This window comes from Acinetobacter harbinensis (assembly GCF_000816495.1).
Taxonomy (GTDB): domain Bacteria; phylum Pseudomonadota; class Gammaproteobacteria; order Pseudomonadales; family Moraxellaceae; genus Acinetobacter; species Acinetobacter harbinensis.
Map to the genome: position 1 here is coordinate 1 of NZ_JXBK01000001.1, position 56,102 is coordinate 56,102.

67 protein-coding genes, 4 tRNA genes and 1 pseudogene are annotated in these 56,102 nt (G+C 42.1%); 21 read left to right on the forward strand and 51 right to left on the reverse strand.

Annotated features, from left to right (window positions below; genetic code table 11):
* The 3 genes from SE27_RS00005 to SE27_RS00015 all read right to left on the reverse strand — a co-directional run.
* A partial coding sequence (locus tag SE27_RS00005) for a DUF6670 family protein (RefSeq protein WP_039619740.1) occupies positions 1–1,062 on the reverse strand: 1,062 nt, incomplete at its 3' end.
* Between the two features lie 35 nt (positions 1,063–1,097).
* Positions 1,098–1,934: a CDP-diacylglycerol--serine O-phosphatidyltransferase gene (pssA, locus tag SE27_RS00010; RefSeq protein WP_039619743.1), complete on the reverse strand. Its 837-nt coding sequence runs from the start codon at positions 1,932–1,934 to the stop codon at positions 1,098–1,100.
* A gap of 47 nt (positions 1,935–1,981) precedes the next feature.
* Positions 1,982–2,839 carry a 23S rRNA (adenine(2030)-N(6))-methyltransferase RlmJ gene (locus tag SE27_RS00015; protein ID WP_039619745.1) on the reverse strand — a complete coding sequence of 286 codons (858 nt, stop codon included), beginning with the start codon at positions 2,837–2,839 and terminating at the stop codon, positions 1,982–1,984.
* Positions 2,840–2,955: 116 nt separating this feature from the next.
* Between SE27_RS00015 and SE27_RS00020 the strand changes: the two genes are divergently transcribed.
* Together SE27_RS00020 and SE27_RS00025 are read left to right on the forward strand one after the other, a co-directional pair.
* Positions 2,956–3,558 carry a 2OG-Fe(II) oxygenase gene (locus SE27_RS00020; protein ID WP_039619747.1) on the forward strand — a complete coding sequence of 201 codons (603 nt, stop codon included), beginning with the start codon at positions 2,956–2,958 and terminating at the stop codon, positions 3,556–3,558.
* A gap of 88 nt (positions 3,559–3,646) precedes the next feature.
* On the forward strand, positions 3,647–4,174 hold the full coding sequence (locus tag SE27_RS00025) for a hypothetical protein (RefSeq protein WP_039619749.1): 528 nt from the start codon (positions 3,647–3,649) through the stop codon (positions 4,172–4,174).
* A 94-nt stretch (positions 4,175–4,268) separates the two neighbouring features.
* Here SE27_RS00025 and SE27_RS00030 read toward each other — a convergent pair whose 3' ends face one another.
* The 5 genes from SE27_RS00030 to SE27_RS00050 form a co-directional block, all read right to left on the reverse strand.
* Positions 4,269–4,532: a DUF2789 family protein gene (locus SE27_RS00030; protein WP_039619751.1), complete on the reverse strand. Its 264-nt coding sequence runs from the start codon at positions 4,530–4,532 to the stop codon at positions 4,269–4,271.
* A 105-nt stretch (positions 4,533–4,637) separates the two neighbouring features.
* A complete protein-coding gene (locus SE27_RS00035) occupies positions 4,638–4,898 on the reverse strand; it encodes a DUF2789 family protein (protein WP_039619752.1) in 261 nt (86 codons plus the stop codon).
* Between the two features lie 183 nt (positions 4,899–5,081).
* The gene (locus tag SE27_RS00040) at positions 5,082–6,068 is read right to left on the reverse strand and encodes a malate dehydrogenase (RefSeq protein WP_039619754.1); all 987 of its coding nucleotides are present in this window, start codon (positions 6,066–6,068) and stop codon (positions 5,082–5,084) included.
* A gap of 170 nt (positions 6,069–6,238) precedes the next feature.
* A complete protein-coding gene (locus SE27_RS00045; RefSeq protein WP_039619756.1) occupies positions 6,239–6,895 on the reverse strand; it encodes a ribonuclease T2 family protein in 657 nt (218 codons plus the stop codon).
* A gap of 166 nt (positions 6,896–7,061) precedes the next feature.
* Positions 7,062–9,035 (reverse strand): lytic transglycosylase domain-containing protein, encoded by a 1,974-nt coding sequence (locus SE27_RS00050; RefSeq protein ID WP_039619758.1) that lies wholly within the window; start codon positions 9,033–9,035, stop codon positions 7,062–7,064.
* A 354-nt stretch (positions 9,036–9,389) separates the two neighbouring features.
* Between SE27_RS00050 and miaB the strand changes: the two genes are divergently transcribed.
* From miaB to ybeY, 3 genes are read left to right on the forward strand one after another with little or no spacing between them, the layout of a single operon-like run.
* On the forward strand, positions 9,390–10,844 hold the full coding sequence (gene miaB / locus SE27_RS00055; protein WP_039619760.1) for a tRNA (N6-isopentenyl adenosine(37)-C2)-methylthiotransferase MiaB: 1,455 nt from the start codon (positions 9,390–9,392) through the stop codon (positions 10,842–10,844).
* A gap of 39 nt (positions 10,845–10,883) precedes the next feature.
* Positions 10,884–11,960, forward strand: coding sequence for a PhoH family protein (locus tag SE27_RS00060; RefSeq protein WP_039619762.1), 1,077 nt, complete (start codon positions 10,884–10,886; stop codon positions 11,958–11,960).
* Between the two features lie 30 nt (positions 11,961–11,990).
* The gene (ybeY, locus tag SE27_RS00065; protein ID WP_039623700.1) at positions 11,991–12,476 is read left to right on the forward strand and encodes an rRNA maturation RNase YbeY; all 486 of its coding nucleotides are present in this window, start codon (positions 11,991–11,993) and stop codon (positions 12,474–12,476) included.
* An 89-nt stretch (positions 12,477–12,565) separates the two neighbouring features.
* Here the strand turns inward: ybeY and SE27_RS00070 are convergent, their stop codons facing one another.
* On the reverse strand, positions 12,566–13,444 hold the full coding sequence (locus SE27_RS00070) for an energy transducer TonB (protein ID WP_039619763.1): 879 nt from the start codon (positions 13,442–13,444) through the stop codon (positions 12,566–12,568).
* 237 nt (positions 13,445–13,681) lie between these two features.
* On the opposite strand from SE27_RS00070, the gene SE27_RS00075 reads away from it, so the two are divergent.
* The 3 genes from SE27_RS00075 to SE27_RS00085 all read left to right on the forward strand — a co-directional run bounded on the left by SE27_RS00075 (position 13,682) and on the right by SE27_RS00085 (position 15,903).
* Positions 13,682–14,362, forward strand: coding sequence for a hypothetical protein (locus SE27_RS00075; protein ID WP_039619765.1), 681 nt, complete (start codon positions 13,682–13,684; stop codon positions 14,360–14,362).
* Positions 14,363–14,525: 163 nt separating this feature from the next.
* Entirely contained in the window at positions 14,526–15,236 is a 711-nt protein-coding gene (locus tag SE27_RS00080; protein ID WP_039619767.1) for a DUF3108 domain-containing protein, read from the forward strand.
* 91 nt (positions 15,237–15,327) lie between these two features.
* Positions 15,328–15,903, forward strand: a complete 576-nt coding sequence (locus SE27_RS00085; protein WP_039619769.1) for a xanthine phosphoribosyltransferase — start codon at positions 15,328–15,330, stop codon at positions 15,901–15,903.
* 1,236 nt (positions 15,904–17,139) lie between these two features.
* On the opposite strand, the gene SE27_RS00090 is transcribed toward SE27_RS00085, so the two are convergent.
* Positions 17,140–17,376 (reverse strand): hypothetical protein, encoded by a 237-nt coding sequence (locus SE27_RS00090; RefSeq protein ID WP_039619771.1) that lies wholly within the window; start codon positions 17,374–17,376, stop codon positions 17,140–17,142.
* Between the two features lie 410 nt (positions 17,377–17,786).
* Between SE27_RS00090 and SE27_RS00095 the strand changes: the two genes are divergently transcribed.
* On the forward strand, positions 17,787–18,146 hold the full coding sequence (locus tag SE27_RS00095; RefSeq protein ID WP_039619773.1) for a hypothetical protein: 360 nt from the start codon (positions 17,787–17,789) through the stop codon (positions 18,144–18,146).
* A 142-nt stretch (positions 18,147–18,288) separates the two neighbouring features.
* Here SE27_RS00095 and wrbA read toward each other — a convergent pair whose 3' ends face one another.
* Positions 18,289–18,888 carry an NAD(P)H:quinone oxidoreductase gene (gene wrbA, locus SE27_RS00100; RefSeq protein ID WP_039623701.1) on the reverse strand — a complete coding sequence of 200 codons (600 nt, stop codon included), beginning with the start codon at positions 18,886–18,888 and terminating at the stop codon, positions 18,289–18,291.
* Between the two features lie 110 nt (positions 18,889–18,998).
* Here wrbA and SE27_RS00105 point away from each other — a divergent pair, with 110 nt between their 5' ends.
* Positions 18,999–20,246, forward strand: a complete 1,248-nt coding sequence (locus tag SE27_RS00105; RefSeq protein WP_039619774.1) for a YihY family inner membrane protein — start codon at positions 18,999–19,001, stop codon at positions 20,244–20,246.
* A 412-nt stretch (positions 20,247–20,658) separates the two neighbouring features.
* Here the strand turns inward: SE27_RS00105 and SE27_RS00110 are convergent, their stop codons facing one another.
* The 3 genes from SE27_RS00110 to SE27_RS00120 form a co-directional block, all read right to left on the reverse strand.
* The gene (locus SE27_RS00110; protein WP_039619776.1) at positions 20,659–21,300 is read right to left on the reverse strand and encodes a fumarylacetoacetate hydrolase family protein; all 642 of its coding nucleotides are present in this window, start codon (positions 21,298–21,300) and stop codon (positions 20,659–20,661) included.
* A 39-nt stretch (positions 21,301–21,339) separates the two neighbouring features.
* Positions 21,340–21,837 (reverse strand): YcxB family protein, encoded by a 498-nt coding sequence (locus SE27_RS00115; protein WP_039619778.1) that lies wholly within the window; start codon positions 21,835–21,837, stop codon positions 21,340–21,342.
* Positions 21,838–22,130: 293 nt separating this feature from the next.
* Positions 22,131–22,207: transfer RNA gene (locus SE27_RS00120), tRNA-Arg, on the reverse strand.
* Positions 22,208–22,352: 145 nt separating this feature from the next.
* On the opposite strand from SE27_RS00120, the gene SE27_RS00125 reads away from it, so the two are divergent.
* Both SE27_RS00125 and SE27_RS00130 read left to right on the forward strand, forming a co-directional pair.
* Positions 22,353–22,643 (forward strand): hypothetical protein, encoded by a 291-nt coding sequence (locus SE27_RS00125; protein WP_039619780.1) that lies wholly within the window; start codon positions 22,353–22,355, stop codon positions 22,641–22,643.
* Positions 22,615–22,977, forward strand: a complete 363-nt coding sequence (locus SE27_RS00130; protein WP_039619782.1) for a hypothetical protein — start codon at positions 22,615–22,617, stop codon at positions 22,975–22,977. The genes SE27_RS00125 and SE27_RS00130 overlap by 29 nt, the downstream gene beginning before the upstream one ends.
* A gap of 239 nt (positions 22,978–23,216) precedes the next feature.
* Here SE27_RS00130 and SE27_RS00135 read toward each other — a convergent pair.
* From SE27_RS00135 to SE27_RS00145, 3 genes are all read right to left on the reverse strand, one after another.
* Positions 23,217–23,293 (reverse strand) — tRNA-Arg (locus SE27_RS00135).
* A gap of 49 nt (positions 23,294–23,342) precedes the next feature.
* Positions 23,343–23,419: transfer RNA gene (locus SE27_RS00140), tRNA-Arg, on the reverse strand.
* A 15-nt stretch (positions 23,420–23,434) separates the two neighbouring features.
* Positions 23,435–23,526, reverse strand: a tRNA-Ser gene (locus tag SE27_RS00145).
* A 264-nt stretch (positions 23,527–23,790) separates the two neighbouring features.
* On the opposite strand from SE27_RS00145, the gene rnr reads away from it, so the two are divergent.
* From rnr to SE27_RS00165, 4 genes are all read left to right on the forward strand, one after another.
* A complete protein-coding gene (rnr, locus tag SE27_RS00150) occupies positions 23,791–26,211 on the forward strand; it encodes a ribonuclease R (protein WP_201772983.1) in 2,421 nt (806 codons plus the stop codon).
* 396 nt (positions 26,212–26,607) lie between these two features.
* Positions 26,608–28,647: a M3 family metallopeptidase gene (locus SE27_RS00155; RefSeq protein ID WP_039619785.1), complete on the forward strand. Its 2,040-nt coding sequence runs from the start codon at positions 26,608–26,610 to the stop codon at positions 28,645–28,647.
* Between the two features lie 37 nt (positions 28,648–28,684).
* Complete coding sequence (locus SE27_RS00160; protein ID WP_039619787.1) at positions 28,685–28,900, forward strand: YheV family putative zinc ribbon protein; 216 nt, start codon at positions 28,685–28,687, stop codon at positions 28,898–28,900.
* A gap of 17 nt (positions 28,901–28,917) precedes the next feature.
* Positions 28,918–29,337: a hypothetical protein gene (locus SE27_RS00165; RefSeq protein ID WP_039619789.1), complete on the forward strand. Its 420-nt coding sequence runs from the start codon at positions 28,918–28,920 to the stop codon at positions 29,335–29,337.
* A gap of 196 nt (positions 29,338–29,533) precedes the next feature.
* On the opposite strand, the gene SE27_RS00170 is transcribed toward SE27_RS00165, so the two are convergent.
* The 5 genes from SE27_RS00170 to SE27_RS00190 all read right to left on the reverse strand — a co-directional run bounded on the left by SE27_RS00170 (position 29,534) and on the right by SE27_RS00190 (position 34,707).
* Positions 29,534–31,732 carry a TRAP transporter large permease subunit gene (locus tag SE27_RS00170; protein ID WP_039619791.1) on the reverse strand — a complete coding sequence of 733 codons (2,199 nt, stop codon included), beginning with the start codon at positions 31,730–31,732 and terminating at the stop codon, positions 29,534–29,536.
* Between the two features lie 172 nt (positions 31,733–31,904).
* Positions 31,905–32,492 carry a rhombosortase gene (gene rrtA, locus SE27_RS00175; protein ID WP_370686762.1) on the reverse strand — a complete coding sequence of 196 codons (588 nt, stop codon included), beginning with the start codon at positions 32,490–32,492 and terminating at the stop codon, positions 31,905–31,907.
* A 75-nt stretch (positions 32,493–32,567) separates the two neighbouring features.
* Positions 32,568–33,620 carry a hypothetical protein gene (locus SE27_RS00180; RefSeq protein ID WP_039619794.1) on the reverse strand — a complete coding sequence of 351 codons (1,053 nt, stop codon included), beginning with the start codon at positions 33,618–33,620 and terminating at the stop codon, positions 32,568–32,570.
* Positions 33,621–34,070: 450 nt separating this feature from the next.
* Positions 34,071–34,457, reverse strand: a complete 387-nt coding sequence (locus SE27_RS00185) for a hypothetical protein (RefSeq protein WP_039619796.1) — start codon at positions 34,455–34,457, stop codon at positions 34,071–34,073.
* Positions 34,450–34,707 carry an FAD assembly factor SdhE gene (locus tag SE27_RS00190; RefSeq protein ID WP_039619798.1) on the reverse strand — a complete coding sequence of 86 codons (258 nt, stop codon included), beginning with the start codon at positions 34,705–34,707 and terminating at the stop codon, positions 34,450–34,452. The genes SE27_RS00185 and SE27_RS00190 overlap by 8 nt, the downstream gene beginning before the upstream one ends.
* A gap of 188 nt (positions 34,708–34,895) precedes the next feature.
* Here SE27_RS00190 and SE27_RS00195 point away from each other — a divergent pair, with 188 nt between their 5' ends.
* Entirely contained in the window at positions 34,896–36,068 is a 1,173-nt protein-coding gene (locus SE27_RS00195) for an acyl-CoA dehydrogenase family protein (RefSeq protein ID WP_039619801.1), read from the forward strand.
* 49 nt (positions 36,069–36,117) lie between these two features.
* On the opposite strand, the gene SE27_RS00200 is transcribed toward SE27_RS00195, so the two are convergent.
* The 29 genes and pseudogenes from SE27_RS00200 to rpsJ form a co-directional block, all read right to left on the reverse strand.
* Complete coding sequence (locus SE27_RS00200; RefSeq protein WP_039619803.1) at positions 36,118–37,608, reverse strand: flavin-containing monooxygenase; 1,491 nt, start codon at positions 37,606–37,608, stop codon at positions 36,118–36,120.
* Positions 37,609–37,796: 188 nt separating this feature from the next.
* Positions 37,797–38,162 (reverse strand): 50S ribosomal protein L17, encoded by a 366-nt coding sequence (rplQ, locus tag SE27_RS00205; RefSeq protein WP_004691290.1) that lies wholly within the window; start codon positions 38,160–38,162, stop codon positions 37,797–37,799.
* An 18-nt stretch (positions 38,163–38,180) separates the two neighbouring features.
* Entirely contained in the window at positions 38,181–39,188 is a 1,008-nt protein-coding gene (locus SE27_RS00210; RefSeq protein WP_004816876.1) for a DNA-directed RNA polymerase subunit alpha, read from the reverse strand.
* Positions 39,189–39,205: 17 nt separating this feature from the next.
* A complete protein-coding gene (gene rpsD / locus SE27_RS00215) occupies positions 39,206–39,832 on the reverse strand; it encodes a 30S ribosomal protein S4 (RefSeq protein WP_039619808.1) in 627 nt (208 codons plus the stop codon).
* Positions 39,833–39,844: 12 nt separating this feature from the next.
* Entirely contained in the window at positions 39,845–40,231 is a 387-nt protein-coding gene (rpsK, locus tag SE27_RS00220) for a 30S ribosomal protein S11 (protein ID WP_004281491.1), read from the reverse strand.
* A 19-nt stretch (positions 40,232–40,250) separates the two neighbouring features.
* Positions 40,251–40,607 carry a 30S ribosomal protein S13 gene (gene rpsM / locus SE27_RS00225; RefSeq protein WP_039619811.1) on the reverse strand — a complete coding sequence of 119 codons (357 nt, stop codon included), beginning with the start codon at positions 40,605–40,607 and terminating at the stop codon, positions 40,251–40,253.
* A gap of 106 nt (positions 40,608–40,713) precedes the next feature.
* Positions 40,714–40,830 (reverse strand): 50S ribosomal protein L36, encoded by a 117-nt coding sequence (gene rpmJ / locus SE27_RS00230; RefSeq protein WP_039619814.1) that lies wholly within the window; start codon positions 40,828–40,830, stop codon positions 40,714–40,716.
* 19 nt (positions 40,831–40,849) lie between these two features.
* On the reverse strand, positions 40,850–42,166 hold the full coding sequence (gene secY / locus SE27_RS00235) for a preprotein translocase subunit SecY (RefSeq protein WP_171160701.1): 1,317 nt from the start codon (positions 42,164–42,166) through the stop codon (positions 40,850–40,852).
* Positions 42,167–42,211: 45 nt separating this feature from the next.
* Positions 42,212–42,652: a 50S ribosomal protein L15 gene (rplO, locus tag SE27_RS00240; protein WP_039619817.1), complete on the reverse strand. Its 441-nt coding sequence runs from the start codon at positions 42,650–42,652 to the stop codon at positions 42,212–42,214.
* A gap of 3 nt (positions 42,653–42,655) precedes the next feature.
* The gene (rpmD, locus tag SE27_RS00245; protein WP_039619818.1) at positions 42,656–42,832 is read right to left on the reverse strand and encodes a 50S ribosomal protein L30; all 177 of its coding nucleotides are present in this window, start codon (positions 42,830–42,832) and stop codon (positions 42,656–42,658) included.
* A gap of 6 nt (positions 42,833–42,838) precedes the next feature.
* Positions 42,839–43,336, reverse strand: coding sequence for a 30S ribosomal protein S5 (gene rpsE / locus SE27_RS00250; RefSeq protein ID WP_039619820.1), 498 nt, complete (start codon positions 43,334–43,336; stop codon positions 42,839–42,841).
* 2 nt (positions 43,337–43,338) lie between these two features.
* A complete protein-coding gene (gene rplR / locus SE27_RS00255; protein WP_039619821.1) occupies positions 43,339–43,689 on the reverse strand; it encodes a 50S ribosomal protein L18 in 351 nt (116 codons plus the stop codon).
* Positions 43,690–43,703: 14 nt separating this feature from the next.
* The gene (gene rplF / locus SE27_RS00260) at positions 43,704–44,237 is read right to left on the reverse strand and encodes a 50S ribosomal protein L6 (RefSeq protein ID WP_039619823.1); all 534 of its coding nucleotides are present in this window, start codon (positions 44,235–44,237) and stop codon (positions 43,704–43,706) included.
* A gap of 13 nt (positions 44,238–44,250) precedes the next feature.
* Positions 44,251–44,646 carry a 30S ribosomal protein S8 gene (gene rpsH, locus SE27_RS00265; RefSeq protein ID WP_039619825.1) on the reverse strand — a complete coding sequence of 132 codons (396 nt, stop codon included), beginning with the start codon at positions 44,644–44,646 and terminating at the stop codon, positions 44,251–44,253.
* A 12-nt stretch (positions 44,647–44,658) separates the two neighbouring features.
* Positions 44,659–44,964: a 30S ribosomal protein S14 gene (gene rpsN / locus SE27_RS00270; protein ID WP_039619827.1), complete on the reverse strand. Its 306-nt coding sequence runs from the start codon at positions 44,962–44,964 to the stop codon at positions 44,659–44,661.
* Between the two features lie 9 nt (positions 44,965–44,973).
* A complete protein-coding gene (gene rplE / locus SE27_RS00275; protein ID WP_039619829.1) occupies positions 44,974–45,510 on the reverse strand; it encodes a 50S ribosomal protein L5 in 537 nt (178 codons plus the stop codon).
* A gap of 16 nt (positions 45,511–45,526) precedes the next feature.
* Positions 45,527–45,847 carry a 50S ribosomal protein L24 gene (rplX, locus tag SE27_RS00280; protein WP_039619830.1) on the reverse strand — a complete coding sequence of 107 codons (321 nt, stop codon included), beginning with the start codon at positions 45,845–45,847 and terminating at the stop codon, positions 45,527–45,529.
* Positions 45,848–45,856: 9 nt separating this feature from the next.
* Entirely contained in the window at positions 45,857–46,225 is a 369-nt protein-coding gene (gene rplN, locus SE27_RS00285) for a 50S ribosomal protein L14 (RefSeq protein ID WP_004650480.1), read from the reverse strand.
* A gap of 92 nt (positions 46,226–46,317) precedes the next feature.
* On the reverse strand, positions 46,318–46,575 hold the full coding sequence (gene rpsQ, locus SE27_RS00290; RefSeq protein WP_039619831.1) for a 30S ribosomal protein S17: 258 nt from the start codon (positions 46,573–46,575) through the stop codon (positions 46,318–46,320).
* On the reverse strand, positions 46,572–46,769 hold the full coding sequence (rpmC, locus tag SE27_RS00295) for a 50S ribosomal protein L29 (protein WP_039619833.1): 198 nt from the start codon (positions 46,767–46,769) through the stop codon (positions 46,572–46,574). The genes rpsQ and rpmC overlap by 4 nt, the downstream gene beginning before the upstream one ends.
* Positions 46,769–47,182 (reverse strand): 50S ribosomal protein L16, encoded by a 414-nt coding sequence (rplP, locus tag SE27_RS00300; RefSeq protein ID WP_039619835.1) that lies wholly within the window; start codon positions 47,180–47,182, stop codon positions 46,769–46,771. The genes rpmC and rplP overlap by 1 nt, the downstream gene beginning before the upstream one ends.
* Positions 47,122–47,938: pseudogene (gene rpsC, locus SE27_RS00305) on the reverse strand (30S ribosomal protein S3). The gene rplP and the pseudogene rpsC overlap by 61 nt, the downstream one beginning before the upstream one ends.
* 1 nt (position 47,939) lies before the next feature.
* The gene (gene rplV, locus SE27_RS00310) at positions 47,940–48,269 is read right to left on the reverse strand and encodes a 50S ribosomal protein L22 (protein WP_039619839.1); all 330 of its coding nucleotides are present in this window, start codon (positions 48,267–48,269) and stop codon (positions 47,940–47,942) included.
* A gap of 9 nt (positions 48,270–48,278) precedes the next feature.
* Positions 48,279–48,554, reverse strand: a complete 276-nt coding sequence (rpsS, locus tag SE27_RS00315) for a 30S ribosomal protein S19 (RefSeq protein ID WP_004281508.1) — start codon at positions 48,552–48,554, stop codon at positions 48,279–48,281.
* Positions 48,555–48,573: 19 nt separating this feature from the next.
* Positions 48,574–49,398: a 50S ribosomal protein L2 gene (gene rplB, locus SE27_RS00320; protein WP_039619841.1), complete on the reverse strand. Its 825-nt coding sequence runs from the start codon at positions 49,396–49,398 to the stop codon at positions 48,574–48,576.
* A gap of 11 nt (positions 49,399–49,409) precedes the next feature.
* Entirely contained in the window at positions 49,410–49,730 is a 321-nt protein-coding gene (gene rplW, locus SE27_RS00325; RefSeq protein WP_039619843.1) for a 50S ribosomal protein L23, read from the reverse strand.
* Positions 49,727–50,329, reverse strand: a complete 603-nt coding sequence (gene rplD / locus SE27_RS00330; RefSeq protein WP_039619845.1) for a 50S ribosomal protein L4 — start codon at positions 50,327–50,329, stop codon at positions 49,727–49,729. The genes rplW and rplD overlap by 4 nt, the downstream gene beginning before the upstream one ends.
* Positions 50,330–50,340: 11 nt before the next feature.
* Positions 50,341–50,979 carry a 50S ribosomal protein L3 gene (gene rplC / locus SE27_RS00335; protein ID WP_039619847.1) on the reverse strand — a complete coding sequence of 213 codons (639 nt, stop codon included), beginning with the start codon at positions 50,977–50,979 and terminating at the stop codon, positions 50,341–50,343.
* A 60-nt stretch (positions 50,980–51,039) separates the two neighbouring features.
* On the reverse strand, positions 51,040–51,351 hold the full coding sequence (gene rpsJ, locus SE27_RS00340; RefSeq protein WP_000070912.1) for a 30S ribosomal protein S10: 312 nt from the start codon (positions 51,349–51,351) through the stop codon (positions 51,040–51,042).
* Between the two features lie 730 nt (positions 51,352–52,081).
* Here rpsJ and SE27_RS00345 point away from each other — a divergent pair.
* The 4 genes from SE27_RS00345 (at position 52,082) to yihA (ending at position 55,987) form a co-directional block, all read left to right on the forward strand.
* Complete coding sequence (locus SE27_RS00345; RefSeq protein WP_039619850.1) at positions 52,082–53,275, forward strand: PLP-dependent transferase; 1,194 nt, start codon at positions 52,082–52,084, stop codon at positions 53,273–53,275.
* A gap of 434 nt (positions 53,276–53,709) precedes the next feature.
* Complete coding sequence (locus SE27_RS00350; RefSeq protein ID WP_039619852.1) at positions 53,710–54,474, forward strand: globin domain-containing protein; 765 nt, start codon at positions 53,710–53,712, stop codon at positions 54,472–54,474.
* A 94-nt stretch (positions 54,475–54,568) separates the two neighbouring features.
* The gene (locus SE27_RS00355) at positions 54,569–55,012 is read left to right on the forward strand and encodes an RrF2 family transcriptional regulator (protein WP_039619854.1); all 444 of its coding nucleotides are present in this window, start codon (positions 54,569–54,571) and stop codon (positions 55,010–55,012) included.
* 99 nt (positions 55,013–55,111) lie between these two features.
* Positions 55,112–55,987, forward strand: a complete 876-nt coding sequence (gene yihA / locus SE27_RS00360) for a ribosome biogenesis GTP-binding protein YihA/YsxC (protein ID WP_039619856.1) — start codon at positions 55,112–55,114, stop codon at positions 55,985–55,987.
* Positions 55,988–56,102: the final 115 nt, after the last annotated feature.

Genomic DNA, 56,102 nt, shown 5'->3' on the forward strand with positions numbered 1-56,102 from the left:
CGCAAATGGCACTTGATTCATCAATTCACTGCGCATCTTCTCTGCTTTGTCTTGTTCTTGCCACAACAAAGCACGACAATCGCTGTATTCAATGTAGCCACTTTCGCCCGTTTCTTCATGCTGATTAATTTTAATTTGATATTTAAAGCTGCCGACATAACCTGCCGCCAAACCAAATTTAAAATCTCCGCGGCTTTGGGCTTGCACCGCAATACAACTGCCATCTTTTGCTTCATAACGCCATTCAAACTCACGTGGCAAATACATACTTTGCCCATGCGGAGTTTTTATTTTGGGATAAAGTCGATGTACCTTAAAGTAAACGTTTTTATCGAACATCTGACTGGTACCAGCTGTAGCATCACGTAAATATAAACGCGATTGCACAATACGGTTAAAACGATCACGAATTTGAGTAAGTAAAAGCTGACGATTATTTTGAAGATTAATCACTTGATAAGTAAAAAAAGCCAAAGGTAAATAGGCGAAATTAATGGAACGTGCATATTCAAAACAGCCGATTTGCTGAATGACAATTTTTTGCCCCTGATAAGTAATCTCACCTTCACATTGACACAATAATGACCAGTGATCAGCTAAACCCAAACGCAACTTAGTGAAGTAGGAAATAACGGTACTGGTGGTAATGGTCAAATCAAAACTCAGTTCACGATCTTTACGCTGCATTTGAAAGCGAGGAAAATCTCCGGAAATAATTTCTCGATCTGCAAATTGAAAGTGCTTTTGCCCTAAGGAACAGTTTTGCTCAATTGAATAGCTATTGAGGTGCCCTTGCATATGCGGGCTTACACTACTCAGCACTGTGGCAGTATCTAAAGCACGACTACGCAGTGAATTTTGATTACGCAACAGCGCAATTTTAGATTGACCAATCATGCTACGGAAATTTAGATAATGTAGCGGTGCCGGCAGATTAGCAATAATCAAAGCTTGATGAATAATCTGATATCGCCCTTGCTGGGCATGATAAGGCAGGCGGACCTGAAGCGGAGCTTGGTTGAGCTGTTTAGATTGATCCAATAAATCGTGCAACAACTGCATACCCTGCTCCTTTTTTTATTTTTCGTATAGACGTCTCATGTGTCTATTACTGCTGTATTTTTTCTGGCCATAAAGGTGGTCACAAAACCAGACAAGGCGTAGATGATAGAAATCACCAAAATGCCTACTGGGATATTATAAGTGATCGCAGCGAAGATAAATACTGCGATTGGTAATACCGCAAAAGGTACCCGTTTACGATCTAGCGTTTTAAATGAGTAATATTTAATATTAGAGATCATCAACAAACCGGCCGCAACAATCAGTACTGCATTGGTGGCTTGAATACCCACTTCACGCAGATCAAAGATCGCTGGAAAATCCAGTCCCACCCAAACCAAAGTGATGATTAAAATGGCCGCCAAAGGACTGGCTACACCAATAAAATATCGCTTATCGACCACGCCAATCTGCACGTTAAAGCGCGCTAAACGAAAGGCAGCACAGGCGGTATAAACAAAGCAGCAAGCTAAGCCGATGCGGCCTAAATCATGTAAGCTCCAGCTATACATTAAGATTGCCGGTGCAACACCAAAGGCCAACAAGTCCGATAAAGAGTCATATTGTTCACCAAAGGCGCTTTGCGCACCAATTGCACGTGCTACTCGACCATCCAATCCATCTAATAAAGCTGCCAGAAAAATGGCATAGATTGCATGAGCGAAATCTCCATTCATACTGGCAATAATGGAATAAAAGCCCGAGAGTAATGCAGCAGTGGTAATAAGATTCGGCCACAGATAGATACCACGACGTTTGACCTTCTGTCCCTCTTGCGTATGCTCTTCTTCTTCCACCTCAAAGGTGATGCCATCAAAACCACGCTCGTCTACGATAGAAGATTCACTTTCAGGTTTATTTATATTTGTCATTCTTCGATCCTAACTGTAACCGTATCTCTCTAACCAAAATGTATGTTTTATTCGCCCACTAACCAACGTACCGCAGCATGTCCACCATTTTCACTCATACGTAAATGTGGGAATAACCACTGTAATGCTTCATCGGCATCTTCAGAGAATTTCCAAGGTGGATTAATCACCAACAATGCACAACCGTTGAGACCGACTGGTGTATCGTCTGGCCAAACACAAATTTCACAGACCAATTGACGGCGGATTCCTGTTCTCATCATTTTCTTTTCAAAACGATCAATCATGGCGCGATCTTTAATCGGATACCAAACTGCAAAAACGCCTGTTGGCCATTTTTTATGTGCAACTGACAATAATTCCACCAATTGCGGGAAATCTTTGCGTTCTAATTCGTAAGGCGGATCAATCATCACCAAACCACGTTTTTCTGGCGGTGGAATCACACCCAACAAACCCTCATAAGCATCACGCTCATGTAGGCCGGCACGGCGATCACGAATATTGAAATATAATTGTTGGAATACGTCTTTTTGCATTTCAAAAATAGTGGCTTTATCAATATCACGCATGCCCTCTAGCGCAAACCAAGGCGAACCCGGATAAGCTCCGCGACCAGAACCAGCACGCATATCTTCAACAATTTTCAGATACTGCTTAACCCCTTCAGGAGCATTACGCGTAATTGAGTCATCCAATTTCACCAAACGATGAATACCGTTAATGAACTCGCCTGATTTTTGTGCAGCAGCAGTGGATAAATCGTATTTACCTGCACCACCATGCGTATCGATATAGCGATAAGGTTTATCTTTGGCATTTAAACGTGCTAAAAGTTGAAGCAACAAGATGTGCTTCATAACATCGGCAAAGTTGCCTGCATGGTAATGGTGACGGTAATTCATGTTTCTTTAATTCCTATAATCAATGGACATTTTAGCATGAAAAAAAGTTTCATTCTGAAGGATATCTTGCTCTAGAATACGCCACCCTTTTTTATCGCCTATTTGAGTCTTGTCCTATGGATGCAATTCAGCTCCCAAAGTCCTGTAATGTTGATCAAATTATTGACGATTTAGATCAACAGGGCTTCAGTATTATTGATGATATCTACACCCAAGACTATGTTAATGCTTTAGTTAAAGAATGTAGCGCACATTTAAACTCTTTTCGTGAAGCAGCCATTCAAAATGGCGTAATCCAGACTATTCGAAATGATCAAATTTTATGGATTGATCCAAAACTGCCGATTGCTCAACAGCATATTGCAACCCTTAAGCGAATATCTGAGCGATTAAATCAATATTTTTATTTAGGCCTGAAAGAAGTCGAAGCGCATTTTGCCTGCTACAACAGCGGAAATTTCTATGCGTTACACCGTGACAATCCACAACAAAAAAATAATCGAGTCATCTCGACGGTCTATTATTTACATGAGCGTTGGCAAGCGGACTGGGGCGGCGAACTGCGCTTACAAGACAAAAATCAACAGTGGCATATTCTTTTGCCACAGCCTAATCGCATGGTGCTATTTGAAAGTGATTTATTACATGAAGTGCTCAAAGCCAAGCAACAGCGCTTATCGATTACCGCATGGTTACGACGCGATAGTGTTTTATTTTAATGCGTATGCAATGACAGCAAAAGATTATTTGCTTTAAATTGTATAGTTTGACCCGATATATGCAGAATTGATTAAAAAGGTAAAGGCGATGTCTGAAGATACAAGAAACATTATCGAGCGTATCGGTGAAACAGATCAACTGTATTTGACTGGCAATACGCCTGATTTGGCTTTAGAGCGCGCAGCATTACGCTTAGAATTGGTGGTTTTAAGCCATCTACGCCAAGAACAGATTCATTTTCTACAAGAAGCGATCGTTATTTTAGAACATGCTCGGGTCGAATCTGCAGAAATTCCCATGCGCGCGTATTTGGACTTATCGATCCAATTGGCCAAAGCTTATATGTTGTACTTTGAGATTAGCCGCGAACCGCATTTTGCGTTGATTACACAACAAATTTTAAAACCATTAAGCCAACATCAGCATAGTGATATTTATTTTTATCTGGCCTATGCTTCGGTGTGTAAAAATGAAACGGCATTGACTCGTCATTGGCTGAATAAATACAGCAAAAGCCCTGATTTTGATTTAGAACTGTTACAAATGCACGCTTCTTTTAAAGCACTGCATCAAGACGCTTGGTTTAAACAATTACTGCAAAGCAAATTGCATTAAAACCTGGCACCGCTAAGCTTAAATTGCAAAAAAGCTCCGTAATCTATTATTACGGAGCTTTTTTAAAGTGGAAAATCTTAGGTATTACAATTATTTAAGCAGAAGCAGCTTGTGCTTTAACAGCATCCATATGTAATTGTTGATTGAGTTCATCAATCCACATTGCCCAATCATCATCTTGAACCAAATGACTAATTAAAAAATCACGCTGCGATCTGTTCCAAAATGGCGCATCGTGTAAATTTTGATGTGCCGCTAATTGATGGGTACGGATAAAAAGTTCAATCGCGGCCGGACTTTGGGCCAGTCCGAGTTGTGCAAACAGTAATTCAAAGGATGGATTATTATTTCTCAACATGACAAACTCCTTATCAGTTTCATTGTCCTTTATTATGTAATTAACTTATAAGATATAGCCGCAGAATAATAGTCTATGCAGCCACTATGTTGTGTCAATTTGTGTTTACATTTCACACGACCCAGAAAGCCGATGCTCGGTATGTAATTGTTCATTTAAAATATCCACCACCATGGCCCATTCATCATCTTTTTTCCAATGACTGATAATAAAATCATGCTGTGCCGGTGTCCAAAATGCAGCTTTATGTAAAGGAATATCCATACTCAATTGATGGGTTTCGATAAACGCATCAATGGCCTGTTCGCTTGCATCTAGTCCCAACTGTTCAAAAAAAAGTTCTAAGGTGGGCTGTTGATTAAACATAATCTTCTCCTCAACGCTTGATTGTTTTTTAGTACTTTCTAAATTAGCTCAAAGCGACCCGCAATTCAGTTGTCGCTACCGCACAGCATGTTATTTTTTGTTGAAGATAAAGTTTAGACCTAAAAAAGCACTCTCAGATGGAGTGCTTTTTTCTAATTTAAAATCAGCTTAAGCTGAAATTCATTAGTTAAACAAATGCGCAATCGCAGCACGTTCGCCTTCTAACTCTTCAAGGGTCACGTTCATACGCTCACGGCTAAAGGCATCAATTTCTAAGCCTTCAACGCGCGTGTATTGACCATTTTCACAAGTCACTGGAACACCGTACATCACGCCTTCTGGAATACCATAAGAACCGTCAGAAGGAATACCCATGGTTACCCATTCGCCATTGGTGCCAAGCGCCCAATCACGCATATGATCGATTGCAGCATTGGCAGCAGACGCAGCTGAAGACAAACCACGCGCTTCAATGATTGCAGCGCCACGTTTACCAACAGTTGGAAGGAATACGTTAGCATTCCATTCTTGGTCGTTGATCATGTCTTTTACGCTTTCGCCGTTGATGGTGGCAAAACGGTAGTCAGCATACATGGTTGGAGAGTGATTACCCCAAACTGTAAGATTTTTGATGTCTTTAACGGCTTTACCAGTTTTAGCTGCAACTTGGCTAAGGGCACGGTTATGATCAAGACGTAACATAGCAGTGAATTGACCTGGGTTTAAATCAGGCGCAGATTTCATTGCGATGTAAGCATTGGTGTTTGCAGGGTTACCGACAACCAAAACTTTAACGTCACGGCTTGCGTGGTCGTTAATTGATTTACCTTGAACGGTAAAGATTTTAGCATTTTCTTGTAGCAGTTCAGCACGTTCCATACCCGGACCACGTGGACGAGAACCTACAAGTAAACAGTAGTCAGCATCTTTAAATGCAACATCTGGATCATCAGTACCGATCATGCCTTCTAAAAGAGGGAATGCACAGTCTTGAAGTTCCATCATTACGCCTTTAAGCGCAGCTTGAGGCTTCTCAAAAGGAACTTCGAGCAATTGCAAAATAACTGGTTGATCTTTACCTAACATTTCGCCGCTGGCGATACGGAATAATAGGCTGTAACCAATTTGACCTGCAGCGCCAGTAACGGCAACACGAACTGCTTGCTTCATGTAATTATCTCCAATTGAGGATAGTCAAGGCAATTAAATAGCTGTTCTATTTAATCTTAATAATCATAAACGTCAAAGATTGTACTCCAATCATTGCCCTGTTGCATGCAAAACAGAATCAACTTCAACAAAAGTCTGATAGGAAATATGAATGAAATATGCCTAAAAGCTTAGTAAGAACCTTTTATGGTAAATGAGTTCGGGCAGTTGTTTTCCACTGTGACCGGACATGCTTTATATTGGCCATTAGTTTTGTAGCACAATTTAAGCTCAGTCAAGATTGAGTTGCCATGAAAAGCACTACAATTAAACTTAATTGCAGTGCTGGGCAAAGTCGCATTTAAACGTAGAAATTGCGAGCGCAAAGTATCGATTTGCATTTTTTTGGTTTCCGGCGTGGTCAATTCAGCCGGAATTTTAAGCTGTTCGGCATAATTAATGACGGTACGAAAATATTGACTGGCATTCATCGGCACACATCCGCCAATGGCATGCCACAATTGTACACGTGCTGCTTCGTCAGGCATGACCCGTGCCACCACTTTGGCTTGTAGCGGAGATAACGCGGCCGAAGATGATGTTTTACAATCCACTTGCATGGTTTCAGGAAACAACCCTGAAATATTCAATGAATAACCTTCTAAACACTTACGCTTCTTTGAACTTTGCGCATCCAACATACACACCGCTGGCGTCATTTGTATCGCCATCACGTAGCCCTGCACAGGTGCGGCAGAAACAGCAGATGCAAACCATCCACACAGCGCAGCACTGAATAAAAACAGTGCAGCTCTGCCTAAAATTGAAGGGTGCGCAAAAAACATCATCAATCAGTCAAACCTATGAACAAAATTAAAATGATTAGAACGAATTTAACGTTCAGTTGATCAAGCAGCGGCAGTCAATCAAGCCTCGTGGTCAGTGTATCTATTACCGACTCAGTTGACTGAGTTTCTGCCTAGCCTACTGGTTAGGCTAAAAGTTAAATCTGTACTAAGGATTATTTCTTAAAGGAATTACATTCATTCGTTTTGCAATCGACTGCGGCCCTTGACCCAACAACACACCATAATGCGTGGCATTGGTCATGACTTGTTTGACATAGTCACGCGTTTCAGCCAAGGGAATACTTTCAGTATATTGATCTGCGGCAATCGGCTGAAATTCAGGTTGCCAGCGGCGCGCACGATTTGGCCCAGCGTTATAACCGGCTGTAGCCAATACGGCGCTGTTGCTTAATTGATTCTGAATCATCGACAAGTAGAAAGTGCCATAACGAATATTGGTATTCATGTCTGTAAGCGCCGCAGGATTATAGGTTTCACCCATTTGACGCGCCACCAATTTGGCCGTGTCTGGCATGATTTGCATCAATCCGCCTGCACCGACGTGTGAGCGCGCATTCGAGACAAAACGACTTTCCTGACGCATCAAACCATAGGCCCAAGCCGGATCAATGCCTGCATTACGGCTATGACTAACCACATAGTTTTGATGCGGCATGGCGTAACGATAGGCATAGTTATGCTTGTTTTCAGTGCGATCTGCGGCATAAATAGCGCGATCATACCAACCCATATCGGTGGCACGTTTTGCAGCAGCCAGCAGCAAACCATCGTCATGTTTTAAATAGGCTTGTCGTACCGCCCAATTCCATTCTCGATTAATATAATTATCGGGTGCATTCACACGGCGTAAGGCAAAGGCGCGGCTAAAATGGATATCTTGGCTTAAACGCTGCACATCACTACTGGAGGGCTGTACATTATTGGGCACAGTGCTATAGCCTTGGCCTAATTTATCTTTGGCCAATAAATTATGATATTCATCACCCTGCGCCAATTTTTTAAAGATCGATTCAGCAGTGCGTTTAGAGCTGGCATCGCCACGCTGTTCAGAGGCGCGTGCCAACCAATACTGCCAGCGATCTTCTTGTTTTTGGCTGACGCTCATGGCATCAATGGCCCGAATTAAACTTTCCCAAGCATTAAAACGAATGGCTTGACGGGCATAAATTTCTGCTTCTTCGCCGCTAAAGGGCAAACCATAACTGGCATCTAAATAATTCAACACTTCACGGTTAAAATTATTCTTCATCACTGTGGTGCCACCAATATAACCCACTGCACGGTAAAGGGCTTTTTGCACTTGCTCTGGCGCGCCTTGCGCGGCACGTTGCACCGAGGACAGCGCAGTATTTAAATCGCTATCCGCGAGACGCCCCATCGCAAAGACCAAGTAAGCCTGTTCCACCGTTGATGACTTCGGTGCAGACCATAAGTAATTTAACGGATTGGCTTGAATCTGATTCAATTGCGCCAGTGACAAACTCATGCCAAGGCTTTGCGCAGTGGCCAACGCTTGACCGGATTGACCTGCGCGGAGTTGTCCCCACAAACGCTGTTGACGATCTTGCTCGGTCATTAATGGGCTAGACAGCATCATACGGCCTAAACCGGTACAGGATTCAGGTTGCGAACTGGTGGTCAGCCACACATCTTTATATTCAGCAAACACCAATGGATCACCAGATTTGGCACGCACTTGTGCAATGGCACAACTCTCTGCAGGATCGGGGTTACTGACATAGGCTAAAACCGGTTGTGCCGGTGCGAAATCGGCTTGTTTGACTTTTTCTTCGACATAATCGGCCGCCAGTTTTTCACTCATGGCCGATTGCGGATAACGCTGGGCAAAGTTAACGATATTACTGGCAGGCTGATTGGCTAAATTATTGTTCAGCGACCAATACTCAGGATAATAGCCCAACACATCATTTTCCATCGAACTACGGTATTGTTGCAATAAACTTAAGTTACCGGAATTGGCCGCTTGTAAGGCATCATTAAATTGCTCGTCCGCAGCATGTGTAATAGAGATGCAACCTGTTGATGCTAAAGTCAAAGCAAGCACTTTATAATATTTTTTATTGATTAACTGATTAAACATAGGCCTGCCTTGTGTCATTGCTTGTTCCCTGATCGCACCGAATCATTCGTAAATAGTTTAAGTATTATTAAACTAATCTACTGTTGTGTTATGTAACCTTATGATTAGCCGATATTAATACTGAAGCATTTTTAGCTCATAAATCAATATTGTTACGCGCCTATTTATAGCTATAAGTTTAGCGGCAATTCCTGCTAAAATATGCGCCTTTCTTCTATCCAAATCGCAATTTTAAACAGCACGATGGTCCGTTCTAAGCTAAATAGCTTTTGAATTGAGTCGCATCTTGTGATTGGCTTAGATTCGTTACTTGATTGAAAGACGATACAATCTAATCTTGCGATTTCTTCGATTGATCCTTTAGGAGCCTACATGACGGTTCAAACCTTCATTCCCAATAGTGCCCAAGCTGCTTCAGAAAACACTGTCATCCAGCCACAGCACACGCTTGCCCACGATACCGTTAAAAAACTGTATATCGAAACGCAAGGGTGTCAGATGAATGAGTATGACAGTCATCGTATGGCAGATCTTTTAGGCGACTCGCACGGTTATGTGCTAACCACCGATGCCAGTGAAGCAGATATTCTGCTGATGAACACCTGTTCTATTCGTGAAAAGGCACAAGAAAAAGTGTTTTCTGAACTGGGGCGCTGGCGTAAATTAAAAGAAAAGAACCCTGATTTGGTGATTGGCGTGGGTGGCTGTGTGGCCTCTCAAGAAGGCGACAACATTCAAAAACGCGCGCCCTATGTCGATATGGTGTTTGGCCCGCAAACCTTGCACCGTTTGCCGCAAATGCTCGATCAGCACAGCGGACAACTACAAACCCCCAAGAAAGATAAAATCAAATTAATTGATATCTCCTTCCCTGATATTGAAAAATTCGACTTTTTACCGGAACCACGGGTTGAAGGCTATAAAGCTTTTGTCTCGATTATGGAAGGCTGCTCAAAATACTGCTCATTCTGCGTTGTACCCTATACCCGCGGTGAAGAAGTATCTCGTCCACTGGATGATGTATTGGCCGAAATTGCCGGTTTAGCGGAAAAAGGGGTGCGTGAAATTTCGCTGTTGGGTCAAAACGTCAATGGTTATCGCGGTGAGACCTTTGAAGGCAATATTTGCACCTTTGCAGACTTATTGCGTTTGGTGGCTGAAATTCCGGGCATTGGACGTTTACGCTACACCACGTCACATCCGCTTGAATTTAACGATGACTTGATTGAATGCTACCGTGATTTACCCCAAATGGTTTCACATTTGCATTTGCCGGTACAAAGTGGCTCGAACGATATATTGCAAGCCATGAAGCGCAATCACACCATTGATGTGTATATCGATAAAATTGCTCGCTTGCGTCAAGTACGTCCTGATATGCATTTATCCAGTGACTTTATTATCGGCTTCCCGGGTGAAACCGATGCGCATTTTGCCGAGACCTATCAGTTTATTCAAGATTTAGATTTTGATCACTCGTATAGTTTTATTTATTCAAAACGTCCGGGCACACCGGCCTCTGAATTGCCGGACAGCACCCCTGATGCAGTTAAAAAACAACGTTTGGCACAAGTGCAGCAGTGGATTAAACGCTCCAGTATTGATAAAACCGACGCCATGTTGGGCACTATTCAACGGGTATTGATTGAGAAAGTCTCAGATAAAGATCCAAACTTATTGGTCGGCACAGCAGACAACACGCGTTTAGTGTCGTTTATTGGGGATGCTGCATGGGTGGGACGTTTTGCCGAGATTGAAATTACCGACATTAAGACCTTGAATTTTGTTTACGGTGAACTCTTGAATCTTGAGCCTGACGTGGCGTAATGTAAGGTGATCGGTAAGATCATTTTATAAGGAATTCTCTTGACTGCAGCGATTCGACGTAACGTAAATTTTCCGGGTATTTCAAGTGAGCGTTTACAGCGCATGTTTGGCGCCTATAACGCACACTTGAAACAAATTGAACAACGTTTAGAGGTTAAAATCTCACAACGTGGTGATGTTTTTTATCTTGATGGTGACATTGCCGCAGTCGAGCGAGCCGAAATACTGCTGATGCGCTTACACCAAGAAACTGAAACGGTGCAGGAGCTCAGTGCTGATACCTTGCATCTGATGATTCAAGGCAGTCAAACCGACACTGACGAGTTAGAGCTTGATACTGATCAGGCGCACAGTGCTTTAGATGAAATCTGGTTACAGACACGTAAAGGTCGGATTCATCCGCGCGGTGCTAATCAAAAACGATATGTGCAACGTATTTTACAAAGTGATATCTCTTTTGGCATTGGCCCTGCCGGTACAGGCAAAACCTATCTGGCAGTTGCTGCTGCGGTGGATATGCTCGAGCGCAACGAAATTCAACGGATTTTATTGGTTCGTCCTGCGGTTGAAGCCGGTGAAAAATTGGGCTTCTTACCGGGGGATTTAAGCCAAAAAATTGATCCTTATTTGCGTCCACTTTACGATGCCTTATATGAAATGCTGGGCTTTGAAAAAGTGGCCAAATTAATTGAACGACAAATTATTGAAGTTGCACCCCTCGCCTATATGCGTGGCCGTACCCTCAATCATTCTTTTGTGATTTTAGATGAAGCCCAAAACACCACGCCTGAACAAATGAAAATGTTCTTAACCCGTTTGGGCTTTGGATCTCGCGCTGTGATTACCGGTGACATCACCCAAGTCGATTTACCACGGGGTCAGCAATCAGGACTGGCGCATTGTGTGCGTGTCTTAGAACCGATTACTGAAATTCATATCACTCGTTTTCATTCTCGTGACGTGGTCCGTCATCAGCTGGTACAAAAAATTGTCGAAGCCTATGAAGGATGGGACAGTGAACAACACCGTCTAAGTGCAGAGGCACGTGCTGAACGCAAAGCGCAGCAACAAGCGCTCATTGCAGAACATGACAGCGCAGCTGATGCTCAAGACTGATTTTGCTTTTTGATGTATTAAGGATTGATGTTGAAACTTAACCTTTCGCTGCAACAAGATTTTAAAGCGCCAGAATTGGTGCTGAAACGGGCCTTTATTAAAAAAGTGCTGGAAACCACCTTACGTTTGATTGAAGTGGATCAAGACTGTGAAATTGGCATTGCCTGCGTTGACCATGAGCATAGCCATGAACTGAATTTAGCATATCGCCAAAAAGACAAATCGACCAATGTCTTGTCTTTTCCCAGTGATATTCCAGAAGAAGTTTTAGCACAACTCGATGCATGGCCCATGGGTGATTTGGTGATTTGTATTCCGGTTGTATTACAAGAAGCACAGCAGCAAAATAAATTACCGATGGATCATTTCACGCATATGCTGGTGCATGGTGCTTTACATTTGATGGGTTATGACCATGAAACCTCAGATGACGATGCTGAAGAGATGGAGAGCTTAGAAATTAAAATCTTAGCCAAATTAGGTCTGGCGAATCCCTATACCGAACAAGAGGCTTAGGCCTAAACCATCAAAAGCGAGCCACGTGCTCGCTTTTTTAGATCAACTGTTTTGTATGTTTTTAAACAATCTAATCAGCGATTTGTAAGCTAACGTACTTCAAATTCCGCTTCGGCCGGATCGAAACGCCACGTTCGTACAATGCGCAGTTCTGAAATATCTTTCATGCCCTGATCAAAATAACCAAATGGCGCTGCTTTACGCACCGAAGTTTTGGCTGCCTCATCCAATAAAGAATGGCCTGAGCCATCAATTAGGCGAATTGCACGTATGCCACCTTTCCTGTTCACAATCACCATTAGACGCACCTCTCCTGCTAAGCGTTGCGCTTTGGCAGCATCCGGATAATAACGATTGCCATAAAATTCAACTTTTTGTCGAAATTTTTCTAAATACGCGGCAGAAATATCCTGCTTGGCCTGAATGCCATCGACAGTTTTAATGTTTTGCTGACGACTAAAATTTTGCTGATGCTGTAAATATTGGGCTTCTAAACTTGCCACCATTGCAGCTTTGGCTTGAAATTGACTGTTCAACTCTTGCATGGCTTTTTTACGCTGATTCTGTTCTGCTTCTTTTTTCCAGCTTAAGGTGGTCATTAAGACCTTTTCTTCAAAACTTAATTCACGCTTTTGTTGCAGTTGCTCAACAGTTTCTTGTTGTTGCTCACCTGCACTTTGCTCCAACATCGGTGCAGGCATATTACTGGACATACGGTGCGCTTCACGGAAAGTCCCCGAGCCTTGTTGATCCGCCTGAGCCAAAAAGTCAGCATCCTGTACTTTGTCTTGACTGGGGCGTAGCGTCACGGCAATTTCTTTCACCGCTGCATCACTTTCTTGCGGCAGTGCAAACTGCAAAGTTAAAACAATCAGATGCAAGATGGCTGCAAATAATATTGCCGTTGTGAAAATAGGATCTTTCCACCACTTATGCATAAAAGGCGTAAAATTTATTTTCTGAAACATCATACTAAACCGACCACAGGTCTGGTTCCCCAAACTGCACAAAAACAGTATAAAATAAAATTAGTTTTCACTTTTTGGTAAAAACGAGAACTCAATCAACAAGTTAGCTGTACACAATTAACAGCATGAAATGGTGCAATTAATTTTGCTAAACTGCAAGATGAAATACTTGAATTTTTAATACTTTCGACAAAACAGATCCAAGTTTAAAAAGATTAACTTGCTAGGATGCCTTATATGCAGACGCTACTATCCAATATCTCTAAACGTATACGTCAGGTGTACCAAAAAGCAGAAGGATTTATTGAAGATGAGCGTGAATTTCCACTATCTCAAGTCTTTTTGAATGCCACGTTTCAGCGTTTTGTCACTGACAATGTCTCGATGTTAAAAGATTTACACGCCGATCTACATGATGATTGGTTGCGCTTATATGCCACCTTAGATTTCAAAGGCTTATACATCACCTTGTCTGTAGATTTAAAATTAATCCAAATGGAATTAAACAAATCAAGCCAGTTGATCGTTTTTGAACAAATCAGTGATACGCAAGTCATTGATGCGAAATTTAAAAATGTATTTCAAAAATTAGCGGTGAAGTTTGCTTTATTTTTCTATCAAAAAGTCTTAAATAAAGATCCATTGGGCATGATTTTAGAAAAGCTAAAAGTCATTACCGTTAGAGATGATTTACTGTATTTAGACTTGAATCGTTGGCTGGGTAAAAACCGCTCAATTATCGATACCTTGGCGAAAGTTCATGTCAATCATGCGCTGTTACGTGAAGCGGAGTTGGTGGTCATGGGCAATGTGAATTTAACCGCGCTGTTTAAAAAAATGTCTGAAGAGCCGATAGAGGATTTAACCCTCGATTCAGTGCGGGTTGAAACTGAAGTCACTCCAATCAAACAGAAATAAGCGCTTGGCAGCGATTAGTGCGGTCGTTTGACTCGAGAAGAAACACTACATAAAGCTACAGATTGACTAAAATTATGAATTTTTATCTTCATCATGACTGTGCATAATAGACGTTAATTTAGACTCCGTGCTTTATCTCCCCCTCTATAGGAATTGTTTAGTTATGGCTCACCCAATATTAAAAAAAATTGCATTAGCATCCAGTATGGGTACCGTTCTTCTATTGAGTGGTCTGGGCAACGCCTTTGCCATGAGCCCATTTCAAGCCAATTATCAATTTAGTTACAATGGCAAAGATATGGGTTCGGCCACCCGCACTTTAGCTCAATCTGGCAACAATTGGAGCTATGTTTTTACCGCAAAAGCCGGTGCAATTGCCTCTGCAACTGAAAACAGTCAATTTAGTTTAAACGGCAACCAAGTTGTGTCTAATAATTTTAGCCGCAGCAGTAAAATTTTAGTCCATAACAACACCATGAGCATAAAATTTAATCCCAGCGCGAAAACCATCAACACTAAAAAAGACAGTAAGGCTTATTCATTTGCATGGAAAGCAGGCGTGCTAGATGAGTTGAATGCAGAATTACAACTGCGTGAAGATTTAAAAGCCGGCGGTCTAAAATCCAGTTATCCGATTGCCGATGCCAAAGGCGTAGACGCACGTAAATTTATCAAACAAGGTACAGAGAAAATTAAAACCTCGTACGGAACGTTTGATACCATTAAAGTGGTGATGAAACATGATAAGCCGAATCGCGATACGATCTTTTGGTTAGCACCAAAACTGGACTATGCGCCGGTCAAAGTTTCTCATCAAGATGGCAAAACATCGTATGGTTTATTGTTAACAGGCTACAAAGGTGCTGTGAGTTAATCGATTTGATCAATTTCGCTTGCATTTTTCGAGAGCCTTTTTAAAATACGCTTTTGCTTTAAAAAGCATCTGCCCTTAGAGGAAGTCTCCCGTGCATGCACTAGAACAGAAAATCTTAAACGAAGGTATCGTTCTATCTGATAAAGTTCTGAAAGTTGATGCTTTCTTGAACCATCAAATTGATCCTGTACTGATGCAGCAAATTGGTAAAGAGTTTGCTGCACGTTTTAAAGATGCAGGCATCACCAAAATTATTACCATTGAAGCCTCAGGCATTGCACCCGCAGTCATGGCCGGTTTGGAATTGGGTGTGCCGGTTATTTTTGCACGCAAATATCAATCTCTAACGTTAAAAGATGACTTATACCGCTCTAAAGTATTCTCTTTTACCAAACAAACTGAAAGCACGATTGCCATTTCCAACAAGCATCTTAATTCCCATGACAAAGCCTTGGTGATTGATGACTTTTTGGCCAATGGTCAGGCTGCATTAGGTCTTGCCGATCTGATTCATCAAGCCAATGCAGAAGTGGTGGGGATTGGCATTGTGATTGAAAAATCATTCCAGTCTGGCCGTCAACTGTTGCTGGACAAAGGCTATCGGGTAGAATCTTTGGCACGCGTACAGTCTTTAGAAAATGGCACAGTGACATTTTGCCGTGACTAATCATTGAGCGACACAACAAAAAAGAGCGCTTAGGCGCTCTTTTTATTTCAGCTAAAATAAAGATCAAACACAGTGTTTAACTTGAACGATCTCTTATTTTTGCAAAAACTTATTATGTTCTATCTACCCCTTCTTTATTGATTATTTTTAGATGATCACTCGATAATCACTAATGGTTAATTTGAAAATATAACGCTGGATATCCAGTTTAATTAAGCTTTCTTGATGGCCTCAGAGCCTTTCTTGCCACATTTACGGCATTCAACTTCATCGAAGTATTCATAGCAGTGCGCGCAGAGAAATTCACGAATAAATTGAATCATATTTTAAATCTCCTTGAGCCTGTTGAACTGAAAATAGTGATTACTGTACTTGCTGAAATTATTAGTCTTCATGCTTATCTAGAGCATTTATGATTCGGAGTTTTCTAAAGCATAACCCTCGCCAATTTCAGTTTGGCTATAGCTATAATCTTGCTCTTGATCCATTTGAATACAGAATAATCTTTGTAATAAATAAAGCATCTTGTTCTCCTGTCCATTTGTGTGCTTAACGGCATAAAGCCAACATCACCTTTCACATAATTTATAAATCTTTTCTAGTGCTTTTATCATAATGATAAAAAAAAGATGAAGTGTTGTGATTTAGAGAGTCTAAAGCTGTGCTTGTGTTGAGTTTATTTGCTGAAATTTTACCTATAGTAGCTTTAAGTATTCATTTAATATCTAAATATGAATACGTTAGCTGATAAGATTATTTTTTCGTAAAACAAAGTTTATAATGCATTTTGGCTGACATGACTTATTTTTATCGTTAGACAATTTTTGATATCGACTTTTTAAAGCATGAATCCCAGAGATCAACCCGCTTCATCAGCAATGCTGGGCATCAGAAGTGTGGCGTTCGTACAGGCTAGAGAGCTGTTGTATTAATTGTTTTAGTTTTTCTTTTTTTTGCTGCTGTGCATGCGCATAAACGTTCCAACACAGAAATAGGATGCTACTCAATAGTATGCCTAGTAGTACCGCGCCTCTTCTCTTTTTCATAGTTACACGAGATGTCTATTGCTGATGCTGTGGCTCAGTTTGACTTGAATCGGATGATCATCACAATGACCTAATTGCTCATACTCAGATCTATGGCAATAAAAAACCATCTATTCGTTCATTTTTATTGACCGCTAGATAGATATGCATCCTCAAAAATTATCACGCACGTTAAGTGCTTTTTTACGTCTTAGACATAAACCTCATGACTGAACACTTTAAACACTTCACCTGTAGCCGGATGGGTAAAGGTATAGTCTTGGCTTAAATCGATGACTTTATTGGTGATGGCGATTTTTGGTAAGGCTGACCAGATCTGATCATGCTGCATACTGTCCAGACTTTTTTCATACACCTGTTCCACCACAATTTCCATGCCGCGACTACTTTTGGCACTCACTTCCCTTAAGGTATGAGATTTAGGCATTTTTAACTCCAGAGTCTGTTTTTTCTGTCCTGAATTATAAAAAAGATGGCTAAAAATGCTGTAAGTTTTATCATCGGCTGTGTGATGATTTCTTTTTTAAAAAGTAAAATTTGTTAAAGCATCAGCACTTTAGGTAATGCAATGTAATTTTTATCATAAAAAATAGGCATGTTTAAATCATGCCTATGAACGGCCGCTATTCAGATAGATGAGTAATGCAGCAAGGTGTCTATTCAGTTACAACTCCAATAAACTTCTAGATTTTGATTACGTTAGAATTCAGCAAGCCTTAAAATTTACAGGCTTTATCGTTACACGTTGAATATTCAGGCAGTAGATCGACATATCTATTGTGCTTAACAAGAAAATTGATGCAACTCACGACAAGACCAGTAGAAGATAATAAGTGTATGGAAAAATCTATGATATGCCCTAAATGTAAATCGGCTGAAATTGAAAAGCGCGATCATGAAAAAAACCTTAGAACCATCAGTGGTATTTTGATGACTTCTGCTGGTGCAACGGCAGGCACAGTAGGCGGCGCAGCAACCGGTGCATCTACCGGTGCAGCAATTGGTGCAGTGGCTGGGCCATTGGGTGTTATTTTCGGTGGTACCGTCGGTACATTTGTCGGCGCAATTGCCGCAGGAGTAACGGGCGGTGTCTTGGGCAATATTTTTGGTAAAAAAGCCGGTGTGGTGATTGATAAAAATGTTTTCTTAGATTACCGCTGCTTAAAATGCAAGCATCGTTTTAAAGCACCGAAATAAAATTTCAATCTGCTGCATTTAAAATGCTTAAGAATATACTGCGCTGTTAAAATGAAAGCGCTGCTATATTCTTAAGACTCTACAGTTAACCTCAATCCACCCTCTACGTGCATAGTATGAATGGCTATGCTTGTCTGTGTGGTTATGCATCTACCTGTAATTTCTGAGCAACCTTGCCCAAGTATCTGCCTTGTTCTTCACACAAGATTTTTTCTTCTTGGCTTAAATTTAAATCATGCCGCGGCCCACTCACATGACTGGCACCATACGGCGTTCCACCGGATTTGGTATTTGAAAGTGCTGGATGTGCATTCGGCAAGCCCATAATCATCATGCCATGATGCAACAACGGCAACAGCATACTCAGCAACGTGCTTTCTTGTCCGCCATGCATCGAACCGGATGAGGTAAAGACACAAGCAGGTTTTTGATGCAAAGCACCATTCAGCCAAAGACTGGTGGTCTGATCCCAAAAATACTTCATTTCACTGGCCATATTGCCAAAGCGCGTCGGTGAACCCAAAGCCAAACCAGAACAATGGGCTAAATCCTCTAAACTACAGTAAATATCCCCGTCTGCCGGAATACTGGCCTCGGCTTGTTGCACCACGGTAGACAACTGCGGCACGGTACGAATTTTCACGGCCATACCAGTGGATTCAATACCGTTGGCAATTAAGTGCGCCATTTCTTGAGTGGAACCATACTTACTGTAATATAAAACCAAAATATAAGGCTGCATCATTTTTATACATAAAGTGAAAAAAGAAAACTATACGGTATTTTTCTCATTTTTTGGTTAAGCTTGATTTGAAAATCCACAAAATGATAAAAAATTGAGACTTTATTGCTATGTTGGAAAAGTATTTAACAAAACTGCCTTTTTATGACAAGACATGGTTTCAATTTGTTTTATTTGTTATAAGACGTTTTGAAGCCGATCGCTGCCGTGAACAAGCCGGCTCCTTAACCTATACCACCTTGTTTGCGGTGGTGCCGATGCTAACAGTTTTTCTGGTGATTATTTCTTCCATTAAAGCTTTAGAGCCTGCCCGACAACAATTGCAACAGCTGATTTACAGTAACTTTCTGCCCAAAACCACCATCGCCTTTGATAAAGCCTTTAACGCCTTTACCGATAAATCCAGTAACTTAACCATTATTGGGATTTTATTTTTGTTTGTTACCACCGTGATGATGCTAACCAGTATTGAAACCGTGTTTAACCGTATTTGGCGAGTTCGTGAAACCCGTGGTGGAATCGTTGGGTTTATGCGCTATTGGACCATTATCTCTTTGGGTCCAATTTTACTCGGTAGTGCTTTTGTGATTTCCTCTGCTGTGGCCTCACTGACGGTGCTGAGTGATAATTTTGTTGGTTACGAGGTAAATGGCAAGTTTATCTTTTGGTGTATCTCCTTTGCACTGACGGTATTGGGTTTTTTCATTTTAAACTGGACCATTCCCAACCGCCGTGTGCCGATTAAAGCCGCATTAATTGCCGGTGTTTTTAGTGCCATTGTCTTTGAACTGCTGAAAAATCTGTTCGGTTATATCATGTCCAATTTCACCAGTTATGAAATTGTATATGGTGCTTTCGCGGCAGTGCCGATTTTCCTGCTGTGGATTTTCCTATCTTGGAATATTGTGCTCTTAGGCGTAGAAATTAGTTATGCGCTGACCGCATTTTATTCAGGCAAAGAACAAAAACGCCATCCGGTGATTATTTTACTTGATCTGCTTGAGCTGTTTTATAAAAAACAACTGAAAGGTCATGCGGTCAGTGATGAAGAAGCTTTAAGCGTATTAGGACGTGAAGAAATTGGCCGCTGGCCGTCGTATGTAGAAATGCTCGAGCAGCAAAAGCTGATTAGACGTACCGATAACGATGACTATGTCTTGGTGCGTAATTTAGACCAAGTGGATTTTTGGAGTTTCTATCGACAGCTGCCTTATCCACTGCCACAACGTCAGGCGCTTGGCAACCTTCATCCCGATGATGAATGGATGGAAAAACTTGGCCCGACCCTGATTGAAACTGATGATTATTTGTCGGCAAAATTAGCTATTCCACTTTCGACTATTTTTGAACAAAAGTAGAGCTACTCATCATCTATAGCTAAACTCTGAAAGAATTAGCACATTAAATTCTATTTATAAACTTTTAACAAATATTAGATACGCGACAAGGTGGCATGGACGCCACCGGTTGAACAGAGGTTCCAGGGATGAACCTTCTGTTCAACACAGGCATTTGCTTACTTTGTGCCAGCAATGTAAGAAATCACCGATTCGAAAATATTTAAACCTCAATATTTATTTAAGGTCGTGAGGATTTTCTCTAATGTAAATTTTATTAAGTCTATCGTGTGTTACTTATTTTCATAACTGGCTATAGATAGATAAATAGCCTCGTTGCTTAAACAAAACTACGCTGAATTGCGCGACAATCTATACACTGAGCCAAATAAAAAAGACCTGAAATTTCAGGTCTTTTTTATTCCATCTTCAATTATTGTTGTACAAAGGTGTTCCAGACAAAATCTTGGCTTTGACCGTGTAATGTCATGGTCAACTGATCGCCTGCGTACAGTGCAGCCACACCCGCAGGTGAACCAGTCATCACCACATCGCCCGGCTCTAAAGTGAACACTTGGCTAATATCAGCCAATAACGTGGCAATATCAAAAATCAACAAAGCGCTGTCTCCCGTTTGACGCAGCTCATCATTGACATGCAGAGTATAATGAATATCTTTCCAATTGCTGACTTCTGACAGATCGACCCAATCTGCCAACACGCAAGCGCCATCAAAGGCTTTGGCACGCTCCCACGGCTGACCTTGTTTTTTTAAATCATCTTGTAAATCACGTAAGGTTAAATCTAAACCCAAAGTGACCGCACCGACTGCGGCTAAAGCCTTGACTGGATCCGTTTCAACACTCAAAGTACGATCGATACGTAAAGTTAATTCACATTCATGGTGACAATTTCCCCACGCCGGATTCCATGAAATACCATGCTGCAAGCTGATTAAGCTACTTGGCGGCTTCAGAAACAGCACCGGACGATCAGGCAGCGCATTACCAAGTTCTTTGGCATGATCGGCATAACTGCGGCCAACACAGACAATTTTAGAGGGACGTAGAGACATGATATTTCCTTATCTTCGGGGTCTACTGAATATGGATACTTATTTCTTAAAGGTATTTTCAAATAACGTTTGATCAGCGGGCTGCATAAAAGCACGTTTAGGCACAATAACCACGGTGCGATTCTTTAATTCCAACATATAGGTGAGCTTTCCGATAGCGAAATTTTGCACATCTCTATAGTTAAATGTTTGTTTGGTACCATTGGCGTAGATTTCAGCATAATCTTGAAATAATTCAATGCCCTGTTCACTTTTACCCAGCTGATATTTCACAAATTGACGCTTAAACATCATGGGTAAAAACCAATAGCGCATCAGCAATTGTAAAATTAAAAAGAAAGCGCCCAATGCCACGTAATAGCGCCCCACCTGATTAAAGCCCAGATAAAAGCCCCACGCAATAATGGCAACACTCACCAACGGCGTAATAAAACGTGTAATTTGCTTCTTACCAAAAGTGGCCAGCGCAAAACCATCTTGAGATTCATCTAAGGTTAAACAATAACGTAGTGATACGCTTGGCGAGGTCTGTGACATAACTTTCCATCAAATCATTACAACAATTGGGCTAGATATTACACCAGATTGCCACGTTTTCTTATTGTTTTCGCCCTGCGGCTAGAGATGAGGCCACTGCGCCTAGCATCAGATTTAAAAATACTCTGCTAAAGACAAACTGCAAATAGGTCACAATCAAACCCACATATAAAGTTGAGACCGTATGCGATGAGTAGCCAAAATGTACTGTTGAGGATGATGGCTTTGATCAGGCACAAAAAAACCGCAGCAGGTGCGGTTGATTGTGATTTTACATCTGTCGATGATCAAGTTGGTGCGCTCAGAGAGATTCGAACTCCCGACCCCTTAGTTCGTAGCCAAGTGCTCTATCCAGCTGAGCTATGAGCGCGACGTCTTGATGGAACGTATTATACGCATTTTTATCGTTTTAATCAGAATTTTTTAACTTTTTAAATTTGAATGTTTAGTATTTAGGCGACACGCGAATGTACTGGGGCTTAAATCGACAATAAGACGATTTTGATCCAAAAAAAATGCTGATTCAAGCAGAAGAAAATAGAATGCAGTTCGCGCAATTGACTTTAGCGGTGTGTTTCATTGGTGTGATTAACTCTATGAGCTATATCGCCATGCATGAATATAAAGCGCTCACGCAATTTAATTGGCAAATGCAATCTCTGTTCACTGAAGATCATCCTTATCGCGTTCAACAATTTAAAACAGAAACGAAACTGTTTATTGAGCAAGCCTATCCAAGTGGAAAATCCTTAGCGCTCATCTGTGATAAAAATTTATATGAGATATGCCACCCTTCTACAAACTGAGCAGATTCATGCAACAGAATTTGTGTTAGCGCTGGGTCAGACTGAAACGGATCTTTATTTAAAGCTGCAAGCCATTCGCTATCTCGAATCGAGTGCTCAACCGCAGGCTTATTATGCTAGCTATACACCTGCAAACTCAGTGGCCAAGATAAATCGTCAATTTAAAATTTTACTCGGCACGATCATCTTAAATGTCATGGCTAGTTTTTTTCTCGGGTATGAAGCGTATCAATCAAAATATTTAAGTCGCTTTGTTCAAAGAATGAGTTATTCGATCATACTTATCCCTCAACTGATTTTACTGTATGCCTTCACGGCTTTGATTAGCTCCTGATTTTTCACCAACTGACGCCATGCAAAAAATCCACTTAAAGGCAAAAAGATGACGTTTATGCACAGGGCTCAGTAAAACGTAGGTTTAGTCACAACCGAACACCACTATAGACCCATCCTTCATTACCCACAGCTTAACTGAATAGTCGAATAGAGCAGTTATGAGCTTTATTTTCAGACACAAAAAAACCGCAACAGGTGCGGTTCTTTTCAATTTTACATCTGTCGATGGATTCAAGTTGGTGCGCTCAGAGAGATTCGAACTCCCGACCCCTTAGTTCGTAGCCAAGTGCTCTATCCAGCTGAGCTATGAGCGCGTACTTGAGTTGTCTTTCGACGGCGTTACATTACCACATTTAATTTGATTGGTGCGCTCAGAGAGATTCGAACTCCCGACCCCTTAGTTCGTAGCCAAGTGCTCTATCCAGCTGAGCTATGAGCGCATTTCAAATTATTCGTGGCGGTGAGGGAGGGATTCGAACCCTCGGTGGGCTTTAAGACCCACGCTCCCTTAGCAGGGGAGTACCTTCAGCCACTCGGCCACCTCACCGTAACGAGCCGCCATAATACAAACTAAACGGCACTTCTTCAAGCAACATTTGAAAAAAATTGAATATTTTTAATCAATCATCTATTTTTTAAACGATTTGCTGTTTTATTGAGCCGCTTATCGGGCTTTTTCCATTACAACAGGTGTGAAATGTACGGCTTCGCGGTAAAATTAAAAGTGAAAACACAATATTGCAATCATTTACGTGCAGTATCTTGCAGCATGACATATGCTAATCCTATCTTCTGACATGAAGCCAAAGACATTATGAAAAATTGGGTCGATCCTGAAGCCAAAGCTGAAGCTGAGCGTTATGACAATCCTATTCCCAGTCGTATTCTGATTTCAGACACGATTGAAAAACGACAAGCACCGCAATCTCATGCCGATTTAGTTGAACATTTCAATATTGCAGATGAAAAAAGCATAGAAGCACTTAGCCATCGTTTAAGTGCCATGGTCCGCGATGGCCAATTAATGAAAGATGGATTTAAGTTCCAACTGACCAGCAGTCAACCTACGCATGAGGCGACGGTCTATATCAATTCCAAAGGTTTAGGCACAGCCAAAATCACCGATCATGAAGATTTTTTATTGCCTGAACGCGAACTGCGTTTGGTCTTTAATGGCGACCGCGTCAAAGTGCGTCAAACCTCAGTCGATCGTAAAGGTAAGCCTTGGGGCTTTATCACTGAGGTGCTGCAGCACCGCGTTAAACAAATTATTGGTAAAGTTGCCGTGCATGAAGGTGAATATTTTATTCAGCCGGCCAATCCTAATGCACATCAGCCCATTACTTTAGAAAAAGAGCTGATTGAACATGCCCAAGTTAAAGTGGGTGATTCTGTTCGCGTGGCCATTGATGACTATCCTACACGGGAAGAATTGGCCACCGGTCACATCGTACAATCGATGGCGGATAAAGCCGATACAGAAATCATTATTCCACAGACGATTTTAGAGTTTGGTTTACCATATGAATTTCCAGAAGAAGTCATTCAGGATGCCGAACGCTTTCAAGAACCCAATGCACAAGACTTGGTCGGACGTATTGATTTACGGGATTTAGCCTTAGTTACCATTGATGGTGAAGATGCACGCGACTTTGATGATGCCGTGTATGCGGAAAAACGTCCAGGCGGCGGTTATCGCGTGGTGGTGGCCATTGCCGATGTGAGCCATTATGTACGTCCAGATAAACCTTTAGATGATGAAGCCAAAGAACGTGGTACTTCGGTATACTTCCCGCATTTTGTCTTACCGATGCTGCCAGAAGCCCTCTCCAACGGTCTGTGCTCGCTCAATCCACAAGTAGACCGTTTATGCATGGTCTGTGACTTAAATGTCTCACGTGCTGGTCGGGTGACTGCTTTTGAATTCTATCCATCGGTCATGCACTCTAAAGCACGCTTAACCTATACACAGGTTGCAGAGTATTTAGATGGTGACAGCACAGCGATTCCTGAAGACCGTGAAGTACGCAAATCGGTCAACACCTTATTCCAGTTGTATCAGGTGCTGAAAGGCTTACGTGCGCAGCGCCATGCGATGGAATTTGAAACAGTCGAAACCTATATGACTTTTGATGAGATGGGCGGCATTAAAGAAATTTTGCCTCGCTCTCGTAATGAAGCACATAAACTGATTGAAGAATGTATGTTGCTGGCCAACGTGGCCGCCGCGGAATATGCCTTAAGAAATGATATTCCGATGCTGTACCGTGTACATGAGCCACCAGAATTTTCACGTATTCAAAAAGTGCGTGAATATGTCAAATTGTTGGGTCTACCGTTCCCTGAACAACCGACGCAAAAAGATTATCAAGCCGTCATTGAAGCGACCAAAGAACGAATTGATGCACCAAGTATTCATGCAGTGTTATTGCGTTCGATGATGCAAGCCTATTACGGCGCCAACAATGCCGGACACTTTGGTTTGGCGTATGAAGCCTATACGCACTTCACGTCACCAATTCGTCGCTATCCAGATTTATTGTTGCATCGTGCCATTAAAGCGCATTTACAACAAAAGCCATCACCACTTTCAGGTGCGGCTTTAGAAGCAGCTGGCGAGCATTTCTCACAAACTGAACGCCGTGCTGATGAAGCCTCACGCTCGGTCACCACGTGGTTAAAATGCCACTATATGCAGCAGCATTTGGGTGAAGAGTTTGTCGGTACCATTAGTGCAGTGGCAGAATTTGGTTTATTCGTGACCTTAAAAGATCTGTATGTCGATGGCATGATTCACGTCAGCCAATTGGGCGATGACTTCTTTGTTTATGATCAAGCCAGCCAAAGCTTAATCGGTCAGGCGCGCGGTCAAAGCTTTAGTTTAGGTGATGAAGTCAAAATTAAAGTGGCTGCGGTGAACCTCGAAGATCGTAAAATTGACTTTGAACTGTTGCAACAAATGACCCATGCCGGTCGTGCTATTCGTAGCCGTGCACCGCGTGTGGCAAAAACTGCCAGTAAAGAAGAGGTTTATAGTCCAAAAAAAGCGCCGTTAAGTGAAGATGGTCAACAGCCGGTGCGTAAGAAAAAGCCCAGAACCAAGTCTTCAAGCAATGCAGCCAAGTCGGATAAGAAACCTTTAGTCAAATCAGACTTAAAAGCCCAAGACAAAGTGAAGAAAAAGTTTAAGTTAAAAAAGAAAAAGGCCAACGCCAAACCTAAAACAGAATAGTTTAGGTTCCATTAAAGAGAGCTTCGGCTCTCTTTAATTTTGGCTCACCATTAAAAAACAGTCTTCAATGATCAGAGCAATGCTATCTATCCCCCACCCTTTATTGTATTTTTTCAACGCTCTGGCTGCTGTGAGCTGACTCATTGTAGTCTCGACTCAAGCAAACCCCTCTCTCCGATCAGATCAAATTTACAGTTAAAATACCTATAGCTAAAAATACTGAGTAGCGACACCGATTATTTGCCTCATCATCTCGCTAAAGCTCAAATTCCGATTTAGCTGATAGAGATAATTTTTTAGAGCAGTTAAATTCAGCAGTTATGTGCTTAAAGCTTGATTTCTTGCTTCCATGACCCGACATCTACTGTTAAATCTATAAATGAATGGCGTATAAAGATGACTTTAGAGCACGCAACCTTACCGGTTCCACAATTTGATCAGATTCAATTGCCGGATTTAAAACAACAGATTGAACAAGCCATTCAACAGGGACAGCATTTTTTAACGACCTTAACCGCAGTGCCGAGCAATTTTTCTGCGCAATTGACTTTACTAGATCAAGTCGATCAGCTGGAAAACAATATCAGTGAATGCTGGGGAATCTTATCGCATTTAAATGCGGTGATGAACAGCGCAGAAACACGTGAGCTACATCAGGCCTTACTGCCTGCGTTAAGTGAATATTATACCCAGCTCGGTCAGCACACCCTGCTGTATCAAAGCTATCAACACATCCACGATGCCGCTGAATTTGCGACACTTTCTGCTGCACAGCAAAGTGCGATTAAACTGGCTTTACGTGACTTTAAACTTTCGGGTGTGGCCCTAGAAGGCGCAGCCAAAACACGATATGCCGACATCTCTGCGCGCTTGTCTCAGCTGTCTTCAGATTTTTCTAATCACGTGCTTGATGCCACCCAAGCGTACGTTAAACCGTTAAGCGACGCACAGCTGAAAGGATTACCCGCCAACAGTGTTGAGCTGCTGAAACAATATGGTCAGCAGCATCAATTATCGCAAGCTGCGGCCACTTTAGATATTCCTGCCTATATGGCAATTATGACCTATGCCGATGATCGTGATGTACGTGCCGAGCTCTATAAAGCCTATACCACACGTGCTTCAGATCAATCTGAATATCCAGCCTTTGACAATAGTCAGGTGATGGAAGAAATCTTAAGCTTACGTCAAGAAATGGCGCAGCTGTTGGGTTTTAACAACTATGCCGAGTTATCACTGGCCAGTAAAATGGCACCGGATGTTGCCACGGTTGAGCAATTTTTAATTGATTTGGCTGAGCATGCCCGCGTACCGGCAGAAAAAGAAGTGGCTGAACTTAAAGCCATTGCTTTGGCAGATGGAATTGGTGATTTACAACCATGGGACACGGGCTACTATTCAGAAAAACTCAAAGTTCAACAATACAATCTCTCGCAAGAAGCCTTAAAGCCGTATTTCCCTGCACCTAAAATTTTGCAAGGCTTGTTCAGTATTGTCAATCGTCTCTATGGCATCAATGTCGTAGAGCGCCAAGCACCGGTTTGGCAAAGCGATGTGCGTTATTTTGAACTTGAAGAACATGGCGTGGTGTTGGGTGGTTTTTACTTCGATCTATATGCACGTAGCGGTAAACGTGGTGGTGCATGGATGAGTGGCTTTCGCTCACGTATGCAAACGACGGCCGGTTTACAAAAACCAATTTGCTATATGGTGTGTAACTTCACGCCCGCTGTGGGTACACAAGCTGCGCTGCTCAGCCATGATGAAGTGAATACCTTATTCCATGAATTTGGACATGGCTTACACCATATGCTGACCGAAGTAGACAATATTTCTGTGGCTGGCACACATGGTGTGGCGTGGGATGCCGTTGAGCTACCTAGCCAATTTATGGAATTTTGGACGTGGGATATCGACAGTCTAAATTTACTCAGCGAGCATATTGAAACGCAGCAGCATTTACCGCCTGAATTACTACAATCATTATTGGATGCACGCTTCTTTCAGTCCGGTATGCAAAGCTTACGTCAAATTGAATTCGCCTTATTTGACTTGTCTATTCACAAACACAATCCGGCGCTCAATAGCCAACACATCCAAGCCACTTTAGATGAGATTCGTCAAAAATATGCGGTCATTGCCACAGCGCCGTATAACCGTTTCCAAAATAGCTTTAGCCACATTTTTGCAGGTGGTTATGCAGCGGGTTATTACTCATATAAATGGGCCGAAGTTTTGGCCAGTGATGCTTTTGATCGCTTTGAAAAAGAAGGCGTCTTTAATACCGCGGTCGGAAAAGAATTTCGTCAATTTATTCTAGCAGTTGGCGGAAAAGATACAGCACTTGATGCGTTTATCAATTTCCGTGGACGTGAGCCGAAAATAGATGCTTTATTACGCCATCAAGGTTGGACGGATGACCGCAAAAACCTTTAAAATACGGCTCTTAGATTGATCAGAGGATAAGCGTAACATGACTATTAAACGTCGTTTCATTGCAGGTGTTAAGTGTCCTAAATGTGCAGCGTTAGATCGTGTGGTCATGCTTACCTCTGGCGACGAGGAATGGATTGAATGTATCGAATGTGGCTATAGCGAAAATCGTCCAACCCACATCGATCCACCGCAAACGCCAGAAGTGGCCGATGAGATGGGTGTCATTCAATTTAAACCACGTCAGCCCAAATAACACAGGTTCAATGTAAAATGTTAAATCAAAGAAATAGCCCAAAACTTTTGGTGGGTATTGCCGGCGGCTTAGTGCTGCTGATTGTCCTATTTTTGGCCTATCAGTGGTTATTCTCAAGCAACCCTCAACCGGTAAAAGCGCCTGAAACAGCCGTATCAACCAAACCTGCCGTGATTGCTGAGCAACCAGCAGCCGAGTCTTTTATCGCTACCGATCCAGACACCATTCAATTGGTCAATGAAGATCTGCTTAACGCCGCTGTTCCACAGGATCAGTCCTTAGCCAAAGAAGAAGTGGCCAAATTAGAAGATATCCAAACCCAATTGAATGATCAACAGCAAATGTTGAGCACCCAACACAGCCAAGCCGATGAGCTGATTCGTTTAAAAGAAGAGCAAATTCAATTGCTAGAAGCACAGCTTAAAGCTGCACCTTAATAATGCCCTAGCACTGTTAAGTCAATATCAATAAACATTGAGTGCCTATTTTTGAATGGATTGATTCAGAATAACGGCACTATTTTTTTAAATTTTAGGCTTAAACGCAATGCCGATTAAAAGCACCTCAGCCAGTCGATCATAGCAATCTCACCGGTGAGGTGCAGTTTCAAATAAATATTGGCTCAGCTGAAACTTAGGGATACCAAGCAAACATTTTAAAAATATACGGCGCATAGGTCACAATCAAAAGAGACGGCAATAGCACCATAATCGGCAGTAACCAACGTTCATAACGATAATAAAACGTGTTGTATTGCAGTTTGGCTTCGGCATCGGCTGCGCGGACTTCGGCATCGCCAACCGACATTCGGGTCAGCAAATGATTGAGTGCCACAGGCGGCGTCACATATCCCAATTCAAATGCAACCAAAACAATCATCCAAAAATGAATCGGATGAATACCATTTTCATAAGCCACCGGTGCAATGGTCGCTGCCACCAAAATAACCGCACCAAATGGATCGGTGGTCATGCCCACAATAGCCAAGAGCAAGGCAATGAAGGCCAGTGAAATATAAATATTGCCCAAGTGCGTCGGCAACAATTGTACGATGTCACTGCGCTCAATTAATCCTCCAACACTGGCAGACAATGCCATTAAAATAATTAATGCACCAATATGCCCCACCGTTTCTGCTGAAGCAAACCACAGTGCGCCGGAAAAACCACGGGTTTTCTCTGCTGCGTGTGGGGTGTGCTCACGCATAAAATTTGATTGTTTTTCATGTTGTATGACCAATGCGGCATGCCGATCCGGCGGTGTCACAAAACGATCTCCCCACCACTTATCAAACATCATATAAGCCAACAAGATAATCGGTAAAATGACCGGTGCAGTAAACTCATCCATCTTGGTGTCTAAACCATATTTATAAATGGCAATCACCACAGCAGTAATGACGATATAGGGAATAACCGGAACAATGGCTTTAAGCATGCCCGGTACCGCAATTTTTGGCGAGTTAATGCGAAAACGTGTTTCAGCCAGATAAAGTGAAATGCCTAAAAAGATAAAAGCCGTGAGCCAAAATACATAAATACCATGATTAAACAATTCATCTGAGGTGACATGACGACTGTCGAGCATGGAAATTAAAATGACCAATAAACATGGACGAATCACCACCCCCAATGATCCAGACATGGCAGAAACTGCCAACGCGTATTGACGACGCGAACCGGAATTCCAGACTTCTTTATAAATAATTGCGCCCGCGGCCACCACAAAAATTCCCGAAGCACCGGTATAGGCCGTTGGAATCGCCGCAGCAATTAAAATCAGCCAAGTTAAGGTTTCCGGTGCCAAGTTCCATGGGCGTAAAATACCTAAAAACAAATCCATAACACGTGTTTGGGTCAATAACATACCGGCCCAAATAAACAGCGCAAGATTTAAGAAAATACCGGAGAATTCAACCAAAATGCCCAAGTAAATCCCTTGTCCCATTGGGTAATCCATGACAAAGGTAAATATAATACCGGTCAGCAAGGCCATATAAGCGTATAAAGGCACGCTGAGTAAGGCCAAGCCCAGTGTGCCTTTTGCTGCATCTACAACCCGCGGTGGCTTAAAAAACTGAAAGAGACTAATTAAGCTTAACGTGATAAATAGAAAAATCCATAACCAATAAATGGTCAAGGTTTCATAGGTGGAAACCACCCCAGAATTGATCACCGAATGATATTGACTAAGCACAGAGCAGGCCAGCAAGCCATTTCCAAGCAACATAAAAAAGGCATAGACCCGATAATCTAGTCGACTGCTGGGTGCGCGCAAACCAATATGATGAAACTTTACCGAAGCAGTAATGGCCGCCACCACCACCATCAACAATAAAATAATGACGCGATTTTCAGTGCCGAATTTAAAAATCCCAAAGAATGAGGTTTCAAACGTACGATAAGCTCTAACACTGGGGCGCTCATCCATATACTTCAGTGCTTTATCATAAAACTGATATTTTTCTTCACATTGTTGCTGTCCCGCCAACACAGAAGCGCGCACATCCGCAGCAGAAGTGGTGCCAAAAATATCGGCAAATTCATCTTTGGCATTGGCATTCATTTGCTGTTGCACTTGTGCATCGATATTGGGATGACGATCACAACTGGGGCGGCTTGGTTCGGCGCGTAAAAAGGAATATTGCATCCCGACACTTTCATTGCCATACAAGCGCTCTCCAACACGCAGTAATTGGCCATGAATCATCTCGCCCGTACCAATGATCAGCGTTAACAACAGCAGCAATAAAATAATGGAAGTTGAAATCCAAGTGGTCCATATATAGCGTAATAGACCGAGTCCTGATCTATTCTCTTGATTGTTTTGCATGACGATCCTTATTTTTTATTTTGATTCTTGCAGCCCTTTCATTCAAACGCTGCTAATTTTTTTGAATAGAGAAATCCTTACGCTACTCAATTGCTTTATTCTTCGGCCTAAATGTGCATTAGTTATGCAAAAATAAAAATGACAATCTGTATTTTCTTTGGTGTTTTAAAAGTCAATCTGCTGTGCTTTCAAAAAAGTATTCCCATAAAATATAAATCAGCGCAATTAGCACCCCACCAATCACACCCAACAAATGCGCTTCGACCAAGACCGGACTACCAATTAATTCTGCTGTACCTACACTGCCAATCGTATTTTCCCAAATTAATTTCGCCAAGATTAACAACAACACCAATGCGGCAAAATGACGCTCTTTTTTATACAACAAATGCACACAAGCCACAGTGACATAAGCACCGTGCAAAACCCCTGAGAGTCCGGCATAAGCTTCTATATCAGGGAAAAAATAATAAAAACTTAAACTAATAAAGACCGGCAGTAAAAATAGTAGCGCAACAAAATGCCAAATTTTTACCCGTGGAAAAATGAAAGGTAAACATGCAAAGGCCAGCATATTCAATAGATAATGAATCCATCCCACATGTACCCAATGGCCCGTCCACAAGCGCCAAAACTCATGTAACAAACTGGCTTGCCAATAAATAAATACATCTGGAAAGACTTGAAGACATGCAGAAAATGACATCACAATGGCAATAAAAATCACTTTGTGTAGCATAAATTGGTCTTGCATAAGCATGCCTCCTTCAAAATACTGAAGCACAAATCAATGCTGCTCAGCAGATAGATAAAACTCGGCTCAAAATAAATGTCGTTAAGAAGCAGCGCCGGCCTCAACACTAAACAGCTCATCTAATTCTGCGGGATTTTGTTTTTCATCCCAAAAATGCTGCATCCCATCTTCGCTGGCACGTATACCGGTATGCTCAGTCCAATAACGATCTGAAATACCCTGTACCATATTTTGCGCCATACTATCCAGCAGCTTGAATTGTGGATTAACCGGTTTTTCCTCTGAGCGCGCAGCGGCAAATTGTTTTAAAGCATCTCGAATTTTGGCATCATCGCCACTGGCTTGAGCAGCCACCGCATATAGTGCATGTGACAAGCGCACGCCTTTTTGCTCACCCAATGCAACCGATTGCTTCAAGGTCTGATAGGCATCAGGCTTACCCTCACCTGCACCCGGCAATAAAGTCCAAATCAACGCGCGTGTTGCATTCGGTACGCCCCAAAATTTGGCATTGTCTACACAGCTCATGCCACGCTCAACCACTGCAGCGATATCTTTAGGCACTTGAACAGCGCCACCCGAGTGAATATCGTTGGTCATGGCTTGTAATCCGCTCAGCATGCCCATTAGGTATACAGTTTGATCTAGGTCACTTTTCATTTTGGGGCAACCCTCACCCAATTTTTTATTGTATTTGGCTTGCCAACGATTTTCTAACAACTGATAACCAGCATATTGACGCTGCGCAGCAACGGCGGCCCAGCGTTTTTGGGCAATACGCGCATCTTGCGCCTCAGACACTTGACCCGCTTTGGAGGCACGCAAATAGCGCAGTTCAGATTCCAATGCCTGATTTTCTGCACAAATACCAGCAGATGCATATAAAAGTACGGCCACACGCGTTGGGTCTGCCCCCATATATTGGGTCGACATAATCGCAGGGGTTAAAGCACTGCCAGAATTACATGCCATATCGGCATCATCCATGGCTAAAATAGGCGGAACTATATGTTTTTCACTAAAACCCAGTGCAACGTTTGCCCCCGTTCTAACCACTTGAGAACATCCTGACAAGACTGAACTGCTCACCACAATCATCGCCACACCTTGGCATATTTTTTGGACTTTCGACATTTTCCTGTCCTCTATAATTTTATTTATGTCCATCGCAACCCAACATATCAGATGCGAAATTTGAATAAAAGAGTATTTACTCTAATTTTCCGCACTACTGTGCCAGTAAAATTATGCAGATCAATTGGCCGAATTAAAGCCAGTGCCCGCATTTAAGCGAAAAGTCTAGTGAGCCTAAGGCCAGAAAGGGTCTGAAAAATTAAAAATCGGATCAACCCTCACAATGTAGTGATGGATTTTTTATGCTACTGCTGAGCATTTGCTATGAGCGTAAGCGTTTTTATAAAAATATAACAGCTGTATGTCAGCCTGATCATCGACGCCATAGCGCCTTGAAATATCTAAACATCAATGGCTGTAACTTATTCATGAGCAAGAAAAGAATTGAAAGGCTCATCAAAGATCAAAGGTGAACTTTGCATTTTATCCGCGATAGGCATGAATTGAGAATTAAAACACATGGGCGAGATTTTTTAACCCTTTCCACTGTAATACCGACAATTGATCCCGCCAAATAAGCACAGGTTTATGCTGAGCAGCGTCAAAGTAAATCACCATATAAACTTGATGATCAATAATATGACGCATACTGACTTGTACAACCTGTGCAGAATTGGAGTGTAAAAGTGACCATTGTTGCTGATCTAAATATTCAAAACTCTGTACCCACGGTTGCCTTAAACGATAAATCAAGGCCATTACCGCCAATACAGAGAATAACAGCCATAACCCGAGTGATAGCAATTGCTGCAACACTCCGATTAACACAATCAGCATAATCAACTGAAACAGTACAGCCAGACGACTGCGTTTCAGCTGAAAGCAGCGCTTAGCCATGTACATAATGCTTAAGTTTGAGAATTAATTGTTTGATCTCTGGGCGTGGCGGTTCAGACACTTCCATAAACCAATCCAGTAGATCTGGATCTTCTTGCTCTACCAATTCAGCAAAAGTTTGTTTTTCTGCGTTGTCAGCCTGTAAATAATAATTTTTTACATAGGGATCAAAATAGATGTCTATTTCTTTTAAACCGCGGCGCGCACGATAAATCACTTTGCGTTCTTCCAAGCTTATTTCTTCGCTCATAGCATTCCCCGTAGTGTGCAAAATTTTGCTTAGTTTACCCTATCATTCGCGCAGGTTTCGAGCCATTTGCAGCAATTGACCAAATTCATCATTTCATCTTTCGATTATGAGCATTCATCCCCTTGTGATCAGCACAGCGATCTTCTACTTTGAATAGAACAATAATTTAATTTGGGAATACAATAAAAATGTCATCTGCTGCGATTCGCCCCTTAGCCAACATGTTACCGCGCAATCTATTTGATGCAGAACATGATGCATTTCGTGAAACTGTGCGTAAATTTTACGAAAAAGAAGTCATACCCAATACACAGAAATATGAGTTACAACAGCATGTCGATCGTGATCTGTGGAATAAGGCCGGCGCCATGGGATTACTCTGTGCCAGCATGCCCGAACAATATGGCGGCTCAGGTGTAGATCGTCTTTACAGTATGATTTTGATTGAAGAACAGGCCTATGCTATGGATTCGTCCACCGGCTTTTCTTTACATTCTGATATTGTCGCCAATTACATCAATAACTTTGGCAATGAACAACAAAAAGCCACTTGGCTGCCGAAAATGGCCACTGGTGAAATCGTCACCGCCATTGCCATGACAGAACCGGGCACAGGTTCTGATTTACAAGCAATTAAAACCACAGCACAACAACAGGGCGATGAGTATCTGATTAATGGCGCTAAAACTTTTATTACCAATGGCTACTTATGTGATTTGGTGATTGTGGTGTGTAAAACTGGTGACAGTGAAAAAGGCTCGGCCAATTTATCCTTACTGCTGGTCGAAGCGAACCGAGCCGGTTTTAGCAAAGGTAAACCATTGAATAAGATTGGCATGAAAGGACAAGACACCTGTGAACTATTCTTTGATGATGTCCGCGTGCCAAAAGAGAATTTACTCGGCCTCGAAGGCATGGGTTTTATGATGCTGATGAAAGAATTGGCATGGGAACGCTTAATTGTAGCGATTATCTGTCAAGCGGGAGCAGAAGCTGCATTTGCGCATACGGTGCAATACACCAAACAGCGTAAAGCCTTTGGTAAGAGTATCAGTGCCTTTCAAAACACACGCTTTAAACTGGCTGAACTGCGCAGTGAGATTGACTTCTGCCGTGCTTATTTAGACCGTTGCATGCAATTACAACTTGAAGAGCAATTGGGCATTGATGCTGCGGCAGCAGCAAAGTATAAAATTTCTGAGATGTTTTCCAAAGTGGTAGATGAATGCCTACAACTACATGGCGGCTATGGCTATATGATGGAATACCCGATTGCACGTGCTTATATTGATAATCGCGCCAATCGTATCTATGCCGGCACCAATGAGATTATGAAAGAGTTAATTGCACGTTCACTATAAAAAGCGTGCATAAAAAAGGAGCATACGCTCCTTTTTTATGCACTTGTAATTAAGAGACCTTTTTAGACTGCACCAAATCTTCATTAGTGTGTTTTTCAAATTGCAGCACCGCATCATCAAATCGAGCATGCTTAAGCGTTTTACGATCCAATAAGTAGTTATTACTAATCTTCCAAGGTGCATGCTTGCCTTGTTTAGGCATAACACCTACGGCACGCGCAATATAGCCTGAAGATAAACTCCCCATCACCGTATCTTCCATTAACTCGGTTGGATCACCTTGGGCTATTACTTGATCGTAATGATGCTCATCCATATAGTTAATTAAGCGGCAAATATAATCTGCGGCAATATCAACTTTTAATGTCCAAGAGGCATTTACATAACCAATGATCATGGCCATATTCGGCACATCACTCAACATAACCCCCTGATAGAGCATATGCTTAGAAGTATCTAACGGAATGCGATCTAGGGTGGCTTGTACACCGCCTAAAATTTGAATTTCTAAACCCGTTGCAGAGACAATAATATCGGCATCTAAATGTTTACCTGATTTAAGTTGAATACCGGTTTCAGTAAACTGCTCGATCTGATCGGTCTCGACACTGGCGTGCCCCGAACGCAGCATTTCAAATAAATCACCATCTGGCACCACGCATAAACGTTGGTCCCACGGATTATAAGATGGGGTAAAGTGCTTCATATCGACTTGATCTTTTAACTGCATTTTGATTAATTTAAGTAAAAATTTACGCAGTAATTTAGGTTGCTTTTGTGCCAGCAGATAAATGGAGCGTTGCGTACGAATATTACGTTCGCGGGTAAATTTATACGCTATCTCTTCAGGCAATATTTTACGCATCTTGTCGTAGACAAAATCAATAGAAGGAATCGAAGCGATATAGGTCGGTGAGCGCTGTAACATGGTGACATGTGCTGCCCCGCCCTTGGCCAAAGCTGGAACAAGGGTGATGGCTGTGGCGCCACTACCAATAATCACCACTTTTTTATCTGTATAATCAAAGTTTTCAGGCCAAAATTGTGGGTGGATAACACTGCCCTGAAAAGCTTTTTGATTGGGGAAATCCGGCTGAAAACCTTGATCATAATTATAATAACCGGTACAACCAATCACAAAATTAGCGATCCAAGTTTGTGGCTGTTGCTCGGCATCCTCAATTTGAACAATCCATTTTTTAAGCTGAGAATCATAATTGGCAGCCAGCAAACGATGCTGAAAATGAATTTTGTCTTTTAACTGATATTCATCCACCACTTCGGACAAATAACCTTTGATGGAAGCACCATCTGCTAAGACATTACTCTGTTGCCATGGTTTAAAATTAAAACCAAAGGTAGACATATCTGAATCGGAGCGAATGCCCGGATATTTAAATAAATCCCAAGTGCCGCCGAAACTTTCACGCCGTTCAATAATATCAAGCTGCCGCTTGGGACAGTTCTTTAATAAATGAGCGGCCATCCCCAAACCGGAGATACCGGCACCAATAATTAAAATATCAAGATGCTTTTCCATTTTTTTTATAACCTTGTTTAAGCTTAATTGAATTAAACCACAAATTTGACAATACGCAATGTCAAGTTTAAATAATTCTGATCAAATAGCGTAATTTAAGTTTATGATAAAAAAGTATAAACAATAGACATAAAAAAAGACCAGTGAAACACTGGTCTTTTTCGAACAACTGAATTGTACTAACGAAATTATTTAACTTCGCGATCTACAAGTTCAACGTAAGCCATCGGCGCAGCATCACCTGCACGAAAGCCCGCTTTAAGAACACGTAGATAACCGCCGTTACGTTCTTTGTAACGAGGACCAAGAACGGTAAATAATTTACCAACAGTTGCTGCTGAACGAGTACGAGCAAACGCCAAACGACGGTTTGCAACAGTATCGTTTTTAGCTAAAGTGATTAAAGGCTCAGCTACACGACGTAACTCTTTCGCTTTAGGCACAGTTGTTTTAATCAACTCGTGCTCAAACAAAGAGTTAGCCATGTTTTGAAACATCGCTTTACGATGGCTGCTTGTACGGCCTAATTTCACACCACTATTACGATGACGCATGGTGATAGTCCTACTTAATTAACGGCTACGATAGGCAAAACGATCGTCCATACGTAAACTAGCTGGTGGCCAGTTCTCTAAACGCATGCCGAGTTGTAAGCCTTTTGAAGCCAGAACATCTTTGATTTCAGTTAACGATTTTTTACCTAAGTTAGGAGTTTTTAGTAACTCCACTTCAGTACGTTGAACCAAATCACCGATGTAGTAAATATTTTCTGCTTTCAAACAGTTAGCAGAACGAACAGTAAGCTCTAGATCATCTACTGGACGAAGCAAGATTGGATCCACTTCTTCGCGAGGCTCTTGAGCAACAGGAGCTTGATCTTTCTGAAGATCAACAAAAATTGCAATTTGTTGTTGCAAGATTGTTGCCGCTTTGCGGATTGCTTCTTCTGGATCAACTGTACCATTGGTTTCAAGGTCAATGACCAGTTTATCAAGATCGGTACGTTGTTCTACACGCGCATTTTCAACGGTATAAGACACACGTTTGATTGGGCTATAAGAAGCATCTAACTGTAAACGACCCACTGGGCGAGTTTCGCCTTCTGGGAAACGTGAGTCAGACGTCTCATAACCACGACCTTGAGAAACTTTCAGGCGCATTTTTAATGAGCCTGATGCACTGAGTGTGCCAATCAAATGCTCAGGGTTGACCACTTCAACATTATGCGGTAAACGAAGATCAGCGGCAGTTACATCGCCAGGACCTTGTTTTTCCAATGTCAAATATGCTTCGTTTTGATCGAATAGCTTAATCGACAATCCTTTTAGGTTCAGCAAGAGCTCGACGATGTCCTGCTGCAAGCCTTCTAAGGTACTGTACTCGTGCTCGACCCCTTCTATCTCAACTTCAACCACAGCAGCGCCAGGCAAAGAAGATAATAGGATACGACGTAAAGCATTACCTAGAGTATGACCAAAGCCACGCTCTAACGGTTCTAGAATCACTTTTGCCGAGGTCCCGCTAGCCGCTTCGACCTTGATCGCTTGCGGAGTTAGAAACTCATTTGCAGTACGCGTCATTATTGCTACCTCAAGGATTATTTAGAATACAATTCTACGATCAAGCTTTCGTTGATTTCAGCAGGTAAATCAGAACGATCCGGTGCAGCTTTAAACGTACCTTCCAATTTCGAATGGTCAATTTCCATCCAAGAAGGCATACCACGTTGAGCAGCTAATTCAATCGCGCCTTTAATACGCAATTGTTGTTTAGCACCTTCGTGAACTGCAATTACATCACCAGCTTTTACTTGGATAGACGCAATGTTAACACGACGACCATTCAAAGTAATGCTACGGTGAGATACAAGCTGACGAGCTTCTGCACGTGTAGAACCAAAACCCATGCGATAAACAACGTTATCAATACGGCTTTCTAGCAATTTCAACAAGTTTTCACCTGTTGCGCCTTTAACACGAGCAGCTTCTTTATAGTAATTACTAAATTGACGCTCTAACACACCGTACATACGACGTACTTTTTGTTTTTCACGTAATTGTAGTGAGTACTCAGATTGTTTACTACCACGAGCTCCGCCATGTTGACCAGGAGCTTTCGCATGTTTTTTTGTCTTAACATCAAACGGTTTAACGCCTGATTTAAGTTGCAGGTCTGTCCCTTCGCGGCGAGAGAGTTTGCATTTTGGACCAATATAACGAGCCATGAATGATTCTCCTTAGACGCGACGTTTTTTAGGTGGACGGCAACCGTTGTGCGGGATTGGCGTCACATCGGTAATGCTGTTAATTTTATAACCCACTGCACCTAAAGCACGAACCGCGGATTCACGACCAGGACCAGGACCTTTTACAAGGACGTCCAAGTTTTTCAAACCGTAATCTAAAGCAGCTTTACCAGCAACTTCAGCAGCTACCTGAGCAGCAAACGGAGTTGATTTACGTGATCCACGGAAGCCTTGTCCACCAGAGGTAGCCCAAGCCAATGCATTACCTTGACGATCGGTAATAGTAACAATGGTGTTATTAAAAGAAGCGTGAATGTGTGCAACACCTTCAGAGACGGTACGGGTGACCTTCTTGCGTGCGCGAGTATCTTTAGCCATCTTTTAGCTTCCAGAAATCTTATTTCTTAATAGGTTTGCGCGGACCTTTACGGGTACGTGCGTTAGTTTTGGTGCGTTGTCCACGGACAGGCAAGCTGCGACGATGACGAAGACCACGATAGCAGCCTAAATCCATTAAACGTTTAATGTTCATGGAAATTTCGCGACGTAAATCACCTTCGGTCGGAACCTTGGTAATTTCTGCACGAATCGCATCAAGTTGAGCATCATCCAATTCACGAATTTTAGTAGTTGGTGCAATTCCAACAGCAGCTAAGATATTCTTAGCAGTGTGGCGACCGATACCAAAGATATACGTGAGGGAGATAACAGCATGCTTGTTATCCGGAATGTTTACACCGGCAATACGAGCCATTCACTTTCTCCAAAAAGGCAGTAGAGATAATCAACCGCCCGACAAAAACCTTGAGGGGCGGATATTAACCTAATTCACCTACTGAAATCAACAGGTCTTGATTAGATTAACCTTGACGCTGTTTATGACGAGGCTCTGCGCTACAAATTACGCGGATAACCCCATTACGACGGATAACTTTACAGTTACCACAAATTTTTTTAACAGAAGCTTGTACTTTCATGATGAAACCTCAAGTGCGCTTATCCTTTAGGATGAGCCGTTTTTCTCATTAACGTTTGATTATCGTACTGATGCGAGGTGAGATGTGCTTGTAGCTGAGCCATAAAGTCCATCACGACCACCACAACGATGAGCAAAGAGGTACCACCCAAAGAGAATGGAATACCAAATGAACTCTGCAATACCATCGGCATTAAACAAATCACTGTGATGTAAATCGCACCAATGAAGGTCAAACGATTAAGAATATGATCTAAGTAACGAGCAGTTTGCTCACCTGGACGAATACCAGGCACATACGCTCCGCTGCGTTTCAAGTTCTCTGACACTTCTTTTGGGCTAAACACTAGCGCAGTATAGAAGTAACAGAAAAAGATAATTAACGCACCAAAGAGCACCAAATACAACGGCTGTCCAGGCGATAACACGAGTGCAAAATCTTGTAGGCTACGCTTAATAATACCTGCATTCGGATCAGTACTCCCCATCCATTGACCTAAGCTCGCAGGGAACAAAAGTAATGAACTTGCAAAAATTGCGGGAATCACGCCTGCCATATTAATTTTCAATGGCAAATGTGTCTGCTGTGCAGTAAATACACGACGACCTTGTTGTTTTTGAGCGTAATTCACTGGGATACGACGTTGTGCTTTTTCAATAAACACAATAGCTGCTAACACTCCGATCGACAATAAACCAAACACGACTAAACCAATTAGACTTGTTTGACCATTATCAACTGAGGATAAAGACTGCATAATTAAATTCGGCAATCCAGCAACAATACCCGCAAAGATGATCATGGATATACCATTCCCTACTCCGCGTTCCGTAATTTGCTCACCTAACCACATCAAAAACATAGTGCCTGCAACCAGTGAAGTCACTGCAGGAATGTAAAATGCTAATCCAGCAGTCAAAGTAATACCTTGACTAATTAGACCTGCACACATCCCGACTGACTGCACAAATGCAAGAAACAATGTTCCTTGTCGCGTATATTGATTAATCTTACGCTTACCTTGTTCGCCTTCTTTTTTCAAAGCTTCCAGCGAGGGCACCACGGTCGACATTAACTGCACAATAATAGATGCAGAAATATACGGCATGATACCTAAAGCAAGAATTGACATTCGCTCTAATGCACCGCCCGAAAACATATTAAACAAACCAAGAATAGTACCCTGATTGGCATTAAATAAGTTTTCAAGTGCTGCACTATTAATGCCTGGCACTGGAATATGTGCCCCTAGTCGAAAGACCATTAATGCACCGACGAGAAACATCATTCGGCGAATAATTTCACGATATTTCACATGAAACGGTTGGCCTTTCATCATGTTGACATGACCTGAAGAACTAGGAGACATAGACACTAGTGATTACTCCTCGACTTTGCCGCCAGCAGCTTCAACAGCAACTTTAGCGCCTTTAGTCAATGCAACACCTTGAATAGTGAATGCACGAGTAATCTCACCAGAAAGTACGATACGCGCACGGATCATATCTTTACGTACAACGTTCGCTGCTTTTAAAGTTTCAAGTGACACAACATCACCTTCAACTTTATTCAGCTCTGATAAACGTACTTCAGCAGTTTTCAAAGCAATTTGGCTAGTAAAGCCAAATTTAGGCAAACGACGATATAACGCAGTTTGGCCGCCTTCAAAACCAGGACGTGTACCACCACTTTTACGTGAGTTTTGACCTTTGACACCACGGCCGCCAGTCTTACCCATACCAGAACCAATACCACGGCCTAGACGAATATTATCACGTTTTGCACCTTCAGCAGGTGCAAGCTCATTTAAACGCAGAGTCATGGCTTATTCCTCTACACTAACCATATAGTAAACTTTGTTGACCATACCGCGGTTAGAAGGTGTATCTTGAACTTCTACCGTATGACCAATACGACGCAGACCTAAACCTTGTAAGCAAAGTTTGTGATTTTTCAAACGATGCGAAGAAGATTTAGTCTGGGTAATTTTAATCGTTTTCATGATTGATTACCCTTGAATTTGTGCTACTGAAAGACCACGTTTCGCAGCGACTTTCTCAGGAGAAGTCATATCACGCAAACCTTTAAAAGTCGCGTTTACTACGTTAGCAGCATTCGTAGAACCATAGCATTTCGTCAATACGTTACGTACACCGACAGCTTCAAGGACAGCACGCATTGCGCCACCAGCAATTACGCCGGTACCTTCAGAAGCAGGTTGCATGTATACACGGCTTGCACCATGACGAGCATGAATAGGATGTTGTACAGTACCATCTACGAGGTCAACTGAAATCATGTTGCGACGAGCAGCTTCAAGTGCTTTAGAAATAGCAGCTGGAACTTCACGTGCTTTACCACGACCAAAACCTACGCGACCGTTACCATCACCCACAACTGTTAAAGCTGTGAAAGAAAAGATGCGACCACCTTTAACAACTTTGGCTACACGATCAACGGCAACCAGCTTTTCAACAAGACCTTCGTTTTGTTCAACTTTAGCCATGATTAGAACTCCAAGCCGTTTTCACGAGCAGCATCAGCCAAGGCTTTGATACGACCATGATATTTAAAACCAGAACGGTCGAATGCAACTTTAGTGACACCAGCTGCTTTAGCACGTTCTGCAATTAAAGCACCTACTTTCGTAGCGGCTTCAACGTTACCAGTTGTACCAGCACGTAAAGTAGTATCTAAAGTTGAAGCTTGCGCTAAAACTTTGCCACCATCTGCTGAAATAACTTGCGCATAGATGTGACGCGGAGTGCGGTTTACACACAAGCGAGTCGCACCCAATGCACGAATGTGCAAGCGTGTGCTTTTCGCACGACGCAAACGGGATTGTTTCTTTTCGTTCATTAGAACCTCGCGCCTTATTTCTTCTTAGCTTCTTTACGAAGAACAACTTCATCCGAATAACGAACACCTTTACCTTTATAAGGCTCTGGCTCACGATATGAACGGATATCTGCAGCTACCTGACCCAACATATGTTTGCTTGCTGATTTCAAAACGATTTCAGTAGCAGTTGGAGTTTCAGCAGTTACACCTTCAGGAAGTTTATAATCGATAGGATGTGAAAAACCCAGGTTAAGGTGAACAACGTCACCTTTAACTGCAGCTTTATAACCCACACCAATTAGTTGTAACTTACGTTCGAAGCCTTCATTAACACCTTTTACAAGGTTATTAAGAACGGCGCGAGCAGTACCAGCTTGCATCCAAGCGTCTTTCGACTCTTTAACTGGAGCAACGTGAAGATTACCTTCTTCCTGTTTAAGCTCGACCAGCGCATGCAGGTTGAAAGACAACGTACCTTTGCTGCCTTTCACTTCGACCTGCCGGCCGTTCTGAGTAACTGTTACGCCATTAGGCACAGCTACTGGGGCTTTAGCCACACGAGACATGAGGAATCACCTATTAAGATACAAAAGCAATAACTTCACCACCGATGCCCGCAGCACGTGCAGCGCGATCAGTCATGATGCCTTTGCTTGTAGAAACAATTGCAATACCTAAACCTTGCTTAACGCTCGGAAGTGCATCTTTACCGCGATACTGACGTAGACCTGGACGGCTTACGCGTTTCACAGTTTCGATAACTGGTTTGCCTTCAAAATATTTTAACGTAAGAGTCAAAGTCGGTTTGCTTTCAGCATCCGCAACTTCTACGTCAGAAATGTAACCCTCTTGTTGAAGAACGTTGGCAATAGCAACTTTCAACTTAGAGTTCGGCATAGAAACGGTTTGTTTCTTAGCCATTTGTGCGTTACGAACACGGGTTAGCATGTCGGCAACGGTATCTTGCATACTCATTATGGTCGCTCCTTACCAACTTGCCTTAACAACGCCCGGTGCATCACCTTGCATGACTGTTTCACGTATTTTGTTACGGCTTAAACCGAACTTACGGAAATAACCATGAGGACGACCAGTTAAACCACAACGGTTACGTAGACGTACTGGAGATGCATTACGTGGTAATGCCTGTAACTTTAAAGTCGCTTCAAAACGCTCTTCGTCGCTTGCATTTACATTTGCAATCGTTGCTTTTAATTCAGCACGTTTTGCAGCAAATTTAGCGACAGTTTTCTCACGTTTTAATTCGCGATTAATCATACCTTTCTTAGCCATATCGACCTCTTATTTGAACGGGAAGCCAAATACACGCATTAGTGCACGGCCTTCGTCATCGGTGCGAGCAGTCGTAGTGATGGTAATATCCATACCACGAATACGATCAATCTTATCGAAATCGATTTCAGGGAACATAATCTGTTCCTTCAAACCCATCGAGTAGTTACCACGACCATCGAATGATTTCGCAGAAAAACCGCGAAAGTCACGAATACGAGGGATCGCGATAGAGATCAAACGGTCTAAGAATTCATACATACGTTCGCCGCGTAAAGTAACTTTACAACCAATCGGCCAACCATCACGGATTTTAAAACCCGCGATTGATTTACGAGCTAATGTAAGAACTGGTTTTTGACCAGCAATCGCTTGCATATCAGATAAAGCGCCATCTAACAATTTCTTGTCAGCTGAAGCTGCACCAACACCCATATTAATGGTGATTTTAGTAATGCGTGGAATTTCCATCACATTCTTAACGCCCAATTGTTCTAGTAACTGAGCTTTAAGTTCTTCGTTGTAACGTGTTTTAAGTCTGGCCATGGCCTATATCAACCTATTACTTCGCTGCCGCCACTGATTCACCATTTGATTTGAATACGCGAGTTTTCACGCCTTCAGCATCAAATTGGTAACCAACACGGTCAGCCTTTTGGGTTGTAGCATTAAAAACTGCCACGTTTGAGATATGAAGCGTAGCTTCCTGAGTTACGATGCTGCCTTCAGCGCCAGTAGCTCGGTTCGGCTTTTGATGCTTCTTCACCAAATTAAGGCCTTCAACCTTAACACGGTCATTTGAAACAGACAAAACAGTTCCCTGGTTGCCTTTTTCTTTACCTGCGATCACAATAATTTGATCGCCTTTTTTAATCTTAGCCATGAGTGCCTCTTATAGAACTTCAGGAGCCAATGAAATGATTTTCATGAACTGTTCAGTACGAAGTTCACGAGTCACTGGTCCGAAAATACGAGTTGCAATCGGCGCTTTGTTGTTGTTCAAAATCACAGCAGCATTGTCATCGAAACGAATGATAGAACCATCCGGACGACGTACACCGAATTTCGTACGTACAACTACAGCATTCATCACGTCGCCTTTTTTAACACGACCGCGAGGAATAGCTTCTTTTACAGTAACTTTAATAATATCGCCAACAGAAGCATAACGACGGTGTGAACCACCTAGTACTTTAATACATTGTACGCGGCGAGCACCACTGTTGTCTGCTACGTCGAGCATACTTTCGGTTTGAATCATTGCCCTACTCCAAAACCGAGCATCACCGGTCGAAATTTCGAAAGGCTCAAAGAGTACTCGAAATTAACCGATGATGCAAGAAGAACGTCTGATTACTCAGCAGCAGCTTCAATCACTTCAACCAAAGCCCAAGCTTTAGTTTTAGAAATCGGGCGGCTTTCTTTAATGGTTACAAGGTCGCCAGTTTTAGCAACATTGTTCTCATCATGAGCGTGTAATTTAGTTGAACGGCGGATTAATTTGCCATACAACGGGTGTTGAACACGGCGTTCAATAAGGACAACAATAGATTTTTCCATTTTGTCGCTTACAACTCTACCGGTTAACGTGCGAACTGTTTGTTCACTCATTGTCCATTCCCCTGTTTTTCGGTAAGGAGTGTCTTAATACGAGCAATAGCTTTACGAGTAAGCGCAACTTCATGCGATTTACCCAATTGACCAGTTGCTTTAGCCATACGAAGACGGAATTGGTTAAGCTGTTGCTCATCAAGCAAAGCTGTCAACTCTTCTACCGATTTTTCACGTAGATCTTTAGTTTTCATTACATTACCGTCCGAGTCACGATAGTGGTTTTAAACGGAAGCTTCGCAGCAGCAAGCGTAAATGCTTCGCGTGCTAGCTCTTCGCTTACACCATCCATTTCGTACAAGATCTTACCTGGTTTGATTTCGCAAACCCAGTATTCCACTGAACCTTTACCTTTACCCATACGAACTTCTAATGGTTTTTGAGTAATTGGTTTATCAGGGAAAACACGGATAAAGATCTTACCACCACGTTTTACACGACGGCTGATTGTACGACGCGCAGCTTCAATTTGACGAGCAGTCATACGACCACGCTCGAGAGATTTAAGCCCAATAGTACCAAAAGATACTGTACTACCGCGATGTGCTAGACCAGTGTTACGGCCTTTCTGCACTTTACGGAATTTAGTACGTTTAGGTTGCAACATGGATTATTCTCCTTTTTCAGCAGAACGATCATTGCGACGACCACGACGCTCTTGACCTTCACCACGACCGCGACCGCGTTTAGCTTGACGCTCTTCAGCAGGAGCAGGGTTCATGACTTGTTTCATGCCACCTAGAATCTCACCACGGAATACCCAAACTTTAACACCAATCGTACCGTAAGTTGTTTCAGCACGTACAGATGAGTAGTCGATGTCAGCACGAAGCGTATGTAAAGGTACACGACCTTCACGATACCACTCAGTACGGGCAATCTCAGCACCACCTAAACGACCAGAAACTTCAACTTTGATACCTTTAGCACCAGAACGCATTGAGTTCTGTACCGCACGCTTCATAGCACGACGGAACATTACACGTTTTTCCAATTGAGAAGCAATAGCTTCAGCAACTAGACGAGCGTCTAAATCTGGGCGATCGATTTCGTTGATACTTACTTGCGCAGGAACACCCATAATAGATGTTAGTTCGCGTTGTAGTTTCTCAATATCTTCGCCTTTTTTACCGATAACGATACCTGGACGAGCAGTGCTAATAGTAATTTTAGCAGCGCCTGTAGGACGTTCGATAAGAATTTTGCTGATCATCGCATTTTTAAGTTTTTTATTCAAAAACTCACGAACTTGAAGATCTTTAAGCAAATATTCAGCGTATTGTTTCGGACTCGCGTACCAGTTAGCGTTATGACGTTTCACAACACCTAGGCGGATACCGATTGGATGAACCTTCTGACCCATATCAAACCCCTACCTTAACGGTGATGTGACAAGTACGCTTAGTGATACGATCTGCACGGCCTTTAGCACGTGGCATAATACGTTTCAGGCTTACACCCTCATCAACGTAAATCGTAGCAACTTTAAGGTCGTCTACATCTAAACTGTTATTATGTTCAGCGTTTGCAACTGCAGATTCTAAAGCTTTTTTCACTAAAACTGCAGCTTTTTTATTGCTGAAATTCAAGATATTAAGCGCGTGAGCAATAGACTTGCCACGGATTAAATCTGCAACCAAACGTGCTTTTTGTGCCGAGATAGCGGCACCGCGTAATTTAGCAGTAACTTCCATCATAGCACCTTAACGTTTAGATTTCTTGTCAACACCGTGACCACGATAGGTACGAGTTGGCGCGAATTCACCGAGTTTATGACCAACCATATGCTCTGATACAATTACCGGAACATGGTTACGACCATTATGAACAGAAATTGTTAAACCAACAAAATCTGGGAGTATCATCGAACGACGCGACCAAGTTTTGATCGGCTTACGGTTATTAGCCGCGATAGCCGCTTCAACCTTAGCGAACAAGTGCGCATCGACGAATGGGCCTTTTTTCAGAGAACGAGGCATTGTCAGATTCCTTTACTTGTTACTTAACGCGACGGTCGCGAATAATCATCTTAGTCGTACGCTTGTTGGTACGTGTCTTGTACCCTTTAGCTTTTTGACCCCATGGGCTTACAGGTTGAATACCTTTATTACGCCCTTCACCACCACCATGTGGGTGATCGACTGGGTTCATAGCCATACCACGTACGGTAGGACGAACGCCACGCCAGCGTGAAGCACCCGCTTTACCGAGTGAACGAAGGTTGCTTTCTGAGTTCGAAACTTCACCCAAAACTGCACGGCATTCAACGTGAATTTTACGCATTTCGCCAGAACGTAGACGAACAATTGCGTAAGAACCGTCACGACCCAACAACTGAACAGAAGTACCAGCTGAACGAGCTAATTGCGCGCCTTTACCGATTTTAAGTTCGATGTTGTGAAGAGTAGAACCGATTGGCATATTGCGAAGCGGTAAGCAGTTACCTGGACGAATTGGAGCATCGTTACCAGATTGGATCTTATCGCCTGCACGTAAGCTCTTAGGAGCAATGATATAACGACGTTCACCATCAGCATACAAAACCAAAGCAATGTGTGCAGTACGGTTAGGATCGTATTCAATACGCTCTACAGTAGCTGGAATACCATCTTTATTACGTTTAAAGTCAATTATGCGGTAGTTTTGTTTATGACCACCACCAATGTGACGAGTTGTAATGTGACCGTTATTATTACGACCACCAGTACGTTTTTTAGCTTCAATCAACGGCGAATAAGGTGAACCTTTGTGAAGATGGTCGTGAACGACTTTCTCTACAAAGCGACGCCCTGGTGACGTTGGCTTACATTTTTGAATAGGCATAATTCTCGTCCTTATTCCGCTGTGGTTTCAGCGGTATCGCCCAAGTCAGCCATTTCAACATCTTGGCCAGCTTTCAGGGTGACGTATGCTTTTTTAACATCAGAACGGCGCCCTAATGTTTTACCAAAGCGTTTAGTCTTACCTTTAGTGATAGTCGTGTTAACTTTAACCACTTCCACACCAAAGAGTTGCTCAACTGCTTTTTTGATTTCAAGTTTGTTTGCGTTAATAGCAACTTTAAAAACTTGAACTCCAGCAGCCTCACCTAAAGCTTGTGCTTTTTCTGAGAATACAGGTCCTTGAAGGACTTGATAGATACGTTCGTTGTTCATCCGAGTTCTACCTCAATTTTCTTAGCAGCAGCTACAGACATAACAACTTTATCGAACGCGATCAAGCTAACTGGATCGATTGCAGCAGCATCAACCACATCTACATGCGGAAGGTTACGTGCAGCAAGATATAGATTTTCATCTACAGCATCCGTAACGATTAATGCGCGAACTGCATTTAAGTCGTTAAGTTTTGCAAGCAAATCTTTAGTTTTAGGAGCGTCAATAGCAAACTCTTCAACCAATACCAAGCGATCTTGACGAACAAGTTCAGCTAGGATGCATTGCATAGCACCGCGGTACATTTTACGGTTAACTTTTTGAGACCAATCTTGTGGACGAGCAGCAAAAGTTTTACCACCACCAACCCAGATTGGGCTACGAATAGAACCAGCACGCGCACGACCCGTACCTTTTTGACGGAAAGGTTTTTTACCACCGCCAGATACATCGCCACGTGACTTTTGAGCTTTAGAACCTTGACGACCGCCAGCTAAATAAGCTGTAACAACTTGGTGTACAAGAGCTTCGTTAAACTCACGTCCAAAAGCAACTTCAGATAATTCAACAGCAGAGCCGGAAACAGTATTTAAATTCACGTTATTTCCCCTCAGGCCTTGATCGTAGGACGAACGATAACGTCGCCACCAGTAGCGCCAGGAATCGCACCTTTAACAACTAGAACTGAACGCTCAAAGTCGATAGAGATAACTTCCAAACCTTGTACTGTTACACGTTCAGCACCCATATGGCCGGCCATTTTCTTGCCTTTAAACACGCGTCCAGGTGTCTGGTTTTGACCAGTAGCACCTAAAGAACGGTGAGACAATGAGTTACCGTGAGTAGCGTCTTGAGTACGGAAGTTCCAACGTTTAACACCACCTTGGAAACCCTTACCTTTAGATTGACCAGTTACGTCAATTACTTGACCAACTGTAAACAAGTCAACACCAATGGTACCGCCAACTTCACGACCTTCAAGCTCAGTTTCTGAAACGCGGAATTCTTTAACCAAACGACCAGCAGCAACACCCGCTTTAGCGAAGTGACCTTTCTGAGGGTTGGTTACGCGAGATTCGCGACGTTCACCAGTAGTGATTTGAATCGCCTGATAACCATCAGTTTCAAGCGTTTTGATTTGAGTGATGCGGTTAGGATCAACCTCAATCACTGTAACAGGCACAGAAACACCAGCATCTGTAAAGATACGTGTCATACCGCACTTGCGACCGACTAAACCAATAGTCATGTGCATAAACCTCTAAAAAAGCGGCTTAATTAACGTTTAATGTTAACTAACCCGAAAGCCTTAACCCAATGCGATCTGAACGTCAACACCAGCTGCAAGATCCAATTTCATCAACGCATCAACAGTTTTGTCTGTTGGTTGAACGATATCGATCAAACGCTTGTAAGTGCGAATTTCATACTGATCACGCGCGTCTTTATTAACGTGCGGTGAAGTTAGAACGTTAAAACGTTCGATGCGAGTAGGCATCGGAATTGGACCACACACTTGTGCGCCAGTACGTTTTGCGGTTTCTACGATCTCTTGAGCAGATTGATCAATTAAACGATGATCAAAAGACTTCAAACGGATACGGATTCTCTGGTTAGACATACCAGTAAACTCCAAGCCAAATATATAAAGAATCACCTCTGACGCATCTCACCTAGTGGTAAGTGTCAAAGGCAGTGAAAATCACTAAGGTCATGATCGATGCCACGACTGTAACGATGTTAACTGCGATATAAGCAGCCAACCCCCTTTTATTAAAGGGTCGCTTATTATAGCGACTGTTTAGTGCTTAAGCAAATCTCTTTTTGATTTTTTAGTTGTGCGGTAGAATTAAAAATGTATCCAATTGCTCAAAAATAGAGCACCGCATCTTTTAAGTAAAATTCGACACAAAAAATAAATTAATCACTGATTTAAATCAATAAATAAAATAATTAAAGCTATTTTGTCTGCATTATTCGTTTATAGAATGTATATTAAAGCCAACATCTGCAACGATTAAGTTTTGCAAGCCAGTACAATTCATCTCTAGATCATTTGACAAGAATTGTAATCTTTCAATCTTTATTAATTGTAATGGTGAGGGTTTTAAGTCTGTTTAACTTTGTGCTGCTTTAATGAGCAACCAAAGTGTTTCAAAGGGTCTTGCGATGAAGCTATGTAATTTTTTAGAAAACAGATTAAGTATTGTGCTGTATATCGTGATTTTACAAAAAATCAAATTTAATTCAGTTAAGGTCAAAATACACAGTTTTACGCCCTCTATTTATATAGCCTAATATTGATGTTTCTCTTAAGCTAGCGTGAATTTAAGATCATCATAGGGCAGAATTTGAAAAATAATGCACAGACTGAGCTGCTTCATGCTGAACGCAAAGCACCTCAATATATCTCGACGGTTCAACCTCCCCTATTTCGCGCATCGACCATTATTTTTCAAAATACCGACGCGCTGTTCAATCGCCATTGGAGTGACCCTTATGACTATAGTTATGGCACACACGGCACGCCGACCACATTTACCTTAAGCGACCAGATTGCACAGATTGAAGGTGGCAAATATTGTCTCTTGGCACCGAGCGGTTTGTCTGCGATCAATTTGGTCAATTCATGCTTTTTAAGTCATGGTGATGAAGTTTGGGTGGCGGACAATATTTATGGTCCCAATATGCACCATTTACGTCACTTAGAATCACGCTATGGGATTAGTGTAAAAGTATATAATCCGATGGATGTTGAGAGTTTTCAGCCCTCTAAGCGCGCTAAATTAATATGGTTAGAAGCGGCCGGTTCTGTGACTTTAGAATTTCCAGATTTAGTCGGCTTGGTGAATAAAGCCAAAACCGCTCATGTGCTAACCGCACTGGATAATACTTGGGGCGCAGGACTGGCCTTTAATGCCTTTGATTTTTCTGAGCAGCATTTAGGTGTAGATTTAACCATTCATGCATTGACCAAGTATCCCAGCGGCGGCGCAGATATTTTAATGGGTTCTGTGGTCACGCAAAATAAAGAACTCTATCAACAACTGTTTCAGATACATGCTTTGCAAGGTATTTGTGTCTCTGGTGATGACAGCGCACAAATTCAGCGTAGCTTAGCCTCTATGCGTATGCGTTATGCGCATCAGGCTGAAAGTACACTTAAAATTTTAAACTGGCTGCAACAACAAGAACCATGTGTGCAAGTGCTTCATCCTGCCGCGCCCGACTCTGCCGGCCATAGCTATTGGAAAGAAGTCTGTAGCAGTGCGCAAAGTGCTGGCTTGGTCAGTGTTATTTTTAAAGCAGCATATGATTTAACCGCGATTCGAAAATTTTGCGACAGCTTACAGCTTTTTAAACTCGGTTTTAGCTGGGGCGGCCCAATCAGTTTGGTGATGCTTTATCAACTTAATGAAATGCGCACGCTTGAATCTGACCATTTACAGTCTGGCATCTTGGTGCGCTTCTGCATTGGACTAGAACATGCGGACGATTTAATTGCAGATTTAAAACAGGCTTTACAGCACCTACCCTTACTCTAAAGCCCATCCATACGAGGATGCCGGTTTTAGCATAAATAGACTTTGACTGGCTCAGCACTACACCTCAGTAGCGCTGAGCCAGCAGCACCGATCTATGCTTGAATTTACAAGATGAGTTTGAAATAAAAATAGCTCCAGCAGCCCACCAAAACACGAAAAAACCATTAAAATAAATCAGTTAATGAATAAATATTTTAAATATAGAGCCTATATCACTGTTAGATTTGGTTTTGAGCTTTATCTATAGCGATTATTTATCAAATCCTATTTGATAAAGAAAAATCACTGTTGTTTTTTGTCATTAAGAATCATTGCATTCACGTTATTTTTCATTATTCCATAATTTTTTTATGGTTTTCTAAAAGATGTATTTACATTGCCCTATAGAAGACGTATTTTGCATATATCTTATAATCACAATTGACGTTTTAATTATGACTCCACAACACATTGAACTTGTTAAATCGACCGTCCCTGTCCTACGTGAAAATGGCGTTGCGTTGACCGGTTATTTTTATAATCGTATGTTGAATAATAATCCTGAATTAAAAAACATTTTTAACCTTGATCATCAAGCCACAGGTCGTCAGTCACGTGCTTTAGCGGCAGCGGTATTGGCTTATGCAGAAAATATTGAAAATCCAAGTGTTCTTGCTAAAGCGATTGAGCACATCAGCACCAAACATGTCAGCTTGGACATTCAACCCGATCACTATCCGATTGTTGGGGACAATCTATTGCACTCCATTAGCGAAGTTTTAAATGTTCCTTTTGAATCTGAATTAATTGCAGCGTGGAAAGAAGCCTATATGCAATTGGCCGCAATTTTAATTGGTGCAGAAAAACAAAAATATGCCGGCTTAGCGGCACAAAATGGCGGTTGGGCAGGCTGGCGCACCTTTGAAGTGGCTGCAATTGAAAGCACTGAAACAGGTAAACGCTTGAGCTTAAAAGCACAAGATGCACAGCCGATTATGGATGCTGAAGCAGGTAGCTATATTTCAGTTAAAATCCAAGTTCCAGCGCATGATATTCAGCAACCGCTACAATTTACTTTTGCTAAGCCACAAACTGCCGATCAATATGTTTTTGATGTTAAAGCAGAACCGAATCATACTGAATATTCAGTGGCCAATATTTTATTGAATAATTATAATGTTGGTGATGTGGTGCAAGTGTCTGCCCCTGTTAAAGGCTAAGCAATTAATAAATCTCTAGCGCAGTATCAATAAAGTCCCTTTTTAGGGACTTTATCTTTATCATATCCATCTCCCTGCATATTTTAAAACTCCCATGCAACTCAATAAATTTACCGATTACGCACTGCGCCTATTGATCTATGTGTCTAGAGCGCGAGAAACACCGTACACCATTGCAGAGATTGCACGTGATCTACAGGTCTCTCAAAATCATTTGGTTAAAATCGTGCATTTCACTGCAAAACAAGATTGGGTGATGACTGCACGCGGTAAAGGTGGCGGAATTCGCTTAAACCCTGAAACTTTAAATTTAAATTTAGGGCAACTGGTGCGGGTCTTACAAGGCAGCCATCCGATTGTAGAATGTAATACACCGCCCTGTGTACTGCGCAGCAACTGCGGTCTTAAAGGTATTTTAGATCAAGCACTTGAACAGTTCTATCAATCTTTAGATCAGTATTGCTTAAGCGAGGTTTTGGCCCAAAGCCGCATCATGCCAGAGCGTAGTCTGTCGGCCATTTCACTGATTAATCTTTAAATTTACAATCTAAGTTGAACGCTTTCAAAATGCAAAGGTCGCTTGCCTAGACGACTTCCTTTATAATGCGTTCTTGTAATCATTTATTGAAGTTGAGTTATGCACCACAGCAGAGGAAAATCCAAAAACAGCAAGACATCTCAAGCGCCCAAATACAAGATCAGCTACGAGAAAAAAGTGGATTCTGCCATTACTGAATATTCGGTGCGGTCACTCAACTGGTTACGTCAAGCTGAATTTTTAATGAGTGCGCCAAAGCTGAATCTTTGTGTTGAAGATACCGGTTATGAGATTGCTTTTGCCGGTCGTTCAAATGCCGGAAAATCCAGTGCCATCAATGCCTTGACCAATCAAAAACAATTGGCGCGTGCATCGAAAAGACCTGGTCGTACACAAATGATCAACTTTTTCAGCCTAGGCAATCCAGATCAGCGCTTGGTCGATTTACCTGGCTATGGTTATGCTGCGGTACCTGAAGCCATGAAATTGGTGTGGCAAAAAGAGTTAGAAAATTATCTGATTGAGCGTCAAAGCCTACAAGGCTTGGTGTTGCTGATGGATATTCGTCATCCGTTACAGCATTTTGATGTGATGATGTTGCAATGGGCACATTCACGTCAATTGTTCGTGCATGTGCTACTGACCAAATCGGATAAATTAAACCGTGGGCCGGCCTCGAAAGTGCTACAAGAAGTACAGCTACAATTAAGAAAAATGAAGCTGCAATTCTCAATTCAACTGTTCTCATCGATGAATAAGCAAGGTTTAGAAGAACTGGCCAGCATTATGGCGGGTCGCTTAAACTTTACCTTAGAGCAAGCCACTGAATTTGATTTAAGCAGTATTGCTGAAGCCAGCGCTGATGATGCAGATGACGAAGATTTAGATCCGCAAGATCTCGACTTTGATGTTGATGTTGATCAACGTACAGCTGATGAAAGTACTGATGCAATGCAGTCGAATCCAGAAAATTAATTTGCTGTAGGCCTACACGGCATTCAGACAAATCGTTTGATTTTATGGATTATCAAAATGCGCTTTATAATTTGATTATAAAGCGCATTTTTCATGGCTATTTAAAATATAGTGC

Coding starts and splice junctions, on each gene's coding strand:
- rplW (WP_039619843.1), bottom strand. CDS start 49,730: ATGAACAACGAACGTATCTATCAAGTCCTTCAAGGACCTGTATTCTCA.
- SE27_RS00110 (WP_039619776.1), bottom strand. CDS start 21,300: ATGTCTCTACGTCCCTCTAAAATTGTCTGTGTTGGCCGCAGTTATGCC.
- rpmD (WP_039619818.1), bottom strand. CDS start 42,832: ATGAAAACGATTAAAATTACCCAGACTAAATCTTCTTCGCATCGTTTG.
- SE27_RS00035 (WP_039619752.1), bottom strand. CDS start 4,898: ATGTTTAATCAACAGCCCACCTTAGAACTTTTTTTTGAACAGTTGGGA.
- SE27_RS00040 (WP_039619754.1), bottom strand. CDS start 6,068: ATGAAGCAAGCAGTTCGTGTTGCCGTTACTGGCGCTGCAGGTCAAATT.
- SE27_RS00190 (WP_039619798.1), bottom strand. CDS start 34,707: ATGAGCGAAGAAATAAGCTTGGAAGAACGCAAAGTGATTTATCGTGCG.
- rpsN (WP_039619827.1), bottom strand. CDS start 44,964: ATGGCTAAGAAAGGTATGATTAATCGCGAATTAAAACGTGAGAAAACT.
- rrtA (WP_370686762.1), bottom strand. CDS start 32,492: ATGCTTATGCAAGACCAATTTATGCTACACAAAGTGATTTTTATTGCC.
- secY (WP_171160701.1), bottom strand. CDS start 42,166: ATGAAAGGCCAACCGTTTCATGTGAAATATCGTGAAATTATTCGCCGA.
- miaB (WP_039619760.1), top strand. CDS start 9,390: ATGACGGTTCAAACCTTCATTCCCAATAGTGCCCAAGCTGCTTCAGAA.
- yihA (WP_039619856.1), top strand. CDS start 55,112: ATGCACCACAGCAGAGGAAAATCCAAAAACAGCAAGACATCTCAAGCG.
- pssA (WP_039619743.1), bottom strand. CDS start 1,934: ATGACAAATATAAATAAACCTGAAAGTGAATCTTCTATCGTAGACGAG.
- rplE (WP_039619829.1), bottom strand. CDS start 45,510: ATGGCCAGACTTAAAACACGTTACAACGAAGAACTTAAAGCTCAGTTA.
- rpmC (WP_039619833.1), bottom strand. CDS start 46,769: ATGAAAACTAAAGATCTACGTGAAAAATCGGTAGAAGAGTTGACAGCT.
- SE27_RS00095 (WP_039619773.1), top strand. CDS start 17,787: ATGGAAAAATCTATGATATGCCCTAAATGTAAATCGGCTGAAATTGAA.
- SE27_RS00090 (WP_039619771.1), bottom strand. CDS start 17,376: ATGCCTAAATCTCATACCTTAAGGGAAGTGAGTGCCAAAAGTAGTCGC.
- rpsK (WP_004281491.1), bottom strand. CDS start 40,231: ATGGCTAAAGATACTCGCGCACGCAAGAAGGTCACCCGTACCGTCTCT.
- SE27_RS00050 (WP_039619758.1), bottom strand. CDS start 9,035: ATGACACAAGGCAGGCCTATGTTTAATCAGTTAATCAATAAAAAATAT.
- SE27_RS00130 (WP_039619782.1), top strand. CDS start 22,615: ATGAGATATGCCACCCTTCTACAAACTGAGCAGATTCATGCAACAGAA.
- SE27_RS00210 (WP_004816876.1), bottom strand. CDS start 39,188: ATGACGCGTACTGCAAATGAGTTTCTAACTCCGCAAGCGATCAAGGTC.
- rplQ (WP_004691290.1), bottom strand. CDS start 38,162: ATGCGTCATCGTAATAGTGGTGTGAAATTAGGCCGTACAAGCAGCCAT.
- SE27_RS00180 (WP_039619794.1), bottom strand. CDS start 33,620: ATGTCGAAAGTCCAAAAAATATGCCAAGGTGTGGCGATGATTGTGGTG.
- SE27_RS00125 (WP_039619780.1), top strand. CDS start 22,353: ATGCTGATTCAAGCAGAAGAAAATAGAATGCAGTTCGCGCAATTGACT.
- SE27_RS00075 (WP_039619765.1), top strand. CDS start 13,682: ATGCAGACGCTACTATCCAATATCTCTAAACGTATACGTCAGGTGTAC.
- rplN (WP_004650480.1), bottom strand. CDS start 46,225: ATGATTCAAACCGAAAGTATGCTCGACGTAGCAGACAACAGTGGTGCT.
- SE27_RS00015 (WP_039619745.1), bottom strand. CDS start 2,839: ATGAATTACCGTCACCATTACCATGCAGGCAACTTTGCCGATGTTATG.
- rplP (WP_039619835.1), bottom strand. CDS start 47,182: ATGTTGCAACCTAAACGTACTAAATTCCGTAAAGTGCAGAAAGGCCGT.
- SE27_RS00115 (WP_039619778.1), bottom strand. CDS start 21,837: ATGTCACAGACCTCGCCAAGCGTATCACTACGTTATTGTTTAACCTTA.
- rpsH (WP_039619825.1), bottom strand. CDS start 44,646: ATGAGTATGCAAGATACCGTTGCCGACATGCTAACCCGTGTTCGTAAC.
- SE27_RS00025 (WP_039619749.1), top strand. CDS start 3,647: ATGTCTGAAGATACAAGAAACATTATCGAGCGTATCGGTGAAACAGAT.
- SE27_RS00030 (WP_039619751.1), bottom strand. CDS start 4,532: ATGTTGAGAAATAATAATCCATCCTTTGAATTACTGTTTGCACAACTC.
- SE27_RS00355 (WP_039619854.1), top strand. CDS start 54,569: ATGCAACTCAATAAATTTACCGATTACGCACTGCGCCTATTGATCTAT.
- SE27_RS00105 (WP_039619774.1), top strand. CDS start 18,999: ATGTTGGAAAAGTATTTAACAAAACTGCCTTTTTATGACAAGACATGG.
- SE27_RS00350 (WP_039619852.1), top strand. CDS start 53,710: ATGACTCCACAACACATTGAACTTGTTAAATCGACCGTCCCTGTCCTA.
- rpsM (WP_039619811.1), bottom strand. CDS start 40,607: ATGGCTCGTATTGCCGGTGTAAACATTCCGGATAACAAGCATGCTGTT.
- SE27_RS00195 (WP_039619801.1), top strand. CDS start 34,896: ATGTCATCTGCTGCGATTCGCCCCTTAGCCAACATGTTACCGCGCAAT.
- rplV (WP_039619839.1), bottom strand. CDS start 48,269: ATGGAAGTTACTGCTAAATTACGCGGTGCCGCTATCTCGGCACAAAAA.
- SE27_RS00020 (WP_039619747.1), top strand. CDS start 2,956: ATGGATGCAATTCAGCTCCCAAAGTCCTGTAATGTTGATCAAATTATT.
- SE27_RS00200 (WP_039619803.1), bottom strand. CDS start 37,608: ATGGAAAAGCATCTTGATATTTTAATTATTGGTGCCGGTATCTCCGGT.
- SE27_RS00070 (WP_039619763.1), bottom strand. CDS start 13,444: ATGTTTCAGAAAATAAATTTTACGCCTTTTATGCATAAGTGGTGGAAA.
- rpmJ (WP_039619814.1), bottom strand. CDS start 40,830: ATGAAAGTACAAGCTTCTGTTAAAAAAATTTGTGGTAACTGTAAAGTT.
- rpsE (WP_039619820.1), bottom strand. CDS start 43,336: ATGGCTAAAGTTGAACAAAACGAAGGTCTTGTTGAAAAGCTGGTTGCC.
- rplR (WP_039619821.1), bottom strand. CDS start 43,689: ATGAACGAAAAGAAACAATCCCGTTTGCGTCGTGCGAAAAGCACACGC.
- rplF (WP_039619823.1), bottom strand. CDS start 44,237: ATGTCTCGTGTGGCTAAAGCCCCAGTAGCTGTGCCTAATGGCGTAACA.
- SE27_RS00160 (WP_039619787.1), top strand. CDS start 28,685: ATGACTATTAAACGTCGTTTCATTGCAGGTGTTAAGTGTCCTAAATGT.
- rplO (WP_039619817.1), bottom strand. CDS start 42,652: ATGACTCTGCGTTTAAATGAGCTTGCACCTGCTGAAGGTGCAAAACGT.
- rpsD (WP_039619808.1), bottom strand. CDS start 39,832: ATGGCTCGTTATATTGGTCCAAAATGCAAACTCTCTCGCCGCGAAGGG.
- rpsQ (WP_039619831.1), bottom strand. CDS start 46,575: ATGAGTGAACAAACAGTTCGCACGTTAACCGGTAGAGTTGTAAGCGAC.
- rplX (WP_039619830.1), bottom strand. CDS start 45,847: ATGGCTAAGATTAAAAAAGGCGATCAAATTATTGTGATCGCAGGTAAA.
- SE27_RS00045 (WP_039619756.1), bottom strand. CDS start 6,895: ATGATGTTTTTTGCGCACCCTTCAATTTTAGGCAGAGCTGCACTGTTT.
- SE27_RS00165 (WP_039619789.1), top strand. CDS start 28,918: ATGTTAAATCAAAGAAATAGCCCAAAACTTTTGGTGGGTATTGCCGGC.
- rpsS (WP_004281508.1), bottom strand. CDS start 48,554: ATGCCTCGTTCTCTGAAAAAAGGCCCATTCGTCGATGCGCACTTGTTC.
- SE27_RS00185 (WP_039619796.1), bottom strand. CDS start 34,457: ATGGCTAAGCGCTGCTTTCAGCTGAAACGCAGTCGTCTGGCTGTACTG.
- SE27_RS00170 (WP_039619791.1), bottom strand. CDS start 31,732: ATGCAAAACAATCAAGAGAATAGATCAGGACTCGGTCTATTACGCTAT.
- rplC (WP_039619847.1), bottom strand. CDS start 50,979: ATGACTATTGGTTTAGTCGGTCGCAAGTGCGGTATGACACGTATCTTT.
- rpsJ (WP_000070912.1), bottom strand. CDS start 51,351: ATGTCTAACCAGAGAATCCGTATCCGTTTGAAGTCTTTTGATCATCGT.
- rplB (WP_039619841.1), bottom strand. CDS start 49,398: ATGCCTATTCAAAAATGTAAGCCAACGTCACCAGGGCGTCGCTTTGTA.
- SE27_RS00080 (WP_039619767.1), top strand. CDS start 14,526: ATGGCTCACCCAATATTAAAAAAAATTGCATTAGCATCCAGTATGGGT.
- SE27_RS00155 (WP_039619785.1), top strand. CDS start 26,608: ATGACTTTAGAGCACGCAACCTTACCGGTTCCACAATTTGATCAGATT.
- wrbA (WP_039623701.1), bottom strand. CDS start 18,888: ATGCAGCCTTATATTTTGGTTTTATATTACAGTAAGTATGGTTCCACT.